General features: G+C 51.2%; 55 protein-coding genes, 1 tRNA gene and 1 other RNA gene (2 of these 57 running past the window's edge). 45 read left to right on the forward strand and 12 right to left on the reverse strand.

Annotation, left to right across the window (positions count from 1 at the left end):
* The 14 genes from AB4876_RS02110 to AB4876_RS02175 all read left to right on the forward strand — a co-directional run.
* Positions 1-458: the 3' portion of a peptide ABC transporter substrate-binding protein gene (locus tag AB4876_RS02110; protein WP_368379995.1), read on the forward strand. 1,156 nt of this gene lie to the left of the window's left edge; the window shows 458 of its 1,614 coding nt (coding positions 1,157-1,614); its start codon lies beyond the left edge, outside the window; it ends in the stop codon at positions 456-458.
* Between the two features lie 3 nt (positions 459-461).
* Positions 462-1,412 carry an ABC transporter permease gene (locus tag AB4876_RS02115; RefSeq protein ID WP_368379996.1) on the forward strand — a complete coding sequence of 317 codons (951 nt, stop codon included), beginning with the start codon at positions 462-464 and terminating at the stop codon, positions 1,410-1,412.
* Positions 1,412-2,722: an ABC transporter permease gene (locus AB4876_RS02120; protein WP_368379997.1), complete on the forward strand. Its 1,311-nt coding sequence runs from the start codon at positions 1,412-1,414 to the stop codon at positions 2,720-2,722. Before AB4876_RS02115 ends, AB4876_RS02120 begins: the two co-directional genes overlap by 1 nt.
* Entirely contained in the window at positions 2,719-3,702 is a 984-nt protein-coding gene (locus AB4876_RS02125; RefSeq protein ID WP_368379998.1) for an ABC transporter ATP-binding protein, read from the forward strand. The genes AB4876_RS02120 and AB4876_RS02125 overlap by 4 nt, the downstream gene beginning before the upstream one ends.
* Positions 3,699-4,682: an oligopeptide/dipeptide ABC transporter ATP-binding protein gene (locus AB4876_RS02130; protein ID WP_368379999.1), complete on the forward strand. Its 984-nt coding sequence runs from the start codon at positions 3,699-3,701 to the stop codon at positions 4,680-4,682. Before AB4876_RS02125 ends, AB4876_RS02130 begins: the two co-directional genes overlap by 4 nt.
* Before the next feature lie 74 nt (positions 4,683-4,756).
* Positions 4,757-5,236 (forward strand): hypothetical protein, encoded by a 480-nt coding sequence (locus AB4876_RS02135; protein WP_368380000.1) that lies wholly within the window; start codon positions 4,757-4,759, stop codon positions 5,234-5,236.
* Positions 5,237-5,350: 114 nt separating this feature from the next.
* The gene (locus AB4876_RS02140; RefSeq protein ID WP_368380001.1) at positions 5,351-7,057 is read left to right on the forward strand and encodes an AMP-binding protein; all 1,707 of its coding nucleotides are present in this window, start codon (positions 5,351-5,353) and stop codon (positions 7,055-7,057) included.
* A gap of 66 nt (positions 7,058-7,123) precedes the next feature.
* Positions 7,124-11,062 carry an ATP-dependent RNA helicase HrpA gene (gene hrpA / locus AB4876_RS02145; protein WP_368380002.1) on the forward strand — a complete coding sequence of 1,313 codons (3,939 nt, stop codon included), beginning with the start codon at positions 7,124-7,126 and terminating at the stop codon, positions 11,060-11,062.
* A gap of 136 nt (positions 11,063-11,198) precedes the next feature.
* Positions 11,199-11,651, forward strand: a complete 453-nt coding sequence (locus AB4876_RS02150; RefSeq protein WP_368380003.1) for an HvfA family oxazolone/thioamide-modified RiPP metallophore — start codon at positions 11,199-11,201, stop codon at positions 11,649-11,651.
* 41 nt (positions 11,652-11,692) lie between these two features.
* The gene (locus AB4876_RS02155) at positions 11,693-12,565 is read left to right on the forward strand and encodes an HvfB family MNIO-type RiPP peptide maturase (RefSeq protein ID WP_368380004.1); all 873 of its coding nucleotides are present in this window, start codon (positions 11,693-11,695) and stop codon (positions 12,563-12,565) included.
* A complete protein-coding gene (locus AB4876_RS02160) occupies positions 12,565-13,311 on the forward strand; it encodes an HvfC family RiPP maturation protein (RefSeq protein ID WP_368380005.1) in 747 nt (248 codons plus the stop codon). Before AB4876_RS02155 ends, AB4876_RS02160 begins: the two co-directional genes overlap by 1 nt.
* A gap of 77 nt (positions 13,312-13,388) precedes the next feature.
* Positions 13,389-14,114 (forward strand): MlaA family lipoprotein, encoded by a 726-nt coding sequence (locus AB4876_RS02165; RefSeq protein ID WP_368380006.1) that lies wholly within the window; start codon positions 13,389-13,391, stop codon positions 14,112-14,114.
* Positions 14,115-14,195: 81 nt separating this feature from the next.
* Positions 14,196-15,377 (forward strand): PP2C family protein-serine/threonine phosphatase, encoded by a 1,182-nt coding sequence (locus tag AB4876_RS02170; protein WP_368380007.1) that lies wholly within the window; start codon positions 14,196-14,198, stop codon positions 15,375-15,377.
* A gap of 4 nt (positions 15,378-15,381) precedes the next feature.
* Positions 15,382-15,870, forward strand: a complete 489-nt coding sequence (locus AB4876_RS02175; RefSeq protein ID WP_368380008.1) for an STAS domain-containing protein — start codon at positions 15,382-15,384, stop codon at positions 15,868-15,870.
* On the opposite strand, the gene AB4876_RS02180 is transcribed toward AB4876_RS02175, so the two are convergent.
* The 3 genes from AB4876_RS02180 to dusA are packed head-to-tail and all read right to left on the reverse strand — an operon-like array spanning position 15,867 to position 18,270.
* Entirely contained in the window at positions 15,867-16,310 is a 444-nt protein-coding gene (locus AB4876_RS02180) for a tellurite resistance TerB family protein (RefSeq protein WP_368380009.1), read from the reverse strand. The two genes, AB4876_RS02175 and AB4876_RS02180, sit on opposite strands and share 4 nt — an antisense overlap.
* Positions 16,303-17,259 carry a transaldolase gene (tal, locus tag AB4876_RS02185; protein ID WP_368380010.1) on the reverse strand — a complete coding sequence of 319 codons (957 nt, stop codon included), beginning with the start codon at positions 17,257-17,259 and terminating at the stop codon, positions 16,303-16,305. Before tal ends, AB4876_RS02180 begins: the two co-directional genes overlap by 8 nt.
* Positions 17,260-17,286: 27 nt before the next feature.
* Positions 17,287-18,270, reverse strand: coding sequence for a tRNA dihydrouridine(20/20a) synthase DusA (gene dusA, locus AB4876_RS02190; RefSeq protein ID WP_368380011.1), 984 nt, complete (start codon positions 18,268-18,270; stop codon positions 17,287-17,289).
* A 132-nt stretch (positions 18,271-18,402) separates the two neighbouring features.
* Here dusA and gltX point away from each other — a divergent pair, with 132 nt between their 5' ends.
* The 18 genes from gltX (at position 18,403) to AB4876_RS02280 (ending at position 34,787) form a co-directional block, all read left to right on the forward strand.
* On the forward strand, positions 18,403-19,896 hold the full coding sequence (gene gltX, locus AB4876_RS02195) for a glutamate--tRNA ligase (protein ID WP_368380012.1): 1,494 nt from the start codon (positions 18,403-18,405) through the stop codon (positions 19,894-19,896).
* Positions 19,897-20,054: 158 nt separating this feature from the next.
* Positions 20,055-20,130 (forward strand) — tRNA-Ala (locus AB4876_RS02200).
* Positions 20,131-20,348: 218 nt separating this feature from the next.
* Positions 20,349-20,627, forward strand: a complete 279-nt coding sequence (locus AB4876_RS02205) for a polyhydroxyalkanoic acid system family protein (protein WP_368380013.1) — start codon at positions 20,349-20,351, stop codon at positions 20,625-20,627.
* Positions 20,628-20,733: 106 nt separating this feature from the next.
* Positions 20,734-22,137: a DegQ family serine endoprotease gene (locus AB4876_RS02210; protein ID WP_368380014.1), complete on the forward strand. Its 1,404-nt coding sequence runs from the start codon at positions 20,734-20,736 to the stop codon at positions 22,135-22,137.
* Between the two features lie 29 nt (positions 22,138-22,166).
* Positions 22,167-22,787, forward strand: a complete 621-nt coding sequence (locus tag AB4876_RS02215; protein WP_368380015.1) for a DUF4136 domain-containing protein — start codon at positions 22,167-22,169, stop codon at positions 22,785-22,787.
* Between the two features lie 113 nt (positions 22,788-22,900).
* Positions 22,901-22,997, forward strand: an RNA gene (ffs, locus tag AB4876_RS02220) — signal recognition particle sRNA small type.
* Between the two features lie 112 nt (positions 22,998-23,109).
* Complete coding sequence (dnaX, locus tag AB4876_RS02225) at positions 23,110-25,137, forward strand: DNA polymerase III subunit gamma/tau (protein ID WP_368380016.1); 2,028 nt, start codon at positions 23,110-23,112, stop codon at positions 25,135-25,137.
* A 26-nt stretch (positions 25,138-25,163) separates the two neighbouring features.
* The gene (locus AB4876_RS02230) at positions 25,164-25,487 is read left to right on the forward strand and encodes a YbaB/EbfC family nucleoid-associated protein (RefSeq protein WP_368380017.1); all 324 of its coding nucleotides are present in this window, start codon (positions 25,164-25,166) and stop codon (positions 25,485-25,487) included.
* A gap of 2 nt (positions 25,488-25,489) precedes the next feature.
* A complete protein-coding gene (gene recR / locus AB4876_RS02235; protein ID WP_368380018.1) occupies positions 25,490-26,089 on the forward strand; it encodes a recombination mediator RecR in 600 nt (199 codons plus the stop codon).
* Positions 26,082-27,197, forward strand: a complete 1,116-nt coding sequence (gene rnd / locus AB4876_RS02240) for a ribonuclease D (protein ID WP_368380019.1) — start codon at positions 26,082-26,084, stop codon at positions 27,195-27,197. Before recR ends, rnd begins: the two co-directional genes overlap by 8 nt.
* Positions 27,197-27,475, forward strand: a complete 279-nt coding sequence (locus AB4876_RS02245) for a YcgL domain-containing protein (RefSeq protein WP_301026802.1) — start codon at positions 27,197-27,199, stop codon at positions 27,473-27,475. The genes rnd and AB4876_RS02245 overlap by 1 nt, the downstream gene beginning before the upstream one ends.
* Complete coding sequence (locus AB4876_RS02250) at positions 27,468-27,920, forward strand: YcgN family cysteine cluster protein (RefSeq protein ID WP_368380020.1); 453 nt, start codon at positions 27,468-27,470, stop codon at positions 27,918-27,920. Before AB4876_RS02245 ends, AB4876_RS02250 begins: the two co-directional genes overlap by 8 nt.
* Before the next feature lie 8 nt (positions 27,921-27,928).
* On the forward strand, positions 27,929-28,360 hold the full coding sequence (locus AB4876_RS02255) for a hypothetical protein (protein WP_368380021.1): 432 nt from the start codon (positions 27,929-27,931) through the stop codon (positions 28,358-28,360).
* 154 nt (positions 28,361-28,514) lie between these two features.
* Positions 28,515-29,327, forward strand: coding sequence for an FHA domain-containing protein (locus tag AB4876_RS02260; RefSeq protein WP_368380022.1), 813 nt, complete (start codon positions 28,515-28,517; stop codon positions 29,325-29,327).
* Positions 29,328-29,405: 78 nt separating this feature from the next.
* Positions 29,406-31,064 (forward strand): caspase family protein, encoded by a 1,659-nt coding sequence (locus AB4876_RS02265; RefSeq protein WP_368380023.1) that lies wholly within the window; start codon positions 29,406-29,408, stop codon positions 31,062-31,064.
* 67 nt (positions 31,065-31,131) lie between these two features.
* Positions 31,132-32,415 carry an autotransporter domain-containing protein gene (locus AB4876_RS02270; RefSeq protein WP_368380024.1) on the forward strand — a complete coding sequence of 428 codons (1,284 nt, stop codon included), beginning with the start codon at positions 31,132-31,134 and terminating at the stop codon, positions 32,413-32,415.
* Between the two features lie 155 nt (positions 32,416-32,570).
* A complete protein-coding gene (locus tag AB4876_RS02275) occupies positions 32,571-33,284 on the forward strand; it encodes a hypothetical protein (protein ID WP_368380025.1) in 714 nt (237 codons plus the stop codon).
* Between the two features lie 9 nt (positions 33,285-33,293).
* Positions 33,294-34,787, forward strand: a complete 1,494-nt coding sequence (locus tag AB4876_RS02280; RefSeq protein ID WP_368380026.1) for a serine/threonine-protein kinase — start codon at positions 33,294-33,296, stop codon at positions 34,785-34,787.
* Here the strand turns inward: AB4876_RS02280 and cysK are convergent.
* The gene (gene cysK / locus AB4876_RS02285; protein WP_368380027.1) at positions 34,784-35,746 is read right to left on the reverse strand and encodes a cysteine synthase A; all 963 of its coding nucleotides are present in this window, start codon (positions 35,744-35,746) and stop codon (positions 34,784-34,786) included. The two genes, AB4876_RS02280 and cysK, sit on opposite strands and share 4 nt — an antisense overlap.
* Positions 35,747-35,943: 197 nt before the next feature.
* On the opposite strand from cysK, the gene AB4876_RS02290 reads away from it, so the two are divergent.
* A complete protein-coding gene (locus tag AB4876_RS02290; protein WP_301026811.1) occupies positions 35,944-36,792 on the forward strand; it encodes an AAA family ATPase in 849 nt (282 codons plus the stop codon).
* 3 nt (positions 36,793-36,795) lie between these two features.
* A complete protein-coding gene (locus AB4876_RS02295; RefSeq protein ID WP_368380028.1) occupies positions 36,796-37,971 on the forward strand; it encodes a vWA domain-containing protein in 1,176 nt (391 codons plus the stop codon).
* A gap of 55 nt (positions 37,972-38,026) precedes the next feature.
* Here the strand turns inward: AB4876_RS02295 and AB4876_RS02300 are convergent, their stop codons facing one another.
* Positions 38,027-38,794 (reverse strand): TrmH family RNA methyltransferase, encoded by a 768-nt coding sequence (locus AB4876_RS02300; protein WP_301026813.1) that lies wholly within the window; start codon positions 38,792-38,794, stop codon positions 38,027-38,029.
* A gap of 459 nt (positions 38,795-39,253) precedes the next feature.
* Between AB4876_RS02300 and AB4876_RS02305 the strand changes: the two genes are divergently transcribed.
* From AB4876_RS02305 to AB4876_RS02315, 3 genes are all read left to right on the forward strand, one after another.
* The gene (locus AB4876_RS02305) at positions 39,254-40,558 is read left to right on the forward strand and encodes an ammonium transporter (RefSeq protein ID WP_368380029.1); all 1,305 of its coding nucleotides are present in this window, start codon (positions 39,254-39,256) and stop codon (positions 40,556-40,558) included.
* Between the two features lie 86 nt (positions 40,559-40,644).
* A complete protein-coding gene (locus AB4876_RS02310; RefSeq protein ID WP_368380030.1) occupies positions 40,645-40,917 on the forward strand; it encodes a glutaredoxin family protein in 273 nt (90 codons plus the stop codon).
* Positions 40,914-41,714, forward strand: coding sequence for an MOSC domain-containing protein (locus AB4876_RS02315; RefSeq protein ID WP_368380031.1), 801 nt, complete (start codon positions 40,914-40,916; stop codon positions 41,712-41,714). Before AB4876_RS02310 ends, AB4876_RS02315 begins: the two co-directional genes overlap by 4 nt.
* A gap of 2 nt (positions 41,715-41,716) precedes the next feature.
* On the opposite strand, the gene AB4876_RS02320 is transcribed toward AB4876_RS02315, so the two are convergent.
* Positions 41,717-43,654 carry a transglycosylase SLT domain-containing protein gene (locus tag AB4876_RS02320; RefSeq protein ID WP_368380032.1) on the reverse strand — a complete coding sequence of 646 codons (1,938 nt, stop codon included), beginning with the start codon at positions 43,652-43,654 and terminating at the stop codon, positions 41,717-41,719.
* 101 nt (positions 43,655-43,755) lie between these two features.
* Between AB4876_RS02320 and AB4876_RS02325 the strand changes: the two genes are divergently transcribed.
* Positions 43,756-45,648: an ATP-binding cassette domain-containing protein gene (locus AB4876_RS02325; protein ID WP_368380033.1), complete on the forward strand. Its 1,893-nt coding sequence runs from the start codon at positions 43,756-43,758 to the stop codon at positions 45,646-45,648.
* A gap of 20 nt (positions 45,649-45,668) precedes the next feature.
* Here AB4876_RS02325 and AB4876_RS02330 read toward each other — a convergent pair whose 3' ends face one another.
* The gene (locus AB4876_RS02330; protein WP_368380034.1) at positions 45,669-46,115 is read right to left on the reverse strand and encodes a universal stress protein; all 447 of its coding nucleotides are present in this window, start codon (positions 46,113-46,115) and stop codon (positions 45,669-45,671) included.
* Positions 46,116-46,199: 84 nt separating this feature from the next.
* On the opposite strand from AB4876_RS02330, the gene AB4876_RS02335 reads away from it, so the two are divergent.
* The 5 genes from AB4876_RS02335 (at position 46,200) to AB4876_RS02355 (ending at position 50,570) form a co-directional block, all read left to right on the forward strand.
* The gene (locus AB4876_RS02335; RefSeq protein ID WP_368380035.1) at positions 46,200-46,700 is read left to right on the forward strand and encodes a hypothetical protein; all 501 of its coding nucleotides are present in this window, start codon (positions 46,200-46,202) and stop codon (positions 46,698-46,700) included.
* A complete protein-coding gene (locus AB4876_RS02340; RefSeq protein ID WP_368380036.1) occupies positions 46,690-46,929 on the forward strand; it encodes a DUF1653 domain-containing protein in 240 nt (79 codons plus the stop codon). The genes AB4876_RS02335 and AB4876_RS02340 overlap by 11 nt, the downstream gene beginning before the upstream one ends.
* Before the next feature lie 117 nt (positions 46,930-47,046).
* A complete protein-coding gene (topA, locus tag AB4876_RS02345; protein WP_368380037.1) occupies positions 47,047-49,734 on the forward strand; it encodes a type I DNA topoisomerase in 2,688 nt (895 codons plus the stop codon).
* Positions 49,735-50,220: a DUF6586 family protein gene (locus AB4876_RS02350; protein ID WP_368380038.1), complete on the forward strand. Its 486-nt coding sequence runs from the start codon at positions 49,735-49,737 to the stop codon at positions 50,218-50,220. It begins immediately after the preceding gene.
* A gap of 86 nt (positions 50,221-50,306) precedes the next feature.
* Complete coding sequence (locus AB4876_RS02355) at positions 50,307-50,570, forward strand: hypothetical protein (RefSeq protein WP_368380039.1); 264 nt, start codon at positions 50,307-50,309, stop codon at positions 50,568-50,570.
* 77 nt (positions 50,571-50,647) lie between these two features.
* On the opposite strand, the gene AB4876_RS02360 is transcribed toward AB4876_RS02355, so the two are convergent.
* From AB4876_RS02360 to AB4876_RS02370, 3 genes are all read right to left on the reverse strand, one after another.
* Positions 50,648-51,067 (reverse strand): SulA-like leucine-rich domain-containing protein, encoded by a 420-nt coding sequence (locus AB4876_RS02360; protein ID WP_368380040.1) that lies wholly within the window; start codon positions 51,065-51,067, stop codon positions 50,648-50,650.
* A gap of 4 nt (positions 51,068-51,071) precedes the next feature.
* Complete coding sequence (gene lexA / locus AB4876_RS02365; RefSeq protein WP_368380041.1) at positions 51,072-51,674, reverse strand: transcriptional repressor LexA; 603 nt, start codon at positions 51,672-51,674, stop codon at positions 51,072-51,074.
* Positions 51,675-51,847: 173 nt separating this feature from the next.
* Entirely contained in the window at positions 51,848-52,168 is a 321-nt protein-coding gene (locus tag AB4876_RS02370; protein ID WP_368380042.1) for a DUF6763 family protein, read from the reverse strand.
* Between the two features lie 255 nt (positions 52,169-52,423).
* Between AB4876_RS02370 and AB4876_RS02375 the strand changes: the two genes are divergently transcribed.
* A complete protein-coding gene (locus AB4876_RS02375; RefSeq protein ID WP_368380043.1) occupies positions 52,424-53,539 on the forward strand; it encodes a mechanosensitive ion channel family protein in 1,116 nt (371 codons plus the stop codon).
* The gene (locus AB4876_RS02380; protein ID WP_368380044.1) at positions 53,532-54,275 is read left to right on the forward strand and encodes an S-methyl-5'-thioinosine phosphorylase; all 744 of its coding nucleotides are present in this window, start codon (positions 53,532-53,534) and stop codon (positions 54,273-54,275) included. Before AB4876_RS02375 ends, AB4876_RS02380 begins: the two co-directional genes overlap by 8 nt.
* 41 nt (positions 54,276-54,316) lie before the next feature.
* Here AB4876_RS02380 and AB4876_RS02385 read toward each other — a convergent pair whose 3' ends face one another.
* Positions 54,317-55,096: a CsiV family protein gene (locus AB4876_RS02385; RefSeq protein WP_368380045.1), complete on the reverse strand. Its 780-nt coding sequence runs from the start codon at positions 55,094-55,096 to the stop codon at positions 54,317-54,319.
* Positions 55,097-55,139: 43 nt separating this feature from the next.
* On the reverse strand, positions 55,140-57,671 hold the 3' portion of the coding sequence (mfd, locus tag AB4876_RS02390) for a transcription-repair coupling factor (RefSeq protein ID WP_368380046.1). It continues 912 nt past the right edge of the window; the window shows 2,532 of its 3,444 coding nt (coding positions 913-3,444); its start codon lies off the right edge, out of view; it ends in the stop codon at positions 55,140-55,142.

Below are 57,671 nucleotides of genomic sequence, written 5' to 3' on the forward strand. Positions count from 1 at the left end.
CCGGTGATAGCCCAAGAGCCTTGCAGGAGGCTGAGTACTACCAATATTTGTTCAAGACCGGCCTCGGTATTGAATTGCGTATCGACCAGCAGGTCTTTAAACAGCGCCTAGAAAAAATGCGCCGTGGCGACTTTGATGTTGTGGCTGCTGCGTGGGGGCCAGATTACGACGACATTATGACCTTTGCCGATTTATTTGCTTCTTGGAACGACAATAACCGCGGTCTTTACAATAACCCCCTCTACGATCGTTGGATTCGCATAGCGCAGAACAGCAACGATCCCCGAATCCGATTCAATGCCATGGCGCAGATCCAGCGTATTGTTGTTGACGATGTACCCATTTTGCCAACCTATGAAAATGGTGCACTTTATGTACAAAATCCGCGCTTACGCGGGGTGCGTCGCAATATTTTCGGCGGTGATCCCTTGTTTCGTTACGCGTGGATTGAGCGCTAAGCCATGCTGACATTTATTGCCAAACGACTTTTATCGGGTGTTATTACTATTTGGTTTATCGCCACCGCGACGTTTTTTGCGATGCACGCCGTTCCAGGTGATCCCCTCACCCAAGAAAAAGCCATGTCGCCGGTGGTTAGAGCCCAGCTTGAGGCACGCTACGGCTTAGACAAGCCTCTCATCGAGCAGTATCAGTTGTTTCTCAGCAATATGTTGCATGGCGATTTTGGCATTTCCTTCACCCAAGAGAACCGCAAAGTTAACGATATTATCCGCGAGCATTTCCCAATATCGGCCATTTTGGGTATTACGGCGGTGTTGATCGCGCTTGTTGGCGGTGTATCGGCAGGGACGGTAGCGGCGTATTACCGCAATCGATGGCCAGATCGTATGGTGATGGTGGCGGTAATTGCCGCCATTTCGGTGCCGGGCTTTGTGATAGCCGGGCTGGCACAGCTGACCATAGTGGCAATGAATAATGCCGCAGGTAAAACTCTGTTGCCGGTGGCAGGTTGGGGCGGTGTGAGTCATATCTGGGTGCCGGCACTGGTCTTGGGTTTAGGCACAATGGCTTATTTGAGCCGGATCATGCGCGCCTCGATGCTCGAGGTGCTCAGCGCGGATTACAATATGGCGGCGAAAGCCAAGGGTGTGCACGGTTGGCGGCTGTTTTGGCATCATCAATTGCGCAATGCGGTGTTGCCGGTAGTCACCGAGTTAGGGCCGACCATTGCAGGGGTGACCACGGGCGGCTTTGTGGTGGAGTTAATCTTTGCCATTCCTGGTTTGGGGCGCTATTTCGTGCAGGCGGTTCAGCAATTAGATTACACCGTCATTATGGGCACGACGGTTTTCTATGGGGCATTTCTGGTTTTAGTGGTAGTGGTGGTCGATATCAGTTATGGCTTAATTGATCCCCGTATTCGCCTGCACAGTGGCGGGGGTGGCCGCTGATGGATTTATCGGTATTCCGCTTTGCGCGGCGGACATGGGCAAGCGACGAGCTTGAGCATATCGCGCCGTTGCCCCTGCCCAAAATGGCCACCCCCGCGGTGGTGGTGTCGACCTTGGTGGTAATCGCCTTATTGCTGTTTGTGAGTGTTGGCCCCTTGCTGTGGCGCCAAGATCCGTCTCAGCAGTGGTTGTCGCAAATATCGGCTGGGCCAAGTGCTCCGCACTCGGTGCGCTTAATACGTGATAGTGGCCCGTGGCAACCGCCGGCTGGTGATGCGCCGCAGACCTTAACCGTGCATGCAGCCAATACGGAGTTTGTTCGCCTGCAGTGGCCCAAGCTTGAGGGGGTGAAGCGCTATCGGGTTTATCGCGCGTCTGCGCACAAAGCTGGGCTGGGTTTGGCGATTGCTGAAACGGACAAAGCTTATTACCAGGATCAATTGCAGCTGAGTTACCAGATTTATCGCTACACAATTGCTGATGCAGATACTGGCTTTTTGCTATTGGCGCGAGATGTTCGCCCCGAGGCTGCGATGTCGCTGTTTGAGGCGCAGCTACAGGGTTTGCTACCAGTAGACAAGGTGAGCGGGCGGCAGCAATGGCTTGATCTTCCGGGGCACCCGTTAGGAACCGATGCGCTTGGCCGCGATATGCTAGCGAGGTTAATGGCGGGCGGACGAACTTCGCTCTTTGTGGGGGTGGTCGCGCCCCTGCTGTATATCACCTTTGGTTGTATCTTTGGCGCCATAGCGGGCTTGGCAGGGGGCTGGGTCGATCAATTGGCTATGCGCTTTGTCGATTTTGTGGTGGCGCTGCCGTTTCTGCTGTTTATGATTTTGTTTAGGGTCGCGTTTGGGATTGGCCCTGGTGAAAATGGCATTACGCCGCTAATTGTGGCCATGTTAATGCTGAGCTGGCCGGGCAGTGCGCGGCTGATTCGCGGCCAAGTTTTGGCCTTGCGCAGTCAGCCCTTTGTTGAGGCGGCCAAGCTCGCCGGGGTTGGTACTAGTCGAACCATATTGCGGCATATGCTGCCCAATGTGTTGCCTATGATTTTGGTCGCATTTAGCTTTGCTATTCCCCAAGCAATTTTCACGGAAGCCTTTTTGTCGTTTATTGGCATGGGGGTGTCGCCGCCCACCACGTCTTGGGGCGCGCTGTGTAATGACGGCATAAAAACATTGCTGTCCCACCCTCGGCAATTGCTGTTACCTGCCTTGTTTATCAGTATCTCGGTGCTGGCCTTTAACTTGCTCGGTGACGCGCTGCGCGATGCCACTGATAGACGCGCGGGGGTGGTTAAAGCATGAGCTTGCTAAAACTTGAAAGCTTACAGGTAAGCATAGGCCCAGTGCAGGCGGTGAGAGACGTGTCATTGAGCTTGGCGCCGGGGGAATGCCGTGCACTGGTGGGGGAGTCGGGTTGCGGCAAATCAGTGACGGCAATGAGTTTATTGAGCCTAATGCCGGCCGCTGCAAAGACGAATGCGCTGCGCTGGGAGTTTGCCGGACGCGATATGCGTCAGCTGAGCGAGCGCGATTGGCGACAGCTGCGGGGCAATGAGATTGCCATGATTTTTCAAAACCCGATGACAGCGCTGGATCCCACTCAAACGATCGGCAGCCAAATCGCCGAGCCACTGCGCATTCACAAGGGTTTGTCTAAACGCGAAGCACTAAATAAGGCGATAGCGCTATTAGAACGTTTGGCGATTGCCAACCCCGCCCAGCGCGCTGGACAGTATCCATTTGAATTTTCCGGCGGCATGCTGCAGCGCGCGATGATTGCCATGGCTGTGGTTTGCGAGCCACAACTACTCATTGCCGATGAGCCGACCACAGCGCTGGATGTAACTGTGCAGGCGGAAGTGCTGAGTATTTTGCGGGAGCTGCGCGAATCCAGTGGCACCGCGATGTTATTTATCACCCACGATCTTGGCGTGGTTGCCGAGATAGCAGATTCGGTGTCGGTGATGTATGCAGGGCAAACCATTGAAACCGGTTCCTTGGCCGATGTGTTTAGTCGGGAGGCTCACCCCTATACGCAGGCATTAAAGCGGGCGGTGCCGAATATGAGCAATCCCCAGCCTTTGCAAGCGATTGGCGGAACGCCTCCGGATTTACGCCACCCGCCCACCGGTTGCGGCTTTGCCGCACGCTGCTCGGAACGCATGGCGATTTGCGATCACTTGCCGCCCAGTTTTGCGTGTGACGCCAACGGCAAGCATGAATCTCGGTGCTGGCTTTGGCATCCAGAGCACCCAGCGCGCTGGCGGGAGGCTGAACAGTGAGCTCTGCACTTATTCAACTTCGCGAGTTGCGCTGCCACTTTCAAAGCGGGCAGGGGTTGTTGGCGGCAGTCGACGGCGTAAATCTCGATATTGAGGCGGGTGAGGTTTTGGGGCTGGTGGGCGAGAGCGGCTCAGGTAAATCTACCTTGGGCCGAATTATTGCGGGTTTGCAGCCGCGCAGTGCGGGCGAGTTGATTATTGCTGGCAAAGCCATGCCCCAGCACTACAATCGCCGCCAATTTAAAACCATGTCCACTCAAGTTCAAATGGTGTTTCAAGACAGCTACGCCAGTCTTAATCCCCGTATGACCATACTTGCCAGTTTGCAGGAGCCGCTGTGGAGTCAGGGGGTGGCGGCAACAACGGCGCGGGCTAAAGCCGCGTACTGGCTGGAGCGGGTCGGTTTGCCGCAGTCGGCGGGGGAGCGCTATCCCCATGAACTTTCTGGTGGCCAGCGTCAGCGCATTGGTATTGCGCGGGCCTTTATCGCCGAGCCGCGGCTGGTGATTTGCGATGAACCGGTCTCGGCACTGGATGTGTCGGTGCAGGCGCAAATTATTAATTTACTGCAAGAGCTGCAAAGTGAACACAATACCGCTATGTTATTTATTGCCCACGATTTGGCAGTGGTGCGTTTTCTGGCCAGCCGCACGGCAGTAATGTACCTTGGTGAAATAGTAGAGCTGGGTGAAACGGCGGCGCTGTTTGAGGGCCCTCGACACCCGTATACAACACGGTTGCTCGCATCGCATTTAGACGGCAAACTTCACCAGCGAAATACTACAGCGGTGGTGCCGATAAAATCGCAGGCGCACAAGACGCCATTGGCAACAGACAGCGGCTGCCGTTTTGCGCCGCGCTGCCCACTGGCCGAGGCCGCTTGTAGCTCGAACCCGCCTTGGTTGCGGGAGACTCGACTGGCTACAGAGGCAGCTTGTCATCGCTTAGCCGATATTGAAATAGCAAAGCTGCGCCAATAATTTAGGGTCCGCATGGCTTAAACAACACTAAAGCCGAGCGGACAAATAATAATGTTTAATTTGGACTCAAATCAATGAAAGTAAAAATGGATGCGCCCAGTGTGCTGGCCGTTGCCGCCACACTCTTTAAAACCGGTATTCTCGATGCAGGTCGCACTGAGGCTAAGCGCTATTTTCGTGAGTTAGAAGCGGGACGTGAGCTGATTTTGAGCGATATGGCCATGCCAGATAAATCTAAATTGCGGATAAAACTGCAATTATTGCCGCAAGAATTTCGCGGAAATTTGAATTTCAGCGCATTTAAGGAACATCTGCTATTTTTAACTGCAGAGCTCGCCAAGGTTGTTAAAGCTCAATCTGAACCAATTGTGATGAGCGACGATAGCGGTGGGCAATTATTGTTTAATATTCCCGCGCTAACCTATATTGATGGGGTGTTAAATGCGCTGGTTTTAGGCGCAGACCTGCGCCGATCAGGCGAGTTGGTGTTGCAGCTCATGTTTATTGATCCCGACCAATACCGGGCGGGGGAAACCCAGACCGCGAACGGCTAGTGTTGACACTGAACACAAATGTCGATAGCTTGCCTATCTGAATATGCGTGGCCGGCTTGCCTGAAAAATTGGCTGCGGCGCCAATAACAACAAGCACTATATTAGGGGGCGACTTTGTCAGCAGAAATGGAAAGTATTGCAGCAGCAATCAGCGCAGCACGTGTGAAAACAGGCATGCCAGCGGATGTTGATTTAACTCAGCACGCAAACTTAGGCGCGATGTTTGATTATTGCGCAAGTAAATTTGCTGATCTTCCGGCCATGTCCTGCATGGGCGAGACCATTAGCTATCGCGACTTAGATCGTCTTTCTGCACAGTTTGCGACATATTTACAAAAAAACACCAATTTGCGGGTCGGTGATCGAATCGCTCTGCAAATGCCAAACATATTGCAATATCCCGTAGCCCTGTTTGGGGCAATCCGCGCGGGTCTGATTGTAGTTAACACCAACCCTCTGTACAGCCAGCGCGAGCTAAAGCACCAACTTAATGACTCTGGCGCCAAGGCGCTTGTCGTGCTCGCCAATGTTGCTGAAGCGGCAGCGGCTGTCGTTGACGAAACACCGGTCGAATTTGTCATAGTTACTGAAATTGGCGATCTGCATCCTACGGCAAAACGACTGTTGATTAATAACGTGGTTAAACACGTTAAAAAGATGGTGCCTAAGTTTAAATTTAAAAATGCGGTGAAGTACCGCAGCGCTTTAGCCAAGGGCAAGAGTGGTCAGTTTACGAAAGCGAACCCAGATGCTGAAGAAGTTGCATTGCTGCAATATACCGGTGGTACCACTGGGGTGTCTAAGGGCGCAATGATTAGCCACCGCAACCTGATGGCAAATATTCTGCAGAGTAAGAACCTATTTGAAAGCTATGGCCTCAATGAGGGTGAAGAAACCTTCTTGTCGCCACTGCCGCTGTACCATATCTACTCCTTTATGTTGTCGTTCTGTGTAATGCTGCAGGGTAACCACGGGGTTTTAATTGCCAATCCCCGCGATCTTAGTAGTGTGATTAAAGAGATGAAACGCCATCGTTGGAGCGGCATGAGCGGTATCAATACCCTGTTTGTGCAGCTCTGCAATAATGAAGAATTCAGAGCACAGGATTTCTCTTCTGTGAAGGCGACGATGTCTGGTGGCATGGCCTTGACTGCGGGTGCAGCCAAAGAGTGGATGGAAGTTACCGGCGCCCAAGTTTATGAAGGCTACGGACTAACTGAGACTTCACCGGTGGTATCAATTAACCCAGGCGGCAATAATCAAATTGGTACCATCGGTATCGCACTGCCTGGCACCGACATCCGGATTGTGAAAGACGGTGTTGATGTGGGTATTGGTGAGCGCGGTGAATTGTGCGTGCGCGGCCCGCAGGTGATGATGGGTTATTGGCAGCGTCCCGATGAAACCGAAAAAACCATTATTGATGGCTGGTTGCACACTGGTGATGTGGCAATTGTGCAAGAAGATGGCTATATGCGCATTGTCGATCGCATGAAAGACATGATTATCGTATCTGGCTTTAATGTATACCCCAATGAAATTGAAGACGTTTTAAGCGGACACCCGAATATTGCTGAATGTGCGGCAATTGGTGTGCCTGACGAGAAGTCTGGGGAAGCGGTTAAAATCTTTGTCGCGGCTAAAAAAGGCGATATTGATGTGACCGAGCTAAAAGCATTTTTGCGTGAACGCCTCACCGGCTATAAAATGCCTCGGTATATTGAAGTGCGTGACGAACTGCCTAAGACCAATGTGGGTAAGGTATTGCGTCGCTCGCTTCGCGACGAGGAGCTTGCCAAGCTCGCCAAGGCTAACAAATAATCGTTTAGCTGTTATGTAATAGTAAAAAGGCGCCAAATGGCGCCTTTTTTGTTTTTAATGGAATGTATGTCTGAAATTCAATCGCAAACCAGCACTGCTGCCACTGTATCGCCAAGCCCCCAATCATTGCTGGGGCAGCTGGAAGACTGCTTTTTAGCTGACCGTTTCGCGCTGGGTCGCAGCTGTCGTCAATTACAACAACTGGCGGCGGGGGGCGCGGACATAAGCCAAAAGTTGGCAGCACTGACTGAGCGCTTTATGGCCTCGCAGGCACGGGTTCTGCAGCGCCACGCGAGTTTGCCGAGCGTAGTCTACCCGCCAGATTTGCCGGTAAGCCAGCGGGTCGATGATATTCGCGCGGCCATTGCTGGGCATCAGGTGGTAGTTGTGGCGGGTGAGACCGGCTCGGGTAAAACCACTCAGATTCCTAAGATCTGTTTGGATATGGGGCGTGGGGTAGTGGGGACTATTGCTCACACCCAACCGCGCCGCTTGGCGGCGCGAGCGGTAGCTCAGCGCTTGGCCGAGGAGTTAAACACCACCTTGGGCGAGGGTGTGGCTTTTCAAATACGCTTTCAGGAAGTGAGCTCGCCCAATAGCCATATTAAATTAATGACCGACGGTATTTTGCTGGCGGCAATTCAGCGCGACCGCTTTTTGAGCGAATACGACACCATCATTATTGACGAGGCCCATGAGCGCAGCCTAAATATCGATTTTTTGCTGGGTTATTTAAAAACCCTGCTGCCTAAGCGCCCCGATTTAAAGCTGATCATCACCTCGGCCACCATTGACGTGGCACGCTTCTCTGAACACTTTAATAATGCGCCGGTTATTGAAGTGTCTGGTCGGAGCTTTCCCGTTGAATATCGCTATCGCCCCCAAGAAGAACTGAGTGCCGACAATGATATTGGCGAGGCAGTTGAAGCCGTACTGCGCGAATTGATCGCCGAAGGTGCGCAGCGCAGCGGCGATACCCTAGTGTTTCTCAGTGGCGAGCGGGACATTCGCGATGTGACCCGCCATTTGCGCAAAGCGGATTTGCCGGGCGCAGAGGTCTTGCCACTGTATTCACGCCTGAGCACCGCCGAGCAGCAGCGCATTTTTGATTTGCGTGGGCGCCGGGGCTGGCGGGTGGTGCTGGCGACCAACGTCGCCGAGACCTCACTGACCGTACCGGGTATTCGCTATGTAATCGACGGCGGCACTGCACGGATTAGCCGCTATAGCGTGCGCAGCAAGGTGCAGCGTCTGCCGATTGAGCCAATCTCCCAGGCCAGCGCCAATCAACGGGCTGGTCGCTGTGGGCGGGTCGCTGCCGGTATTGCTTATCGCTTGTACAGCGAAGCGGATTATTTAAGTCGGCCGGTGTATACCGAGCCAGAAATTCAGCGCACCAATCTCGCTGCCGTTATTTTGCAAATGCTCCAGCTCAAGCTGGGGGATATCAGCGCTTTTCCCTTTGTGGATGCACCAGATAATAAATTTGTGAATGACGGTTTTGCCTTGTTGGCAGAATTGGGCGCCGTTAAAGACGGCAAACTCAATAAACTCGGTCAGCAATTGGGCCGCTTTCCTGTTGATCCTCGGATAGGACGCTTGTTATTGGCCGCTGCTGACGGCGGCTGCCTGCGGGAAATGCTGATTATCGCCAGCGCGCTAAGTATTCAAGACCCCCGCGACCGTCCGGCAGATAAGCAACAAGCCGCTGATGAAAAGCATCGTCGTTTTTGGCAGCCAGATTCCGATTTTATGGCCTTTGTTGGCCTTTGGGACTACGCCGAGGAGCAGCGCCAAGAATTGTCGGCAAGCCAGTGGCGTAAGCTCTGTCAGCGGGAATTTTTATCGTGGACGCGGATGCGGGAGTGGCGGGAGGTTCACCACCAAATCACCCTGATGTGTCGGCAATTAAAATTGCCCGTTAATCGCGAAGCGGCGGATTTTGATAGTATTCACCGCGCCTTGCTGCCGGGCTTTTTAGGGCAAATAGCCAATAAAGACGAAGAGCGAGAGTACCTTGGTGCTCGCAACCGCAAACTGCGGATATTCCCTGGCTCCTCGTTATTTAAAAAAGCACCGAAATGGATTGTGGCCGCTGAGCTTGCCGAAACCACCCAGCTCTATGCCCGCTGCGTCGCTAAAATCGACCCAGAATGGGTGTTTGGCATTAATGACGAACTGTTAAAACGCAGCTATTACGAGCCACATTGGCATAGCCGCAGTGGCCGAGTGATGGCCTTTGAGCAAACCATGCTCTACGGTTTGCTGATTCGCGATAAAAAGCGGGTGCATTACGGGCCGATATCGCCGGTAGAAAGCCGCGAAATCCTGATTCGCCAAGCCTTGGTTGAGGGGCGTTACCTCGGTAAGGCAGAATTCTTTCGCCACAACCGTAAACTTATTGACGAGATTGGCGAGCTGGAAGACAAGGCCCGCCGCCGCGATATTTTAATCTCCGACGATGAGTTGTTTCGCTATTACGACGAGCGTATTCCCGAGGGCATTATCACCGCCGCCCATTTGGAAAGCTGGCTAAAAAGCACCGCAGCGCCACGGGCTTTATTTTTGAGTCGTGGTGAGTTAATGCGTCATGCGGGCAGTGATGTTACCGAACAGCAGTTCCCCGACACCTTGCACTGCGCCGGTATGATACTGGCGCTGAGTTACCACTTTGAGCCTAATCATCCTGCAGATGGGGTTAGCGTGTCCGTGCCGCTGGCAAATCTACCAAAGCTGCCAGAAGGGCGTTTGGAGTGGCTGGTGCCTGGTCTGCTGAGGGATAAGTGCATTGCGCTGTTAAAAACCTTGCCTAAAGTCCAGCGCAAGCAACTGGTGCCGGTGCCGGATTTTGTCGACAAGGCGCTGCCGATGTTGTCGGTTAATGACGTGGGCTTATTGCCGAGCCTGGCCGACGCGCTTCGTAAGATTAGCGGCTTGCAGATTGATGTGGCCGAGTGGTCGCGCAATAACATCGATAATTTCTACCGCATGAATATTCGGGTGCTGGATAACGCCGGAAAACTACTGGCCCAAAGCCGAGATTTACGGGCACTGTGCGCGGAATTGGCGGTGCAGGTGCAGCAGGGTATAGCTGAAGAACGTGGCAGTGGTTTTGAAACCAAAACACTGACCAACTGGGATTTTGAACGTCTCGAAGATCGCTATGAATTTAAACAGGGCGGGGCAACCTTGGTCGCTTACCCCTGCTTGCGGGATCAGGGCGAGAGTGTTGAATTAAGCTTGGCCGAGACTGAAGCCGATGCCCAGCAGGCTAATTTGCGTGGTGTGCAGCGCTTGCTGCTATTGCGTTTGGTGCAGCAGTGTAAAACCCTGCGGGCGAGTTTATTTCGCAGCAATACCGCGCAATTGCAATTTTCGGCGGTGGGCGAGCAAAAGAAACGCTGGTTGGAAGATTGCCTACTGGCTGCCGCCCAAAATTGCTTCGCGCTGAGCGAGGGAGCCTTGCCGCGCACCCAGACAGAATTTGAACAGGTATGGGAGCTGGGCCGCGCCGGTTTTGTCGCCGATGCTGAGGCCTGCGCCGAGCTGCTCAACACGGTGCTGGGTAATTACGCCGAGATTCGCCGCAGCCTTAAAAAACTCAATTCGCTAAGCTGGATCCACAGTATTAACGATATTAACCGCCAGCTGGACGCCTTGTTTTTTGAGGGATTTATTACCGCTCTTAATCGTGATGAACTCAGTCAGTACCCGCGTTACCTACAGGCTATTTTACAGCGTATTAGTAAATTGGATGGCGCCTATCAGCGAGATCGGCAGTCGACTTTGGCGTTTGAACCTCTGCAGCAGCAGTTTGTTGAGTTTGTAAAGAAATTGCCCGAAAAGCATCGTCGCCATCCGCTCGTGATGGACTACCGCTGGCAATTAGAGGAGCTGCGGATCTCCCTGTTTGCCCAAAATATGGGGACGCGAATGCCGGTGTCGGAGAAACGCTTGAAGGTTCTGTGGAAATCGTTGGTACAAGATGTAACATCACTCAATTGAGTACGTCTAACAAATACATCGAATTTGGTCGTTGCAGCGTATGAGTGGTATTGCGTAAAACTGCTATGCTCATTTGGGTTTATGCAGAACAAACGATTTTTTACCGTGTTACTGACTACCACTACGGAGAATAACAATGTCTCAGATTAATTTTGTAAAAAAACCGCTGGCAGCGGCGTTTGGCGCTGCCCTGTTGGCATCGGCGATGAGTCCCGCGATGGCGGGAGAAAACCCCTTCGCAGCCAAAAGTTTAAGCTCTGGCTATGAATTAGCTATGGGGAGTTCTGACAAAGCGGCGAAAGCTGAAGCAAAGATCGATGCGAATAAGGCCGGTGGTGAAGCGCAGTGTGGCGCCGACAAAGCCAAAGCTGCTCACGAAGGTAAATGCGGCGAGGCGAAATGTGGTGCCGACAAAGCTAAAGCAGCGCACGAAGGTAAATGCGGCGAAGCGAAGTGTGGTGCCGACAAAGCCAAAGCTGCTCACGAAGGGAAGTGTGGCGAGGCCAAGTGTGGTGCCTATAAAGCCAAAGCGGCTCATGAAGGTAAGTGCGGTGAGGGCAAGTGTGGCGCCGATAAAATGGCTAAGTAAGTAATCAGTCTCCGGAAGGGGCGGCGTGAATGGAAGAGCCTATGACTAGTGAATCAAGCGCACAGGCCGGTTTGGGCTTGCGGCGGAGCTTAATGCCAGAGCTGAAAAGCCTTGCTGGCAGCGAGCTGGATTTTCTTGAGGTTGCCCCAGAAAACTGGGTGCATATTGGCGGCCGTTACGGCCGCTCATTTCGAGAGCTAGCGGAGCGCTACCCGATTTATTTACATGGTTTATCCTTAAACATTGGTGGTTTTGCACCGCTAAATAAGGAGCTGTTAACGGATATTAAACAGTTCATGGCCGATTTTAATTGTCCACTGTACTCCGAACACCTGACTTACTGTGGCGACGAAGGACAGCTCTACGATTTATTGCCTATTCCATTTACCGAAGAGGCGGTGTATCACGTTGCCGAGCGGGTTAAACAAGTTCAGGACGTTTTAGGACAGCGGATATTGTTGGAGAATGCGTCCTACTACGCAGCACCAGCGCAGGCCATGAGCGAAAGCGAATTTATTAACGCCGTATTGGCTGAGGCGGACTGCGATTTGCTCCTAGACGTGAATAATATTTTCGTGAATAGCGTAAATCATCGTTACGATCCCGTTCAGTTTTTACATTCATTACCCTTGGCAAGAGCCCGCTATATCCATATAGCAGGGCATTTTGACGAGGCTGAAGATTTACGAGTAGACACCCATGGCGCTGATGTTATTGATCCGGTCTGGGCGCTGTTAGATGAAGCCTACTGCCTTTGCGGGCCGCTGCCGACCTTGTTGGAGCGGGATTTTAATTTTCCACCCATGGCCGAATTGTTGTTAGAAATTGGGCAAATCCGCCGCGCACAAGCCCATGCCAATAGCCAAGGTATAAGTCATTTCTCACCGTTAAATGCGCGTAAGCGAGCTGGCTGATGAAGCCATTTCAGCAAGTACAGCAAAGTATGACAGCCTTCGTTCGCGACCCAGACGCTTGCGTTGGACCGGAAGGCATAGAAACGCGGCGTTTAGCGATTTACCGTGATCTTTTCTTTAATAATATCGAAGGTTTTCTCAGTAATGGCTTTCCGGTGTGTCGGAGCTTATTTAGCGATGACGACTGGCATGCACTGGTGCGGGATTTTATGCGCCGGCACCGTTGCGAAAGCCCCTATTTTTTGCGTATCGCCGAGGAGTTTCTCAGCTATTTAGCCGAGCAAGGTGATGCTCGGAACGATCCGGCGTTTCTAATGGAATTGGCCCATTATGAATGGGTTGAGCTGGCGCTAGACATAGCAGAAGATGAGTTGCCTGAGTCAGCGCCGTTTAGCGATGTTATGACGGCTAGCCTGAGCGTGTCGCCATTGGCGTGGTCTTTGGCGTATCAATTTCCTGTACAGCATATTGGTCGCGATTATCAGCCCGCTGAGCCGAGCGCTGAGCCAAGCTATATTGTTGTTTATCGGAATCGTCAGGATCAAGTGCAATTTTTGGAAATTAATGCAGTAACCGCCCGTTTACTTGCACTACTTGTGGATTATTCTGTATTGGCGGGCGGGACATTACTGCATAAAATCGCTCAAGAACTTAATGCTGAATTTGCCGCAATCGCGGATTTCGGCCGCGATATTTTGGTGCAATTACTGGATTTGGATATTTTGATTGTGGATGGGCGGTTATGATCGAAGTGGTGCCAAATACTGGGGTATTAGGTATAGTGTTGATCGGTTTTGGGCTTAAAGAGTAATTTGGGTTGATGATGCCAGTGCAACGAAAAGTCTTAACTTTGTTAGTGCTGTTATCCAGTTTCGGGATAACGAAAGCGTTGGCAGGGGATGATGGCGATCCACGCGATCCATGGGAAGGTTTCAATCGTGGCGTGTTTGCGTTTAATGACACTGCGGATGAGTATCTTGTTCAGCCAGTCGCGAGAGGTTATCGCAAGATTACCCCTGCAATCGTTGACCAAGGTATTGCCAATTTTTTCAATAATATTGGCGAAATCAAAAACATGGGCAATGATCTGCTACAGGGCAAAGGTGGTGATGTATTGGTCGATGGCGGGCGTTTCCTTATAAACACTACGGTAGGGGTGGTCGGCTTTTTTGACGTTGCCAGCTATATCGGTCTAAAGCGTGAGTCCGAAGATTTTGGCCAAACCCTTGCGGTTTGGGGAGTAGGTAGTGGACCATACTTGGTGTTGCCCTTTTTAGGGCCCAGCAGTGTTCGGGATGGCTTTGGTGCCGGTGTCGACTCTTATGCGTCGGTAACGGGAAGTATTGATCCAGAGCGCGCGCGTTACGCGATGAGCGGCTTGGATTTATTGCAGACTCGTGCCAGTTTATTAGGTAGCGAAGGCTTGATGTCTGGTGATAAATACACTTTTTTGAAAGATGCCTACCTGCAGCGCAGGGAGTACTTAATAAATGATGGTCAGCTTAAAGATGACTTTGGCGATGAAGACTTTGAGTCTTTTGACTTCTGAGCAAACGCTAGTAGCGCAAGCTGTAAATTCTCCACATAATTCCCTATTGTGTGTGCCGCGGGATGCGGGTAAAAAGGCTGGATGAATATCACTCATCCTCATCGCATCCTGCTCGTTCAGCAGGTAGATGCTAGCCATCCACAACTTGTTAGTTCCCTAGAGCAGCTAGGTATGGAGCTTGTGCATGTTGCCGATTGCGCCACGGCCATGCCAAGTTTTAGGGAAGAAGATATCGATATCGTGATGGTCGATATCGATTTCCCCGAAGACCGAGGTATCGATTTGCTGGGGAAAATGGCTGAAGATCCTCGTGAGCTGCCGCTTGTAGGTCTTTCGCGGCGGAAAAGTTTAGCAGATGTTCTGTCTGCCGTACGCCATGGCGCCACTGATTACTTGATGCTACCACCGGAAAACCTCGACGTAATTAAGCACGTAGTAGATAGGGCGCTGGAGCGAGGGGCCTTAAAGCGTGAAAACTTGGCGTATCGCACCAAGCTTGAAAATGCCAATCGGGATTTGCTGGAGAGCTTAACGCTATTGCAGCAAGATCAACAGGCAGGTAAGCATGTTCAGCAGCTTCTCTTACCCGATACTCCCAAGCAAATCTCTAATTACCAGTTCTGTCACTTCATATTGCCCTCTCTGTATCTTAGTGGCGATTTTGTCGATTACTTTTTGGTGGGCGAAGATCACGCGGTGTTTTTTGTGGCCGATGTTTCCGGTCATGGGGCCAGCTCTGCGTTTGTGACGGTGTTTTTGAAAAACCTTTTTGCTCGCAAGCGTAGCGATTTTTTGCATCGGGGTTCAACGGCGATCTTATCTCCCGCCAAAATGCTAGCCATAGCCAATCGCGAATTACTGGAAATGGGGATCGGCAAGCATGTGACCCTGTGCGTGGGGGCTTTTGATTTAAAATGCAATCAGTTGAGCTATTCGGTGGCAGGCCATTTACCTGCTCCGGTGTTGGCCGTAGATGGTCGCGCAACGTTTTTACCAGAACACGATATGCCGGTGGGTTTGTTTGCTGATGCCCAATTTAGTGACCATATGATCAGTTTCCCGCCGGGGGCTGTGCTGACCCTGTTCTCTGATGGTATATTAGAGGTCTTAGACAGTGACACCCTAGAGCACAAAGAGCAGCGCTTGCTCGATTTATTGAAAGAGGGACAGAGCTCGTCAACACAGCTGGCCGAGGCCTTTGGACTTTTTGATATGGACGAGGCACCGGACGATATTGCAATTTTAGTAGTATGTAGGTTTTAGGCAAATGCAGCCTGGTCGAATTTTAGTAGCAGGACAGGATGGTGCCTTCGTTATAAAGTTGGTCGGCGATGTGCGGCTGACACTTTGTACAACACTGGACGAATTTTTTGATGAAATGCTCTCGGTTGAGGGTTTTGCCAGTGTGGTCGTGGACTTATCAGACGCCATCAATGTCGACAGCACCACCTTGGGCTTACTCGCTAAGTTAGCGATCAAAGCCAAGGATAAATTTCAATTTGTCCCGCTCATCTTATCGACAAATCCCGATATCACACGGGTGCTGCAAAGCATGGGTTTTGATCGGGTGTTTAGGATTCGTGAAGAGCCGTTGCTAAACGACGAAGATCTTGGTGAGTTGCCGGTGCTGGACGCTAGTGAAGAAGGTGTTAGAAACCGAGTGCTGGAAGCCCACCGTACACTGATGGGCTTGAGTGATAGCAATCACGCTAAATTTCGCGAATTAGTCTCTCTGCTAGAAGGGCAATGCTTTTAGTGTCCGTCGCCAATCACACTTAATTTAGCCCGAATAAAGTCGCTGTGCGGCAAATAAATAAGATCTGATATTTTACGAATTAGGTGATCTTCGTATTTGTCTATACGCCCATCTTCCAATGCGACTTCCCATAGCGTCGAAACCAGTTGGTATTTCTCAATATTATTGCAGTTGTCATTGATGTAGCGGGTAAATGGGTAGAGATCGGTTCGTTCTTCGGTGGTGTTTCTGGCCTGAGCCATAAAGGTATCAATGTCAGCGATGGATACTGAAAAGTGCGCAATTAGTATTTTTCGGATTTTGTCTATTTCACCGGGATCTTCCTGGAAATCTGATTTACAGACCTCCAGTAGCAAGGCTGCGGTGACTAGCTCCAAGGTCATTTTGTCGTCGTTAGCGCTGTTTCCCACCGCGAACAGCTGTTTTAGCCTCTCAAACATGCGAATTCCAACCCCGTAATAGCGCTTCTAGTTTCACTTGATCTGCTGCAAAGGCGCGAATGCCTTCGGCCAATTTTTCAGTAGCCATGGCATCTTCGTTCATAGCCCAGCGAAAGTCGGTTTCATTGACGCTGATTTTGCTTTGCGGCGCAAATTCCATTGTAGGGGAAAGTCGGCGGGGTAGCGCGCCATTGTCTTGTTCAAGTTCACTCAGCAGGGCTGGGCTAATGGTGAGGCGGTCGCAGCCGGCCAATGCTTCAATTTCGCCGCAATTGCGAAAGCTCGCGCCCATCACAATGGTTTTGTAATTGTGTTGTTTGTAGTAGCTGTAAATAGCGCTAACCGATTGTACGCCGGGGTCTTCGTCGGCATTGGCTGGCGTGGCGCCATGGGCAACATGCCAGTCTAAAATCCGGCCAACAAAAGGCGAAATCAGGGTGGCGCCGGCTTCGGCGCAAGCTGCTGCTTGGATTAGGCTGAAAAGGAGGGTTAAATTGCATTCTATACCTTCTTGCTCAAGGACTTTGGCGGCTTCTATGCCTTCCCAAGTAGAGGCAATTTTAATCAGTAGGCGATCCTTGTCGATGCCTTTGGCTTGGTAAAGTTCGACAATCCGTCGGCCCTCGTTAATCATTGCCGTGGTGTTGAACGAGAGTCTAGCATCGACTTCGGTGGAAACTTTGCCAGGCACAAGCTTGCTTATTTCTGCGCCAATTTCAACGGCGAGCTGGGTGGCGGCTTGCTGGAGTTGTGAGGCATCGTCCCGATTGCTGAGCTGGGCAACGACCTTGCTAATCATTGCCTCATACTGAGGAAGAGCGGCGGCTTTTAAAATGAGTGACGGGTTGGTCGTGGCATCTTGGGGGCTGAAGCGGGCGATGGCTTCGATATCGCCGGTGTCGGCAACCACATCGGTAATCGCCTTTAGCTGATCAAGTTTACTGCTCATTATAGTGTTATTCCTTTATGTAATTTACTACCAGCTGCGCTCGACAAAGGCCAACGCGTCACTGAGTACCTCTAGGCCCGCACCAGAGCGGTGGGCGTGCTCGCTGATATGACGCCGAAAGAGCCGACCGCCAGCTTGGCCGTTAAACAGGCCTAATATATGGCGCGTTATATGATTGAGCCGCGTGCCTTTGGCAAGTTCCGCTTCAATATAAGGAAACAAGCCTTGGATGACGTCGCGACGAGTTTTGCTTATGGCCGCCTGTTGGTAAAAGCGTTCGTCTACCTCTGCCAATAAATAAGGTGTTTGGTAAGCGCTGCGGCCCATCATAATGCCATCGACATATGACAAATGCGAGCTGGCGTCGTCAAGGGTTTGGATGCCGCCGTTTATGATAATTTCTAGGTCGGGGAAATCTTGTTTAAGCTGGTATACCAAGTCGTAATTTAAAGGTGGTATCTCGCGATTTTCTTTTGGGCTTAAACCCTGCAGCCACGCTTTGCGGGCGTGAACAATAATCGCATCGGTACCGGCCTCGGCAATAGCGGCAACAAATTCCTGCAGCGGTCCGTAACCCTCCTGCTCATCAATGCCAATGCGGTGTTTGACGGTGATAGGGAGCTCGCAGGCGTCTTTCATTACTTTGACGCAATCGGCGACCAATTGTGGGCGAGACATTAAACAGGCGCCAAAAAAGCCGTTTTGAACGCGGTCGGAAGGGCATCCGCAATTCAGGTTAATCTCATCGTAATTCCATTGCTCCGCCATGCGCGCCGATACTGCCAAGGCTTCGGGATCGCTGCCCCCTAATTGCAGCGCCACAGGGTGTTCAATATCACTGAAATCAAGATGGCGCTCTTGATCGCCATGAATTAAAGCGCCAGTGGTGATCATTTCGGTGTAGAGCACGGCGTGGCGGCTAAGCTGGCGCCAGAATACGCGACAGTGTCGGTCAGACCAGTCCAGCATCGGGGCGACGCAGAAGCGACGGTCGAGAACTTTTTTACTCATCGGCGCTGAAATACCTCTGCGGATGGATGAATCTTGGTGGTATCGGCACGTATAATGGCCGCTGCATTGGCCTGCTGCCGTAATCGGTGGCAGGCTAAAACCCTATTGTATTCAAATGGTAATAAACACTCCATGACTGTTCGCACTCGTATTGCCCCGTCTCCTACTGGTGACCCACACGTGGGTACGGCCTATATCGCCCTTTTTAACTACTGTTTCGCCAAAAGTCAGGGTGGTCAGTTTCTATTGAGAATTGAAGATACCGATCAGCAGCGCTCCACTGCGGCGTCTGAGCAGGCGATTTTTGATTCGTTGCGTTGGCTGGGTTTGGATTGGGATGAGGGCCCAGATGTGGGTGGGCCCCATGGCCCCTATCGGCAGAGTGAGCGCAGTGAGATTTATCGTGAGCACTGCGAGCAATTGATTGCAGCGGGACATGCGTTTCGCTGTTACCGCACCCCAGCGGAGCTTGACGCTCTGCGCGAAGCCCGCCGCGCGGCGGGTGGACATACAGCGTTAAAGTATTCTGATTTAAAGCTGGACGATGCCGAGCACGCACGTCGTGAGGCTGCGGGTGAGTCTTATGTTATTCGGATGTTTGTGCCCGAAGATGACGGGCATTGCGAGATAGATGACATGCTGCGGGGCAAAATTGAGTTGGAGTGGGGGCAGGTCGACGCCCAAATCCTGCTGAAATCCGACGGCTTGCCGACCTACCATTTGGCGAACGTGGTAGATGACCATCTAATGGAAATTACCCACGTACTGCGGGGCGAGGAGTGGATTAACTCGGCGCCTAAGCACAAGCTGTTATACCAGTATTTTGGTTGGCAAATGCCAGTGCTGTGTCATTTGCCGCTGCTGCGCAACCCAGATAAAAGTAAGCTTAGTAAGCGCAAAAATCCCACCAGTATAAATTATTATAAGCGGATGGGATTTTTGCCCGAGGCGATGCTCAATTATTTGGGTCGTATGGGTTGGTCCATGCCCGATGAGAGCGAAAAATTTAGCCTGCAAGCCATGATCGATAATTTTGATATTACGCGGGTGAGCCTAGGAGGGCCAATTTTTGATGTTGAAAAGCTGCGCTGGCTGAATGGCCTCTGGCTTCGGGAAGATTGCAGCCCTGAGCAATTAGCTGATCGTCTGCAGGAGTGGGTATTAAACCGCGAGATGCTGATGAAGGTTATTCCCCATGTGCAATCTCGGATTGAGGTGTTTAGCGATTTGGCGCCACTGGCCAGCTTCTTTTTGTCGGGTATGCTGCCGCTAACACCGGAGAGTTTTGCTGCATCAAATCTCGAAGAAGAAGAGTTGCTGACTTTATTGCAGTGTGCAGCGTGGCGCTTAGAGGCCTTGGATAACTGGCAGCGTGACAATATTTTTGCAGCAATTAAGTCTCTTGCCGATGGTTTGGGCATTAAATTAAAAGATTTTATGCCGCCGCTATTTATTGCGATCGCAGGCACAACGTCATCGATTTCCGTTGTCGATTCGATGGAAGTGTTGGGCGCAGATATGAGTCGGGCGCGCTTGCGTCACGCGGTTGAAGTGCTTGGTGGGGTGGGCAAAAAGCGTCTTAAGAAACTCGAAAAACGCTACCAGCAAGCTTCTGAGCTAGGTTGATTGTAGAGGGTTTAATACATGGCTTTCTTGGTGAGTGATATCGCCTTTATGAGCTGTCGTTGAGCCAATAAAGTGAGGTGGAAAATAATTTAACGAGATTTTTCATCAACTTGTTGACAAGGCTTAGGGTGATCATTAATATGCGCATCCTCTGCTTTGGGGCTATAGCTCAGCTGGGAGAGCGCTTGCATGGCATGCAAGAGGTCGGCGGTTCGATCCCGCCTAGCTCCACCAAAGTTTTGAAAAACCGCTGAAAGGCGGTTTTTTTTCGTGTTGAAAAAAGCGCTTCGCTCGGGTCGTGGTTTACTTGGGGGCTAGCTAGGCGCGGCCTTGGTACTATCTAGGTGGTACAGTTCATTGATTTCATTGCAATTGCTGGCCGCTAACCTATTATTAACGGTACTGGTATGCAGGATTTTCTGTTTTAGTTAGCTCATAGGGGTTCGCGATTCGTGTCGACTATTTCTCTTCGTCAAAGCCATAATAAAGATCCGGAAGAGCTGCGCAATTTGATAAAGCAGCTAACAGTTAAGTTGGAAGAAAAATACCAGCTTTCGTCGCGCTGGCTAAATAGTGATGAAGTTGAAGTGCAGCGTTCTGGCGTTAAAGGTTTAATCTCGCTAGCGCCAGCAGAGGTACGAGTCGAAATTAAGCTTGGCTTGATGATGACCGCATTTAAATCGACGATTCAAAGTGAAATATCGCGTTCCATGGCCGAAAAGCTCGGTTGAACTTTCATTTTGCGAGAAATCGTTTCGTCGCGGAATTTTTTTAGCTCGGGCCTACTCTAACGCTTGTTGCGAGAGACCATTCTGAGTAAGGGAGTTCAGGGGACGTATGAAGAGTCTGAATTATCGCGCTTATTTGCGCATGCAAGTTTTAATTAAAAGTATTCTACTGTGCTGTTTATTGGGGCTGGCCCAGAGTGGTTATGCCTTGTTTCCTCAGCAGGACGCGCAGGGGCGGGCATTGCCTAGTTTGGCGCCCATGCTCAAAACCGTTAATCCGGCTGTTGTCAATATCTCAACTTACACTACACGTAACGTCCAGCAAAATCCCTTGCTGAACGACCCTTTTTTTCGTCGCTTTTTTAATGTTCCTGAGCAACAGATGCAGCCTCGGCAGCGTCGTACCCAAAGCGCTGGTTCTGGGGTGATTATCGATGCTGAAGCAGGCACTGTGCTCACCAATCACCACGTCATCAATGGCGCTGATGAAATTACCGTTGCCCTAGAAGATGGTCGCAGCTATACCGCGACCTTAATAGGCTCTGATCCTGATGTGGATATTGCGGTATTAAAAATTGATGCCAAAGACTTGCGAAGTGTGACATTAGCCGACTCTGAAAAGCTTGAGGTTGGTGACTACGTGGTGGCGATTGGCAACCCCTTTGGTCTTGGCCAAACCGTTACCACGGGTATTGTCAGTGCGCTGGGTCGGACGGGCTTGGGCATTGAAGGGTATGAAAACTTTATTCAAACAGACGCCTCTATCAATCCAGGTAACTCAGGTGGTGCGCTGGTGAATTTACATGGAGAGTTGGTCGGTGTGAATACGGCAATTCTTGCGCCGGCCGGCGGCAATGTGGGTATTGGCTTTGCAATCCCTATTAATATGGCCAAAGTGAGTATTGATCAAATTTTGGAGCATGGTGAAGTCAAGCGTGGTCAGCTGGGAGTGGTGATTCAAGATCTTAGTCCTGAGCTTGCTGAAGCATTTAAGCTTCCCAGGCATCAGCGTGGTGCTGTTATTGCCGAAGTACAGGAAAAATCGGCTGCGGAAGAGGCCGGTATTAAACCTGGTGATCTGGTTATCGCAGTTGATGGCAAAGAGGTCTATAGTTCTGCACAGTTGCGTAATGCAGTTGGTTTGCGGCGTATTGGTGACAAGGTGGCGATTACAGTACTGCGGGAGGGCAAAACCAAGAATTTCCAAGCCCGTCTAAAGGCCGTACAAGACATAAAAGTGGCAGCGGCTGCGCCAAATAGTGAGGTGAACAGCTTACTGAAAGGCGTGGTGCTCAGGAACTCGCCGGATGGTCGCGGAGTTGTGGTGACTGAAGTGGCCGGCGATGCTGATGCGGCAACGAAACTGCAGCCTGGAGACTTGATTGTGTCGCTTAATCAGCGTCGTGTGCAGAGTGTTAAAGAGTTTAGTGCGGTTTTGTCCGCTAGCAAAGGCGGCTTATTGATTCGGGTTTTGCGCGGTCAGATGGCGCTCTGGATAGTATTGCAGCCGTAAGGCTGTTTTTTAGCAGAAGGGATGGGTAAATGAAAAATACGGGGCTAGCGCTTCTATTTGTACTGTTGTCTGCCTGCGCGGGGCTGCCGGTGAGCACGGATTATGCTCTGGATTATGACTTTACAGCGATTTCGACATTTGCTTGGCTGCCAGTACCCGCTTCGGACTCAAAAGACAAAATTAAAGACGCTAGCCTTGATAATGATCTGGTTAGGGAGCGGGTGCTTGATGCGGTCGACGCCGAGTTGGCGGCCAAGGGGTTAATTCTTGCTGCTGATGGCATGCAGCCTTCAGTGCTGGTGGCTTACCATCTAGGCAAAGAGGATAAAGTCAATTTCAATAGCTTTGGCTCGTGGTATACCCATTTTGCTTATTACCCCTGTTATTACTGCGATTACCAGCCTGGTTATGGCCGCGGTTATTTTGGTCATGGTCATTTTTATGACGACGATATATGGGTGCGCAGCTACGAAGAGAGCAGTCTCATGATTGATATTATTGATCCTGTGACGAAAAAGCTGGTGTGGCGGGGTACAAGCAAGCGGGTAATGCCGAGTTTGACTACGCCAGAAGAGCGCCGCCAGTATATTCGCGAGACAGTGGCGGCGGTATTGGCTAAGTTTCCACCAGCTGCGGCTGTAGCGCATTGATAAACTGGGAAATTAGTGGAATATCTGCCTGCGCGGCTTGCATGTCTTCGGGCTTTGGTCGACAATAGCGCCCGCGTTAAGGCAGTGTCTAAACGCGTTTTCTGCGGTAGTCCTTCCGGTCCCCCCGCAACGAGAGATAGCGAACTCCGCCAGGCCTGGAAGGGAGCAACGGTAGTTATCACATCGTGTGCCGGGGTGTGGCTGGTTGGACTGCCACCAAAGCTTTAAAGCTTCCTTCTGTAATTAAATCTGTTCGCTTTCATTAGTTTATGTCCTTGCAGGGCTGGTGTATCCTTGCCGCTTCCACGTCAGGAATTATTCGATGAGCTATCAGGTGTTGGCGCGTAAGTGGCGCCCGAAAACCTTCCGTGAAATGGCAGGCCAAAATCACGTGCTTAAAGCACTGATTAATGCGCTCGACCACGACCGTCTGCACCACGCCTATTTATTTACTGGTACTCGCGGGGTGGGTAAAACCACAATCGCGCGTATTCTTGCCAAATGCCTTAATTGCGAGGCTGGTGTTAGCTCTGAACCCTGCGGGCAATGCAATGCCTGTGTCGCGATTAATGAAGGCCGCTTTGTCGATTTGCTCGAAGTGGATGCGGCCTCGCGCACCAAGGTAGAAGACACCCGCGAAATTCTCGACAATGTTCAATATACACCCAGTCAGGGCCGCTACAAGGTTTACCTCATCGATGAGGTGCATATGCTCAGCAGCAGTAGTTTTAATGCGCTGCTGAAAACCCTAGAAGAGCCGCCAGCCCACGTTAAGTTTTTGTTGGCGACCACTGATCCGCAAAAATTACCCGCCACCATTTTGTCGCGCTGCCTCCAGTTTAATCTGAAGAATTTAACGGCAGAGCGAATTGTTGAATATTTGAAAACCATTCTTGAAAAAGAAATGGTGCAATACGAAGAGCCCTCCCTGTGGTTGCTAGGCCGCGCCGCCGACGGCAGTATGCGCGATGCCTTGAGTTTGACGGACCAGGCGATAGCCTTTGGGTCTGGGAGCTTGGGTGAAGCCGATGTGCGGCAAATGCTTGGTACCATCGACCATGGCTCGGTTTATCGGCTGATTTCTGCGCTCTCTGCTAGCGATGGCGCTGCACTGTTATCGATAGTGGCTGATTTGGCTGAAATGGGAGCCGATTTTGCTGGGGTGGTGAGCGAGTTACTAGTGGTCTTGCATCGCTTGGCGGTAGCTCAAACTGTTGCCGAAGGTTTGGATAATAGCCTCGGTGATCGGCAGCGGATTATTGATCTAGCGGCGAGCTTGAGCGCTGAAGATGTGCAGTTTTATTACCAAATGGGCTTGGCCGGGCGCAGAGATATGGGCTTGGCGCCAGATCCCCGTGCGGGTTTGGAAATGCTACTGCTGCGGATGCTGGCGTTTAAGCCACAAGGTGTTATTGATGCGCCCAAACAAGCCTTACCCCGCGCTAAACCAGCGGTGGGGGCCGTTGATACCGAAAAAAAGTCCTTAGCGAATGAGCCGACTGCGGCGGTTAAGGGTAGTGCCGTTGTCAATCCTGTAAGCGCAGAGCCTGATCCCGTGAGACAAGAGGCTGCGGTAAGGAATTCTGCTGCGCAGCCGCAAGTGGCGCCGAGTACTGCAATATCGGATTCGGCGCCGCCGCAGAGCAGGGCGCTTCCAAAGCCTCCTGTGCAAACTATGCCACAAGCTGAAGTGAGCGCCCCTGCGACTAGCAGCTCGGTACCGCCCTGGGAGGAGCAGGCTGTCCTAAATCATAAGCCGGTAAATCCGATCCTTGAGGCACCGGTTGCTGAAAATCGCCCTACAACGCTTATCGCAGAGCCAAAACCTACTCAAGCTGTTTCGCCAGCCCCAGCTAATACACCCGTAAATGCAGTGGCAGTCGCACCGGCTGCACCTAACGCGGCGCTTAACACCACTGATGCAACTGTAGCTGCTCCGTTGCAGGGTAAAATTAGCTTGGCGGAATTTTCGGAGCGGCACTGGCGCGAGCACATCGAGCAATTTAATTTACCCGGTATGCTGGGTAGTATTGCCAGTCACTGCCAGCTGGTGGCGGCGACCGCCACGAGTTTGGACTTTCATATCGATGCCGGTAACGCGGCCTTGTTAAATGATCGGCACATCGAGCGGCTTGGCGAGCTTTTAGGTGAGTATTTTGGAGCGGCACTTAAAGTAAGTGTAAGTATTGCGCCAACGCCTACTGAAACCCCTGCTGCGTATCGGCAGCGGTGCCTAGATGAGCGTTTGCTTATCGCCAAAGAGGCTTTGTTTAACGACCCAATGGTAAATCGCTTAATTGCTGAATTTGATGGCGTGTTGGACCCGAATTCGGTGCAACTCATTAATTAATAACGTGATCGACGAGAGATACGCTAATGAAACCAGATTTAAATGAATTGATGAAAAAAGCGGCTGAAATGCAAGAAAAGATGCAGAAAGCGCAAGAAGAGTTAGCCAATGCCGAAGTGCAGGGCGAATCGGGAGCCGGTTTGGTGAAAATTACCATGACTGGCCGCCACGATGTACGTCGGGTCAGTATTGATCCCAGCTTAATGAGCGAAGAAAAAGAAATACTCGAAGATTTAATCGCCGCGGCGGTCAATGATGCTGTGCGCAAAATAGAAGCCAGTAGCAAAGACCAGATGGGTGGCATGTTATCTGGTATGGGCATGCCCGCCGGCTTTAAGATGCCATTCTAAATATGAGCTACAGCCCACTGATTGATGAGTTAATAGATGCCCTGCGCTGTTTGCCGGGTGTTGGCGCCAAGTCGGCGCAACGCATGAGTTTTCAGCTGCTGGAACGCAATCGACCTGGCGCGGCGCGCTTGGCTGCAGCTTTGGCCAAGGCGGTAGACAAGGTTGGCCACTGCGCAAGTTGCCGAACGTTAACGGAAAATGAGCAGTGTTTTATCTGCGCCGACAGCCGTCGCGATACTGACACAATTTGTGTGGTGGAATCTCCGGCAGACGTGGTCGCGTTTGAACAAAGTGGCGATTACAAGGGGCTTTATTTTGTGTTAATGGGGCATTTGTCGCCTATTGATGGCATCGGCCCCGAAGAAATCGGCATCGATAAGCTCCTGCAGCGCACAAGTGAACTGGCGGTAAACGAATTGATTTTGGCCACCAACCCCACGGTAGAAGGGGAGGCAACAGCTTATTATATTACCGAGCAAATGCGCAGCCGGGGCATTGCGGTTAGCCGAATTGCCCACGGCGTACCGCTTGGCGGCGAATTGGAATACGTAGACAGCGGCACCCTCGCGCACGCACTGAAAGGACGACGACGCATTGACTGATCCTCTGGAAAGCTGCCTTTATATCGATACCGATATTGCTTTAAATGAGGCCTGCACGCAGTGGGCTAAAGCCGATTTTTTGGCGATTGACACTGAGTTTATCCGCACCGATACCTTTTACCCTATTGCAGGGCTGCTGCAGGTCGGGGCGGAAGGGCGTTTGTATTTGATCGACCCCCTTGAAATAAGTGACTGGTCGGCGTTCACGGCCTTGCTCCGGCGCGAGGACCTCCCCAAGGTTATTCACTCATGCAGCGAAGACTTGGAGGTTTTTCAGGTCTTGTTTCAGTGTGTGCCCCAGCCCTTGCTCGATACTCAAATTGGCGCCGCCCTAGCTGGGCTGGGTTTTGGCCTGAGTTACCAGAAATTGATTATGGAGTGCTTGGGTATCCATGTAGAGAAAGGTGAAACCCGCTCGGATTGGTTGCGCAGGCCACTCAGCGAAAGCCAGTGCACTTACGCGGCCCTCGACGTTTTATATCTGCAGCGGGTTTACCCACTGCTCAACGAGCGCCTAGCAGCTAAGGGCGCCTTAGCGTGGTGGCTGGAAGACTGCGCGGCGATTACCGCACAGGCTGAAACCCCAAATGCACCAGAAGACTACTATCTGCGCATTAAATCCCTGTGGAAGCTCAGTCGGCTTCAGCAGTACGCCCTGCAGCAGCTCTGTGCTTGGCGTGAGGTAGAGGCAAAGGAGCGTAATATTCCCCGTGGGCGGGTGATAAAAGACCCCGTTTGCTTTGAAATTGCGCGGCAGATGCCCAGCGATATGGCGCAATTGGGGCGTATCAAAGATTTATCGCCTGGCAGCATACGGCGTTATGGGGAAGCGATACTGACGCTACTTGATGACTGTCGCGGCGCTGCCGGCAACGACCTGCCGCCAGCGGCCCCAAAGCCACTGAGTCCAGCGCAAACGCAGATGCTAAAACAAATGAAGGCAGTGGGCGAAACCGCTGCGGCCAAGCTCGATATTGCACCAGAGGTTTTATTGAAAAAACGCGATTTAGAAGAGTTAATCCGCAGCGGCGAACTGCCACAGGCGCTGAGCGGTTGGCGTAAATCAGTTGTTGGGGAGGACTTGTTGCGCCTCGGTGAGAAAAATTAATGAAGCGTATTTGTGCGGTATACCGCAGCCCTCGCACCGAGGGTATGTATTTATATGTTGATCATCAGGAAGATTTGGCCAAAGTGCCTGAGGCGCTGTTATTGCGCTTTGGTAAGCCGGTGCGAGCCATGACCTTGGTGCTAACTGCTGAGCGCAAATTATCCCGCGCTGACGTTGGCAAAGTTATGCAGGAAATTGCCGACAATGGCTTTTATTTGCAGCTGCCGCCGCAGCCCGAGCGGCTTAACCCTATGGTAGGCCCCGAAATCGATGGCTGACATCGTACGGCCGTCATTTTGGGAAGTTAAATCTCTTGCCGAGATGAACGCGCAAGAGTGGGAACTGCTCTGCGATGGTTGCGGTAAATGCTGCCTGCAAAAACTCGAGGACGAGGATAGTGGCGAAGTTTTCTATACCGATGTTGCGTGTCGCTTACTGGACACCACGAGTTGCGGTTGTAGCGACTACCCGCATCGCCAGCAGCGGGTGCCAGATTGTTTGCAATTAAAATTAGAGGACGTTGCCGAGTTTCATTGGCTGCCCAAAACCTGTGCTTATCGGGTATTAAGCGAGGGCGGGACTTTGGCAGACTGGCATCCTCTGCTCTCAGATAATGACGAGAGTGTACACCGCGCCGGTATTTCGGTGCGCGGTCGCTGTGTTAGCGAGATTATAGTGGCCGATGAAGATTTGGAAGAGCATATAATTCACTGGGTAAATTAAGGTGTGCAATGATTGATTTAGACGATTACGGCTTAGCATGGCAGGTATATCTTGGTGTTGGGGTAGTTGCAATGCTGCTTTGGTTTCTCCTGCTGCGACGTATTTCATCGGTGTTTGTACGCTATTGGCTACTGTTTGCTGCCTTGGCATTCTTGTTTGTACCGGGCCGTCACCCCGCAGCACCTCACCTTTGGGTGCCCGGCAGTCCTGCAGCGGTATTAAGTCTGCTGACCGAAGGTGTAGAGAGTGCCATGCCAATTTTAATCATCTTGGGAGCAGGGCAGATTCTCGCTTTAATTTTGGGCTTGGCAGCCATGACTTGGCTACCAAATAGCGCCGTCGCGCCATCAAAGCCGGCTGAAAGCAAGCCAGGTCGTGCTAAATCAGCGGGTGCACAAAGCAGGGGTTTAGCCGCAGAGCGCAAAGAACCCTCGCTTTGAACGTGTGCATTGCTAACTACTGTTGTGCAGAGATACCATCTTGGCCACAATTAGCTATACTTTGGGATAAATTTCGCACTCGCATTTGCTTGTTTAGGATAAGGGGGAGCAGAGGTTTAAATTCTGTTTGAATCTGTGCGCTTTAGGTAGCTTAATGGACTTAAAACTGGTGAGCTTGGATGGCAATGAAGCCTACGCTATCGGGATGGACAGTGTTGTTATTGGACGCGATAGCGACAGCGATGTCACTATTGCCAAAGACCTGTTGTCCCGCCGCCATGCAAAATTAAGTTATGTCGATAATCGCTGGATGCTTGAAGACCTCGGTTCTACCAATGGCACTTACATCAATAATCGCTTACTGAACAGGCCCACTGAAGTAAAGAGTGGCGATGTTATTAAATTTGGCGAGGCGGCTTATTACTTAAAAAGTGCAGCAGAAGAAGAGCGCACCATTGTCGCTTCTCGGCTACCACAGAAAGACTCCTTTCGCGGTGGCTCTGTGGTAATCGATGATGAACCCGATAGCGAATTAACCTCTTTTCAGCAATCTTATCAGTTGCCCTCTGGCTGGACTGATACCGCTATTCGCAGCGCTAAATATCCAAAAGAACTGGTCGATCAACGCATTGAACGGGCCATTGGCGGTAAACAATTACACCCCGAAGTGGCCTTAGTGTTTTTCTTTGCCGATGCTCGCAGTTTGGTATTTGGTGTTTCTGCTAAAAACAGCGATACTTTTTGGACTATTGGCAGACAAGAAAACCTAAAAATTCGTATTGATGACCCCAGCGTTTCTATGCTCCACGCCAAGTTGATCCATAAAAATGGCAGTTGGTGGATCGAGGATATTGGCTCAACCAATGGCGTTAGAATCGACGGTGAAGCCTGCCCGAAAACTTTGCTTCAAGACGGCCAGTTACTTAGCTTGGGGCGTATTGATTTAGTGTTCCGTAAATTATCATAATATTATGATTTCGTCACCGCGGTGGGTTTGACGTACATCGAACGCATCATCAAGGGCTAGATGAGCGAGGCTTGCGATATGAATAAGGATATTGGCTTGAACTGTGCGGTATTAAGTAAGGTTGGCGCAATTATTGGTTTTGTAATGCTTGCGTCTTGCGCAAACACCAGCGACTCCAAATTTAACAGTGGTGCGCCAGCGAGTAGCGAAGAGCTTATTGCCGGCCTACAAATTGTCGATTGCCTCTTGCCTGGCCAGCTGCGCAAACTCGGTAATATGAGCTATTTGTCGCCGCGGCGACCCATTAAAACCACGGCTGCTGACTGTAATTTACGCGGCGGCGAATACGTGGCCTACGATCGTGCCGACTATAAAACTGCCTTGAAAATTTGGCTGCCAACAGCGGAGCAAGGCGACGCCGAGGCGCAATTAGCCGTCGGGGAGATTTTTGAAAAAGGTTTGGGCACCGAACCAAATTACGAAGCGGCGGTGCTCTGGTATCAAAAGGCAGCTATACAGGGTAATAAAAGTGCTCAATTTAATTTGGGCACAATGTATGAACAGGGGCTTGGCGTAGCGCAAGACAAAATGCAGGCACTAAATTTATACCGAGAAGCTTGGGGCATGCCTGCCGATAGCGTAATTTTCCAAGAGGCCGCACGTAGCGAACAGCAAGCTTTACGCATTGAACTGGAAACCCAATTAGCTGCTAAAAACGATCAGCTTGCCTTAATACAGCGCCAGCTAGCGGCGCAGAAAAAGCTATTAGCTAAGCAAGCTAAAACTGGCGCAAACGCGGGTGGGTCCGCAGCCGAAGTAGCTACGTTAACGCAGGTAGTACAAGCCTTGCAGACTGATCGCGCCAACGTCGAGGTGCAGCTGTCAACGATTCCACGGTTGCGGACGCCAGCAGCGAGTCTTAAATCCAGCCCCGCACCAGCAACAACGGCGACTGAAATCAAAGTTGCAGATATGGACTTTGGTCGTTATTACGCTTTGATTATTGGCAATCGAAATTACGCTCAGTTAGAGCAATTGGAAACGCCGCTTAACGATGCTCGAGAAGTTGGCGAAATTTTAGAAAAACAATATGGATTTCAAGTGCAGCTATTGCTGGATACTGACCGCCTTACTGTGATGAAAGCGATCAATGAGCTGCACAGCGTACTTGGCGAAAACGATAATCTTTTAATTTACTACGCTGGTCATGGGTCGATGATTAATGTCGGTGAGCGCGATACAGGCTACTGGCTGCCAATTAATGCTGATCCGCCGCCGAATGATGCTTCCTGGGTATCTAATGAGTTTGTTAGCAATCATTTAGGTCGCATCCAAGCTAAGCGGGTATTGGTGATTGCCGACTCCTGCTACGGTGGTTTGCTTTCTTCCGCGCCAGGACATTTGTTTTTTGGCCAAACGAGCGCAGCAGGGAGCGCCGACTATATTAAATATAAACTGCCGCGTCGCTCGCGCTTATTATTGTCATCTGGTGGCGATAAACCCGTTATTGATGAAGGCGGCCAAGGGCACTCAGTATTTGCCCAAGAGTTGATTGACGCTCTGCGCAGTAACGTCAAGGTGCTTTCTGCACCGGATCTTTATGCCAGTATTCGTGGGCCGGTGAAGGCCCGAGCAGCAGTGAATCAGTTTATCCAAGAGCCTGTTTACAAAAGTATAAAAGGCGCGGGCCACGAAGTAGGGGATTTCTTCTTTGTACCAACAAGCCTAAGCCAATAGGGCGAGGCTTATGCAGCATTATTTTATATGCGGCACCAACTATTGCGCAGGATGAGGGAACGGGATTGTGGCTAGTATAAATTTTAAAACAGCAGTGTTATCTGGGTTTGTTTTCTCTGTTGTAAGCGCCTTGCCACTGCAGGCGGCAGAAACCTGTAAAGGGCAGCACAACACCAATACCGACCAGGAATACCCACCTAATGAGCCGACGGGTAGCGTTGGAACCGGTGGGGACTCTGCAAGTATTAGCTCGCCGTCAGTAGCCCGGGTGAGCGAAACAAGTGAGCCGAGCACTACAGCCGGAAGTTCTCCGGACAGTTGCGGCGCCACAGTCACTGAGGGCGGCGGAAGTCAGGCGCAAGACACAGCAATGACCCTCGGCAGTAAAATTAATTCGTTTCGAGGCCGCTCCGGAGGGGGCAGTGGTAAGAAAAAGCAAGTTGCTACATTTAATTACCATGCCTTAGGTGGCGCGGCTGGTGACGGCGATAATGCGCTGCTCGATAGTAGTCGCTTTTCTCTGTTTAGCTTTGCAGATTACACAGAGCGCGACCGCGAGGCTACCGCGAGTAGCAGCGGCTATAAACAGCAAGCCAGTGCCTTAACCCTTGGTTTTGACTATCGCATAGACGACAGCAGCTTTGCTGGCATGTCGATTAGTCGCAGTGATGGTGATAGTGATCTCGATAGTCGGCTTGGCGGCAGTGAGGTATCCGTGAATATGCTGGGTGTCCACGGCGCTCGCTATTGGGCGGAGCACTATATTTCGATGTTAGTCGCTTATGGCGCCATGGATATTGATATTGCCCGCCTTGGCGCTGGAGACAGCTTTAAGGCCACGACTGATGGTAAGTACTGGTATGCCGACCTTACCATGGGCACTGAATATCAATATGGCCCCTTAAGATTGAGCCCTACAATGCGGGCATTGCTGATGACCGGTGAGATTGACGCTTACACTGAGCGGTCAGCCTCTGGTTTCGGGGCGGTGCGCAGTATTAACAGCCAAGATATCGACTCGAATATTTTAAGTTTGGCACTGCAGGCCGATTATTCGCTACTTCAGTCGTGGGGCGTGCTATTACCGTCAATGCGCGCTGAGTTTAATTTTGATCAAGGTGATGGCTATAAAACCAATGGTCAGACTTTAAACGACGGCGATAAGACGGTTATTGGCAGTATTTCGGACCTGTCCGATGAACCAGACTCCAGCACTCTAGCGGTGTCGTGGGGAGTATCGGGGCAGTTCAAACGGGGCTTTGCCGCTTATGCTGTTTATGAGCGTTTATTTCTTCACGATTATATGAATAAGTACACGGCAACCTTGGGTTTCCGCTATGAGTTACCCTAAGCAAATCTCGGGGTGGCCGTGCGTCGAAAATTGAGGCCGTGATGGTCCGACTAACTGCGCCAAGCTTACACCTGATAATACTTTTGCAGTTATTAGCACTTGCTGCCTGTAGTAGCTCTAGCCAGCGCATCGATGCTCTCGCACGCGAGCTTGGCATGACGAGGTCGGTCGTTGCGGGGCTTGGTTTTAAGCACATTGCTTATGCTCATCCGTCGGTTAGTGGCGAGGTGTTGCATCTCTACCTCGACGGTGACGGTCAGCCTTGGCTGCGCGGTCGTTATATCGCCCGTGATCCCACGCCCAAACGCTCGCTAGCGTTAGCCTTGGCAGGCCTAGACACTGAGGCCGACGCCGTTTACTTAGGTCGGCCTTGTTATTTGGGTTTGAGTGCTGAGCCGAACTGCAAAGAAGCAATGTGGACTTCTGCACGATACAGCGAGGCCTTGGTACGCAGTATGGCGACAGCCGCTCAGCGTATAATTGTAGCGCGAGGTGCTAAGCATGTTCGGCTGATTGGCTACAGCGGTGGTGGCAGCCTCGCGATGCTGATGTTGGCCTATATGGATAGTGTCGAAGCGGTGATCACCGTTGCGGCAAATTTGGATACCAACGCATGGACAGACTACCATCACTATCTTGCGCTAAGCGACTCACTAAACCCCATTAACAGTCGTTTCCCACAGGGTATCCGCTATTGGCATTATGCTGGCAGCGACGATAACAATGTGCCGTATCAACAGCTGAGCGCTTTTGTTGCGAGGCACGGCGGTGAATCACAAGTGCTAGCAGGTTTTGACCACCACTGCTGTTGGCGTGAGCACTGGCCAGATTTACTGAGCACGGCTCTAGGCCTCGGTAGTGGAGATTAAAAAACGTATATGAACGATGATGATAAAACTCAAGTCAGCAAACTGGCGCTAGATAGCTCGCAAGACGAGTTTGAGTTTGATGCTGATCAGACGGAATTGACGGCCGCCGAGGCCGAAAAAACCAAGCTTAATCATGATGATTTCACCGTCGTTGTGGGCGACGCCACCCAACTAACGTCTAGGGCAGGTGCCACAGTACTGCCGAGTCACGCCGGTGATGATACAGATTTTTTTGTAGACGATAGTGGACCGCTCAACACGGCTACCAGCCCCAGCTTCGATGTTGGCAGTGTGCTTAAAGATCGCTTTCGGCTGGAAAAAAAGCTCGGTGAAGGGGGCATGGGCGCTGTTTTCCTCGCGGTGGATCAACGTAAATTAGAGGCCAAACACCCTGACCCCTATGTGGCGATAAAGCTGATTACCGGCGATTTTTCACAGGATCCGCTAGCCTATATTTCGCTGCAGCGAGAAACCGATAAGTCTCAAAAACTTGCCCATCCAAATATTATTACCGTATACGATTTCGACCGCGACGGTGATGTGTTTTTTATGACTATGGAGGCCTTAAAGGGCCGCACCTTAGATCAAATTATTAGTGATCGGGAGCATTGCCAACGCCACGCGCGGGCTTATATTGAGGCGCTTGCCCAAGGGATTGCCTACGCCCACAAACGCAATATTGTGCACTCAGACCTTAAACCCGCCAATATTTTTGTGACCGATGAGGGCGTGCTAAAAATCCTCGATTTTGGCATTGCGCGAGCGCTTTACGGCACTGGTGATGATCTTGGCGAGGTGGTGGGGCTCACCCCAGGCTACGCCAGTTGCGAAATGTTTGAGGCGGCGCCGCCTCATACCTCCGATGACGTTTACGCGCTGGGGATTATTGCCTATCAGCTATACACCGGAGAGCACCCCTTCGCAAAAGCGAAAGCGCCAACCGCGCGGGACAAGGGCCTGCGGCCCAAGCGAATTGCCGGTATTGCAGCTTACGAGTGGCGGGCTATTGTTGCTGCGCTGGCATTTAAGCGAGATGAGCGCTGTGCGGATGCCGGTCAGTTTTGTCGGCAATTTACCGGCGCAGGACGCAGTATTCGGCAGCTGAGTGCGGTACTGGTGTTAATGCTTGTTGGTTTTGGTGGTTACATTGCATTTTACGAGCCCGCGCAGGGGCCGGATATTCCCTTTGCGGAACTGCCTGTCGCTGTGCAGCAGCAATTTGGTAACAATATGAGTGAAGCAGAACTGGCCTTAAAATTTGAAGACATTAACGGCGCGTTGTTCTACCTCGACAAAGCGTATGCACTGCATCCCCGTAATGAACGCGTAATGGTTAAGCTAGATGATTTGGTGCTGAAATTGCGTGCTGGTATTACTGCTGCGCCGTTTGAGCCTGCGCAGCAGATACAACAACTGAACGAATTATTGAAATACGATTCGCTGGCTCAAAATCCAGAGTTACTCGCGCTAAAGAAAAGCCTTAGCGGGCAGGCTGTTCCTTAGCCCTCGATTTCAGTGAATGCACCGGCAAATAAGGCCGAGCTTAGATAGCGTTCAGCCGAGTCAGGCAAAATTGCAACAATGGTTTTGCCGGCGTTTTCTGGGCGGCTCGCCACCCGCTGCGCCACCGCCATGGCGGCGCCGCTGGAAATCCCGGCCAATATACCTTCTTCCTTCATCAAACGATGGGCCCACTGCATGGCCTCGTCATCGTCGATGGTTTCTACGGCGTCAACCATCGTTAAATCGAGATTGTCGGGCAAAAATCCGGCGCCAATACCCTGTATTTTGTGTGGTGCATGCTGGACTTCATCGCCGTTGAGCGCACTGCGAATTAGGTTGGTAGAGCTGGGCTCGACGGCAATAGTGGTGATCGCCTTACCACACTGGTTTTTAATATAGCGTGATATGCCAGATAGCGTGCCGCCGGTACCAACGCCCGCGACGAGAATATCAATTTCGCCCTTGGTGTCCTGCCAAATTTCCGGCCCAGTGGTGCGCTCGTGAATAGCGGGGTTGGCGGGGTTGCTAAATTGCTGGGGCATAAAATAGCGTTTCGGGTCGCTGGTCACGATGGCCTCTGCGGCGGCAATTGCGGCTTTCATGCCTTTGCTGCCATCACTGAGTACCAGTTTCGCGCCGAGGGCGAGCAGCACCTTGCGGCGCTCCATACTCATGGTGCTCGGCATAGTAAGGGTTATGGGGTAACCCCGTGCCGCAGCTACAAATGCCAGCGCAATGCCGGTATTGCCGCTGGTGGGCTCAACGATTTCCATACCTGCTTTGAGGATGCCATCTTGCTCGGCTTGCCAGATCATATTAGCGCCAATTCGGCATTTCACACTATTAGCTGGGTTGCGGCTTTCCATTTTCACTAAAATATTGTGCTGGCTAATGCGTTTTACTTTAATTAACGGGGTGTTACCGATAGTGAGGCTTAAGTCGTCAAAGGGGGCGGGCATGGTAGTCTCCGTCTGTTTGAGGCATAGATTATTTGTGGCAGCGAGCGCTGTAATGCCAATTATGGCAGGCGATTGATTAATTATGCTGGCCAGATTTGTAATTGCCTTATAATGCCAGCTTGGGTAGTCTTCTGCGCAGTCATTTTAATCATCGCCTGCCTAGTTTAGAACAGTGCGACAAGTTTTAGGGAATACCAATGAAATTTACCGGCACCGATTCATACGTTTCAACCGACGACCTGAGCATGGCAGTTAATGCGGCAGTGACTTTACAGCGTCCGCTGCTCATTAAGGGCGAGCCAGGTACCGGTAAAACCCTGCTGGCTGAGCAAGTCGCCGAGTCGATGGGCAAAACCCTGATCCAGTGGCATATCAAATCGACTACCAAGGCGCAGCAAGGCCTGTACGAATACGATGCGGTTTCGCGTTTGCGCGATTCACAGCTGGGTAATGAAAAAGTAAAAGACATCAGTAATTATATCCGCCGCGGCAAGCTTTGGGAGGCGTTTGCCGCCGACGAGCAAGTGGTGTTGCTGATCGACGAAATTGATAAGGCCGATATTGAATTTCCCAACGATTTGCTCGTTGAACTCGATCGCATGGAGTTCTTTGTTTACGAAACCGGCGAAACGGTTAAAGCCAAGCACCGGCCGATTATTATCATTACCAGTAATAATGAAAAAGAATTGCCCGACGCATTTTTACGTCGCTGCTTTTTCCACTTTATTACGTTCCCCAGCCGGGAGACCATGCAGAAGATTGTTGCGGTTCATTACCCAGATATCGCTAAAGAACTGGTGGCCGAGGCCATGGAAGTGTTCTTCGAGATTCGTCAAATTCCTGGTCTTAAGAAAAAGCCTTCAACTTCGGAGTTAATCGACTGGCTGAAACTATTGCTGGCCGATGAAATTCCTGGTGAAATTCTTAAAAATCGCGATGCCAGTAAGGCTATTCCGCCGCTGTATGGCGCGCTGTTGAAAAATGAGCAAGATGTTCATTTGCTTGAGCGTCTGGCCTTTATGCATCGCCGTGATGGCCGCAATTAAATTATGCTAGTTCAATTTTTTCTCAGTTTACGCAATGCTGGTGTGCCAGTAACAATTCGCGAACTGCTCGATTTATTGGCAGGGCTGCAAGCGCGCTTGGCCTTTGTCGATGTTGACGAGTTTTATCAGTTGGCACGGCTGTGCATGGTCAAGGATGAGAAGTATTACGACCGCTTCGACAAAGCCTTTGGCCGCTACTTTAGCGACCTGAGTAGCCTCGACGATATTATCGAGGCAATGATTCCCGATGACTGGCTGCGCAGGGAGTTCCTTAAGCAGCTCACCGACGAAGAAAAAGCCAAAATTGAGTCATTAGGTGGCCTAGATAAGCTCATCGAAGAGTTTAAAAAGCGGCTCGACGAGCAAAAAGGCCGCCACGCTGGCGGTAATAAATGGATTGGTACGGGCGGTACTTCGCCCTATGGCCACAGCGGTTACAATCCAGAAGGCATCCGCATTGGTGGTGAAAGCCAAAACAAAAAGGCCATTAAAGTGTGGGAGCGTCGGGATTTCAAAAACCTCGACGACAGCGTTGAGCTGGGCACTCGCAATATTAAAGTGGCTCTGCGACGCCTGCGCAAATTTGCGCGCACCGGCGCGGCGGACGAGTTAGATATTAACGATACGATTTCGTCCACCGCCAAGAACGGCGGTATGCTCGACCTAAAAATGGTGCCAGAGCGCCATAATGCGGTGAAAGTGCTGTTGTTCTTTGATGTGGGTGGTTCAATGGATCCGCATATTAAGGTCTGCGAAGAGCTATTTTCGGCGGCGCGCACTGAATTTAAGCACATGGAATATTATTATTTCCACAACTACATCTACGAGTCGGTGTGGGATAACAATATGCGCCGTCACGCTGAGCGCATTCAAATGCTGGATATTCTGCATAAGTACAGCTCGGACTATAAAGTGATTTTTGTGGGTGACGCGTCAATGTCGCCCTATGAAATTGTTCAGCCCGGCGGCAGTGTAGAGCATTGGAATGAGGAGGCGGGCGAGACGTGGATGCGACGTTTACGTGAAACCTATGAGAAGGTCGCTTGGTTAAACCCCGTGCCACCCTCAGACTGGGGCTGGACTCAGTCTATTAAAATGGTTGAAAAGCAGCTTGAGGGGCATATGTACCCCATGACCTTAGGTGGGCTTGAGCAGGCCATGGCTTATTTGGCTAAATAAATCTAAGCGCAAACGCTAGCGTTTGCGCTTTTCTTTTCCTGTTTCGTGTTACCAATTACAGGCCACTAAACGCAATTAACGCAGCCGTCACCGCGACATTTAGCGATTCGACGCCGTTGTGCATAGGGATTTTTAAGCGCGCATTGCAGCGCTTTTCCAAATTGCGGCTCACACCTTCGGTTTCATTGCCAAGAATATAAACCATACTGCCCTGTGCTTTGTAATCGAAAAGCGAGTGCTCAGCGTGGGACGATAAACAACATAGAGTGGCGCCATCGTCTTTCATGCGTAGTAATTCGGCATCCAGATCTTCGCAGTGGTAGATCGGCGCCTTGAAGAGGGTGCCGGCACTGGCTTTTATAACTAGTGCTGTTAATGGCGCGCCACCTCGACGGGGTAAGATAAGGCCATCGATACCACTGGCTGCCACCGAGCGAATAATCATGCCGAGATTTTGCGGGTTAGTTATGCGGTCTAATGCGATATAGCGGCGCGGCGATGCCTGCAAGTGATCAGCGCTAATAGCGGAGCAGGGCTGGTAGGCGCTGAGCTGTAGGTCGGCGGCCACGCCCTGATCTTGTTTACCGTTCTTAGAAATGCGCGATAGCGCTTTGCGCTCGTGCATCTCTATTTCAATGCCGCGCTGTTCGGCAAGCTGGCGCAATTCCCGAATAATGCCGTCTTCTTTATTGCTCTGAGCGAGGTGGAGCTTGTAGACCTGCATTGTAGAGTCTTGAAGGGCTTCTAGTACTGGTTTCCGACCATAGATCGTTAACAACTGGTCGAAAAATGCTTTGCGTTGCTGATAGTTCTCGCTGCTCATAGGGTTCGCTTATATTGCCGTGGTCTTGGGCTTGCTAAGGCCCTTTGCCGCAGCTGTGGGCACTCAGCGGGGATGCTGCGCGTGGGAGGGAATTTTAATTGAAAATGCCCGCGCTTACCTTGTTTTAGTCTATTTATATTTAGCGTTTTAGGACGACATATTACTTAATGCATTCTTGTGGTGCTTTTGCACTATGCTTGGGCATGATTATTGCTTCTAATTTGTGCGTTGCTGGATGTTCAGCAAATAACCTTTATGTCGCATTAACTTTAGCTGCTGTTTCTGAACCGCGCTTCTAAAAACAATGTTGCACATAAACAGTGAGTTACGAGTAGTTGTGTTGGGTTTTGCCTTGGTATCTAAATATACTTGCTAGGTAAAAAGCGCCCCAATACTGAGCGATTTAATTATAAACGAACCAATGTGGTGCGTAATGCTGCGCACTAGGAGATATTTTTGATGAAAAACAAGGGAAATTGGCGCCCGCTGCGTATTGCAGGCTTTCTCGCCGCTATTTTTGCACCACAGTGGGGATTTGCACAGAATCTCGACACCGGTAACACCGCGTGGATGTTAACATCGACAGCCCTTGTTCTGTTTATGACTTTGCCTGGATTGGCCTTGTTTTACGGTGGCTTAGTGCGTAGTAAAAATGTGCTAAGCGTATTAATGCAGTGTTTTAGTATTACCTGTCTAGCGTCATTGCTGTGGGTTGTAGCAGGGTATAGCTTGGCCTTTAGCGAGGGCTCGGCGTTTGTTGGTGGTCTGAGTAAAGCGTTTCTTGCTGGTGTAGGTGAGTCCAGTATTAGCGGCGATATTCCCGAAACCGTTTTTATTATGTTTCAGATGACTTTCGCGATTATTACGCCAGCGCTGATTATCGGTGGCTTTGCAGAACGGATTAAATTCTCGGCGGTAATGATATTTTCTGCGCTGTGGTTGTTGTTGGTCTACGCGCCCGTTACCCACTGGGTATGGGGCGGCGGCTGGCTGGCAGAAATGGGCTTGCTGGATTTTGCCGGCGGTACTGTTGTGCATATTACGGCCGGTGCTGCTGCATTGGTGGCGGCGCTAGTGCTCGGCAAGCGTCAGGGCTTTGGTCAAATGGCCTTGCCGCCACACAACCTGACTATGACCTTTATCGGTGCGGGCATGCTGTGGGTAGGCTGGTTTGGTTTTAACGCCGGTAGCGCCTTGGCTGCCAATGGTGATGCCGGTATGGCAATGCTGGTAACCCACTTGTCTGCAGCAACGGGTTGTTTGACCTGGTCGGCAATTGAGTGGAAGCGCTACGGCAAGCCGAGTGCTTTAGGTGCTGTAACGGGTATGGTAGCTGGTTTGGGTACGATCACTCCGGCCTCTGGGTTCGTGGGGCCAGCGGGCGCGATCGTAATTGGTCTGAGTGCGGGTATTGTGTGTTTTTATATTACTTTGGCAATGAAGCAGGTATGGAAGATAGACGATTCCCTGGATGTGTTTCCCGTGCATGGCGTCGGCGGTATATTGGGCACCTTTTTGGCGGGTATTTTTGCCAGCAGTGAGCTGGGTATATTCAGCGGCCAAGGTCTTGCCGAGGGTATGACCATTGCTTCGCAGCTTAAAGTGCAGTTGATTGGTATTGGCGCTACTTTTGCTTATACCGCGATTATTAGTTACGGTTTATTTGTACTTATAGACAAGCTAGTGGGTCTGCGCGTGAGTGCCGACGAAGAGGCGCAGGGCTTGGACATTACTTGTCACAACGAAGTCGGTTACGATTTATAATTTGTCCGCGGTTTATTTTGGTTTAAAAAAAGCCCAGTATTGCTGGGCTTTTTGTTTTTGGTGTATATCTATTTAGGGGTGGCGATATGGAAGTGCAGACGCCTGTGACGTCCTTTGCACTGTACGGGACTTCGGCCTGTCATTTGTGTGAATTGGCTGAAGCTGTTTTAAGTGAGCTTTTGGCGCAGGGCTACGATTGGCAAATAGAAGTGATTGATATCGCCGACGACGACATCTTGCTCGAGCACTATGCACTGTCTATTCCGGTGTTAGCTCGGATAAGCGACAACCTGGAATTGTGCTGGCCTTTCGATAGCGAGGCGGTGCTGGCATTTGCCGGTGAGCGGTCAGCGCGATGAGTATCCAAGTTTCGGGACTTTACTCTTATCCAGTTAAATCTCTGCGCGGCCACGCACAGGAAGTAACAAGGGTGACGAGCTGGGGCCCAGATCGCGATCGGCGCTGGTTGGTGGTGGACGAAGCTGGCCAATTCATCACCCAGCGCCAGCTTCCAAAAATGTCGCGAATTGGCGCCGAATACAGGGGGGAGGGTATTTATCTTTGGCATCTCGATTATGCCAATGCCGAGATTTACGTACCCGTAGCCAGTGCCCAAACTTCCTGTAAGGTGATGGTATGGGCAGATAGCTGCGCCGCCTTAGATGCCGGCGACGAGGCCGCTAGCTGGCTTAGCAGCTTGCTGGGCAAACCACTGCGGCTTTGTTACATGCCAGAGCAAACGCATCGGCAGGTGGATATGCAATTTGCCCAGCAGGGCGACAGGGTTAGTTTTGCTGATGGTTTTCCATTTTTGCTTTGCAATGCGGCTTCTTTACGGTTGTTTAGCGCTGGCCTCGGGCGGGAGATGGATATTTTGCGCTTCCGGCCAAATATCGTCATAAGCGGTGCTGAGGCATTTGCGGAGGATAATTGGCAACGTATTCGCATAGGCGATATCGAGTTTGATCTGGTTAAGCCCTGCGCGCGCTGCGCGATTCCCACTGTTAATTTGGTGGATGCGAGCCGCGAGGCGGATGTATTTATGATGCTAAGAAAACTACGTCAGCGGGGTGATGAGGTCTATTTTGGTCAAAATATGATCCATCGCGGCCAAGGCAATATTCGCCTTGGCGACGAGGTGAAAATTGTAAGCTAGCGCTAGTCTTTGAGTGCCGTGGCACTGGTTCTGGGGCCGATCTGGCGCTCAGTTTGGGCCAGCAGCGGCCGCTCTAGCTTTAGCTTTTCGGCGTAAATCACGCTAAAAGCCAGCACATTTTTAATGTATTCTCGGGTTTCGCCATAGGGTAGGTTCTCAATCCAGATGTCGGCTGGCATATCTTTAGTTTGGCGCAGCAATACCCGTTCAATTCGTCCTGGGCCGGCATTGTAAGCGGCGGTGGCTAATATCCGGTTGCCGCCGAACTGTTCAAGTAGTTGGCCTAGATAATAGCCACCCATGGCAATGTTCTTTTCAGGAATGAGCAAATCTTCGGTTTTGGGGCTTGGAATGCCCATTTGCCTAGCTACTAGGCGAGCCGTGCCTGGCATTAATTGCATGAGGCCTCGCGCGCCAACCCGTGAGTTTGCGGCGGGAGCAAAAGCACTTTCTTGGCGGGCGATGGCGTATATCCATTTCAATTGGATTTTTTCCCGCTTCGCTGTCTTGGTAAAACTGTCTTGATGTGGAGTGGGAAAGCGCAGCTGTAAATCATCCCACTCATCGGCTCGTATTGCCGTCATGATGGATTGGTATTCCCAGCCCCAGTTCAGCGCTAGCTGGGCTGCTGCAACTTGCTCGGCCTTATTGAGGCTGCGCATCGCGTAGGCCCATTCAAGATTGGCGGTAATCGAGTCGCCCATCAGGTACAGTTCGTGGGCGCGGGCGATGGCGCTGTGCTGCTCAATTTCGCTAATCAGTGCAGGGTTTAGGGTGCGAGTGGCGCCCAGTTGATAGTCTTCATTGAGAATATCTGCTGCTAAAAAGCTGTAATATCCGCGTTCGGCCGCCAGTGTTTGCAAAGCCAGCTGAGTGCTGACGGTTAGCTCGCCACGCAGTTCAATGTCAGCCCTGGCCGCCCAATAACGCCAGTCTGGTTTTTGCTGTTTGTCGGCAGGTAAAAATTTGGCTATTTCTTGCACCGCAGCCCAGTCGCCGTCTTTTAGGGCGAGGCGAATGCGCCACTCGGTTAAATAGGGGTCTTCGTAATTGGGGTCGGTGGCCATGACCCAGTCGCGGGTGTAATCGGCATCACTGGCAATAATTTGTCTCGCCATGCTATCGCGCAGCGCATAATTTTGGCTTGCGGTGAACTTCAAGTGGCGATCAAGCTGCTGCCATAGGGTGTTGGTGCGCTCAAAGTCGCCTTTCGCTAGGCGCTTTAGGGTGTGTACCGCGACTTCGCGGCTCTGTTTATTTGGGCGCAGGTTTAGGCCCTGGCTAAATAGCAGTTCAGGGTTGCTCAGTAATTCGAGATAAGCATCGCTACCCGTGACCTTGCCCAGCAGGTAGCGGGCCATATCGGATTGGCCGGCGTTGAGTGCTAGGCTGGCGCGGTGCCAATATTGTTGTTCAGCTTGGGCAGAGTTTAGCGTGGCAAACCATTGTTTGATGGGGGCGTCACACTCTTTAGGAAGGGAGTAGGGTGTGCTCCATAGCTCGGCAATTGCTGCATCGGCGGCTTTATTGTCGCCAACTTGGCGCAGTGCAAAGGCGTAATAGCAACTATTAGTGGTAGATGAGCTTTTGCGATAATTTTTTACATATTGCGGCCAATTGCGGTCGCGCAATAATTTGTTCATCCAAGTTAAACGAATCCGCTGTCCGGTAATGGTGTCACCATACTCCTGTAAGTAGACATCAATGGTTTGCTGAGAGGTTTGATTGATCTGCGATTTTAGTAATTCCAGCTCAAAATAGGGGAATAAGGCATAGTTACTTAAGCGAGGAGCCAGCTTTTCGGCGTTGGCAATGCGACCGCGGCTGATTTCGGTCAGCGCTTCGCGGTATAATCTGCGGCTGTCCTCCGTCGCGGGGTCGGCATTGGCAGATATCGTCTGGAGTGACAGTACGATAAGGAGCGTGAAAAAGCGGTTCATATCCCAGCAGCCTTGATTTATTTCGTGAATTTTCGATGAGTTAGCAAAATACTTTGCGGATGCCTAAACGGTGTTCGCTGACCCTATATTGGATCAAATATATGCCTTTGTTACGTGCCACACAATTACAGCACAGTATTGGACAACAGATTGTACTGGATAACGCAGAATTACAACTCGAAGCTGGAGATAGAGTGTGTTTATTGGGGCGCAATGGCTGCGGTAAGTCCACTTTACTGCGTATTGTCGAGGGCAGTGCCCCAGTAGATTCTGGGGAGGTTTGGCGCCAGCCAGGCGTTAAAATTGCGCGCATGGAGCAGACCCTAGACTTTGCGTCGCCAGAAGAAACGATTTATGACGTGGTCGCAGACGGTTTGGCAGGGCTCGGCAAGGTTCTGCGTCGCTACCATGAGCTAATTAATGGCGATATGGGCGATGCCGAGCTAAAAGAGCTGGAGTATCTACAGCGGGAAATTGAAACCAACGATGGTTGGTCATTTCAGCAGCGCATCGATAATATTCTTACTCGCCTCGAGCTAGATGCTGACGCCACCGTGGTCAGTTTGTCCGGTGGTTGGCGCCGCCGAGTTGCGTTGGCGCGGGCGCTGGTGTGCGATCCAGATATATTATTGCTCGATGAGCCCACCAACCATTTGGATCTTGATGGAATTCTGTGGCTTGAACAGTGTGTGATGTCTTTCCAAGGCTGTGTGCTGTTTGTAACCCACGATAGGGCTCTAATTGAAAAATTGGCAACCCGTATCGTCGAGTTGGACCGAGGTATTCTCACTAATTATGATACCAACTACAGCCGTTATCTTGAGCTTCGTGAACACGCGTTAGAGATTGAAGCAGAGCACAATGCGCTATTCGACAAGCGTCTAGCTCAAGAAGAAGTCTGGATTCGCCAAGGTATTAAAGCGCGCCGCACCCGTAACGAAGGACGAGTTAGGGCGTTGGAGCGCATGCGGTCAGAGCGATCGCGGCGTCGGGTGCAGTCTGGTTCAGCTAATCTCAGTGTTAATCAGGCCGACAGAACTGGCAAAGTCGTGGCTGAGCTCACTGATGTTTCCTTCAAAGTGCCGGGTAAGTTGCTCGTTGATAATTTGTCGCTGTTGGTTTGTCGCGGCGACAAACTCGCCCTAATTGGTCCGAACGGCGCCGGTAAAACCACGTTATTGCGGCTGATTTTGGGTGAGCTAGAAGCGCAATCTGGCTCGGTGAAAGCGGGCACCAATTTGCAAGTGGCCTACTTTGACCAGTTGCGTGACCGCCTCGACGAGAGTCAGCGAGTGGTCGATATTGTTGGTCAGGGCCGAGATGCGGTGACGATCAATGGCAAAGATCGCCATATTATGAGTTACCTCGGCGATTTCCTGTTTAGTCCAGAGCGGGCCCGCAGTCATTTTGGCGTGCTATCTGGTGGTGAACGTGCGCGGGTGCAGTTGGCCTGTTTATTTAGCCAGCCCGCCAATGTCCTTGTCATGGATGAACCGACCAATGATTTGGATATGGAAACCCTAGAACTGTTAGAAAGCTTGCTGGTTGAATTTAGCGGCACAGTCCTGCTAGTAAGCCACGATCGCTCCTTTGTCGATAGTGTGGCCAGCAGTTGCCTGCTCTTCGAAGGGCAGGGCGTGATCAGTGAGCATATTGGTGGCTACAGCGAGGTATCCTCGTATATGGCGCGTCGTGCAGCCCAGCAAAAAGCAGCGCCGGTGGCCAAGCAAGAGGCGCCAGCCGCAAATGCTGCGCCGGTAGTTGCGGTGGTGAAAACCCGCAAGCTGAGTTATAAAGATCAGCGGGAGCTAGATAATTTACCTAGTAAAATCGAAGGCTTAGAGAAGAGTCTTGAGAGTTTTGCAGAGAAGACTGGGGATCCGGGCTTCTATCAGCAAGATCCTACGACGATAGCAGAAGTCCTCGATAAGCTTGCCACCATACAGGCTGAATTAGACGTTTGCATGGAGCGTTGGCTGGAACTAGCTGAATAAATTCAGCTAGTTCCAGCCGTTTAGGGCTTTTTGTGCTGGCCGACACGTACTGCGAGTACGTCGCAGTCGGCGCCGTGCAATACGCCGTTCGCGGTTGAGCCTAAGAGTAGCGCTAGTCCTTTGCGGCCGTGGCTGCCGACAATAATTAAGTTGGCGCCGAGGCTTTTGCTCAGCTCGTGTATCTGTGCATCGGGGCGACCGCTTAGTAAGTGGCACTGCGCTGGCGGTATCGTCAAACGTTCTGCATATTTTGCTAGTGCTGTTTCGGCCTGTTTTTGCAGCTGTAGCTGCACTTCTGAAAAATCCATAGGAATATCGCCGCCATAGGCGAGGCTGAGGGGTTCAACAACGTGCAGTAAATGCAGCTCTGCCCCGTGTTGTGCAGCCATACCGGCAGCGCGCTCTAGCACGCCATCGGCTTCTTCAGATAGATCTATCGCGGTTAGGATGAGCCGGTAATTTGGCATTTTACTCTCCATTAAAATTCGCAATCGACGTGGTTATTAAGGTATAAAGCCTGCCAACTGTCCAGTATTTGACAAAGGAATTCTATGACGTGGCTCATTGGTATAGCCGTAATTGCATTTATGCTGGCACCAATTATGTGGATCTTGCCCTCGCGGCGACAGTCGCAGCAGGCTGCTGTGCGGGCGGCGGCTCGATCACTAGGCTTGTCAGTGAAGGTTGTTGCGATGCCCAAAACACGGCGGGAGCGTATTCGGCGTGAGGATGATGTGTATGGTGTTTGTTACACCCGCGGCGTACACAACAAAAGAAGCTTGCCCGCTTGGAAGTTTTGGTTAATCGATATCCCCGAAGGTGAAGACGATGTGGTGCCCTGTAGTGCTGAAATTGCGGCGCTGATCAGTGAGTGTAGAGGCTTACTGCCCAGTGATGCCACAATGCTTGAATTCTCGCCAGTTGGCCTCCATGTTTATTGGCGAGAGCGTCAAGCTGATGAAAAAGTGGTGGCGGAAATCGCCCAGTGCTTGAATGCCATAATCGAAAAGGGAGGCTTGGAAGTTGCTCCGAGAAGCGAAAGTGCAGAGTAGAAATTTGCCGGCAGGCCTTTACCGCCACTATAAAGGGGGCGAGTATCGCGTATATGAAGTGGCTACTCACAGTGAGACAGAAGAATTACTGGTTGTTTATCGCCCCCTTTACGGGGCTGGCGCACTATGGGTAAGGCCCTTGGCAATGTTTGTTGAACTCATTGAATTTAAAGGGGAAACAATGCCGCGCTTTAGTCTGGTTGAGGCTGATAGCGATGCCTCGAGTTAGGGGTGCCCTAGCAAAAAAGCATTTAATCTCCCCTTGACCCTGGGGAAATGAACACTTATATATGTCGCCTCTCGCCGTTAAGGCGTCACGTACTTACTAATTTTGCAGAAGGATAATATGGGCAAATCTCTGGTTATTGTGGAGTCGCCAGCAAAGGCGAAGACCATTAACAAGTACCTGGGCTCCGACTACATTGTGAAGTCCAGCGTTGGTCATATCCGCGATTTGCCAACCAGTGGCAGTGCTAAAAGTAGCACCGTAGATCCTAAAGAGCGTGCTAAAGCCGCCGCCTTGACGCGGAAAATGGCGCCAGAAGAAAAAGAAATCCATAAAAAGAAGAAGTCTCAGCAGCAGCTTATTGCGCGGATGGGCATCGACCCCGAAAAAGACTGGGCCGCCCATTACGAGATTTTGCCCGGCAAAGAAAAAGTTGTTAATGAACTTAAAAAGCTGGCAGAAAATGCCGACACCATCTATCTCGCGACGGATTTAGACCGCGAGGGAGAGGCAATTGCGTGGCACTTGCGTGAAGCCATTGGCGGTGACGCCAGCCGCTACAGGCGAGTGGTGTTTAACGAAATTACTAAAAAGGCGATTAAAGCCGCCTTTGAAAAACCGACTGAACTGGATATCGATAGGGTTAATGCTCAGCAGGCTAGGCGCTTTCTCGACCGCGTGGTGGGCTATATGGTATCGCCGCTGCTGTGGGCAAAAATTGCCCGCGGCCTTTCTGCTGGGCGGGTCCAGTCGGTAGCGGTGCGCTTGATTGTTGACCGTGAAAAAGAGATTCGGGCGTTTATTCCTGAAGAGTACTGGCAGATTCACACCGACAACAAGTCATCGGCAGGCGCGCTGCGACTTGAGGTTAAAAAACAAGCGGGCGCGAATTTCCGGCCAGACAATGAAACGGATGCCATGGCGGCAACGGCTGCCTTAAATAAAGCAGACTACAAAGTAACTGCTCGCGAAGACAAACCCACCAAAAGCCACCCTGGGGCCCCTTACATCACCTCAACACTGCAGCAGGCGGCCAGCACCCGCTTGGGCTTTGGGGTTAAGAAAACCATGATGCTAGCTCAGCGTTTGTACGAAGCGGGTTACATCACCTATATGCGTACCGACTCCACAAATTTGAGTGCCGACGCGGTAGCGGCGTGTCGCGATTATATTAGTGCGCAATTTCCCAAGACTTACTTGCCGGAAGTGCCTCGTTCGTATTCGAGTAAAGAGGGCGCTCAAGAGGCGCATGAGGCGATTCGCCCCTCTGACGTTAATATTGAACCAACCCAACTTGCTGGTATGGAGCGCGATGCCGAGCGCCTTTATGTATTGATTTGGCGTCAGTTTGTGGCTTGCCAGATGGCTTCAGCCAGTTTCACCAGCACCTCTGTGGTGGTTGGCGCAGGCGACTTTGAATTGCGCACCCGTGGTCGCGTAGTTTTGTTTGATGGCTTTATGAAAGTGCAGCCGCCGAACGTAAGTAAAAAAGAAGAAGACCAAGAATTGCCCGACGTAAAAGTGGGTGATCGTCTGGAGCTTGTAAAAGTTGACCCCACCCAGCACTTTACTAAACCGTCACCGCGTTATTCAGAAGCGGCCTTGGTTAAAGAATTGGAAAAACGTGGCATTGGTCGGCCATCCACCTATGCGGCAATTATTTCCACGATTCAAGATCGCGGTTATGTGCGGGTTGATAACCGCCGTTTCTACGCCGAAAAAATGGGCGATATCGTTACCGATCGTCTAGTGGAAAGCTTTAGCAATCTACTTGATTACAGTTTTACCGCGCGCATGGAGGAACTGCTTGATGAGGTTGCGGCGGGCGATAAAAACTGGAAAAAATTACTCGATGAATTTTATTCCGAATTTCGCAAAACCCTAGAGGCTGCGGAAGCTGAAGAAAAGGGCATGCGCAATAATGTGCCGACGGGGACCGATATTCCCTGTCCGAATTGCGGACGCACAATGCAGATTCGCACGGCGAGTACCGGTGTATTTCTCGGTTGCTCAGGCTATGCACTGCCACCTAAAGAGCGCTGTAAACAAACGATTAATTTGGTGCCCGCTGAGGATTTTGTCAGCATTGACAGCGATGATGAGGAAGCCGAATCTAAGGTTCTCCGCAGCAAGCACCGCTGTGGTATTTGCAATACCGCAATGGAAAGCTACGTTATAGATACCTCAAGGAAGCTGCATATCTGCGGGAATAACCCAGATTGTAGTGGCCATGAGATAGAACAGGGTAGTTTTAAAGTAAAAGGCTATGAAGGGCCGCTAATTGAATGCGACAAATGCGGCGCAGATATGCAGCTAAAAACCGGCCGTTTTGGCAAGTATTTTGGTTGTACCGGTGAGGAGTGTAAAAACACCCGCAAATTGCTGCGCAGTGGTGAAGCCGCGCCACCGAAGATGGATCCGGTGCCAATGCCAGAGCTGCAATGCGAGAAGGTTGACGACCACTATGTTTTACGCGATGGCGCGTCGGGCTTGTTTTTAGCGGCAAGTGGCTTTCCGCGCAACCGTGAAACCCGCGCGCCCCTGGTAAAAGAAATACTGCCGCATCAAGCGGAAATTGATGAGAAATACACCTTTTTGTTTGCTGCACCGGCGAAGGACAAAGAGGGCCGTGACGCAGTTATTCGTTATAGCCGCAAAACCAAAGAGCAGTACGTGCAAACCGAAGTTGATGGTAAGCCCTCTGGCTGGTCTGCTTTCTATGAAAACGGCAAATGGGTCGTTCGTGAGAAGGCGGCAAAAGCTGCTAAAGCGACTAAGCCCGCGGCTAAGACTAAGGCGGCGAAGTAATTGGCCGGCTTAAAAGAAAGTTTCCGTGGGCAGTGTAATCTACATGTGTATTTTGCTGAGCAATACCTTGCCCAGCTAGAATCTGCCGATCCAGCAGAATGGGGCGGGCACATACGGCGCGCGACTGCCGATTCGCTAGTGTGGCAGCTCCAATTAGCTTATCAGTGCCATCTTGCCGATCTAATTGATCAGCAACCTAAGTTCGGCTTGGCGTTGCCGCAAGGGGTGTTTAATGCTCGCTCCTTTGTGGCCGCTGAGTTACCGCCAGAGATTGAGGAGCTGGCCGATCGCGAGCTTGAACCGGGTTGGCTTGCAGTGATGCAGAACTATGCCTTTGTGCAAACTACTGTTGCCAGTCCTGCCCGTCATGGGGTTTTAGCCTGGGATGGCCAGTTTGAGGTAGAGGCTGCACCGGATTTAGCTGCGTGTTTAACGGAGTTAAAGTCAATGATCGCCCGTCATCGCGCCACGTTAATGGAATACTAAGGTGGCGGTTGGCGTCAGGCTTTATAGATTTGATACAATAGCGCCAACGGCGTCGTGTTGGCGTTAGTAATATCAAGGAATCTTTTGTGCTGTCATATTTAGAATTGGTTGAACTCGCTAACGGTGACGTTGTACTGCAGCGCTCGGAAGGCGATGAAAACCCTTTGGTGACAATTCGTTTTTCCAAAGAAACGCGGGAGCATATCAATGGCTCTTGCTTGGAAATAGCCCGCGCCATGGTTCAGGCCGGAATTGAGGCGGCTGCTATTTCTGCCGATAATGAAGCCTTTGCTGACGAAGATGAGGCCGATTTGGAAGACCCCGAATTACAGACCAAAATAATCCACTAGCGATTTTTATTTCGTTTGTTTGCTCAACGCCAACTCCTTTGGTGTTGAGTCTGATGTATAGATGTCTATGCGTGAGGCTAGTGATTTTGCATTAGTATCACTAGGCACTCTGCGGCGCCAGCAAGCGCGGCCACTTCAAGTGACTGGCGCTCATCAGGCCGCAACGGCCGGTCCAGCAATATCGCCACGGTGTGGCTTTTACCGCGTTCAAGGGCGCGCACCGCAATTTCTGTTAAATCCCGCTCGGTATTTGAAACTACCTGTAGTATTTTCTGATCGTGCTGATGGCTAGATGCGCTCAGCAAGGGCTTTAAGGGGCGGTCAGCAACCCAGCACAGCCAGCGTTGATCGGAGTTGGCGCTAAGCTGAACTAACATAGCTGCAAGCAGTGGCCGCGACAGATGCGACTCACTGTGCATGGTGATTTCGGTGATCTGGCCAGCGGCAACCGCTGACTCAGAGTCGTAGTGTAGTGGTAGCTGTTCGATACAAGTCATGATTTTAACTCCCGCGCCGTAATACACCAACACTTAAGCCTTCGATGGCAAATTCTTGTTCACGTAAATCAACTTGAATGGGCTGATAGTCTGGGTTTTCGGCAATTAGAGAAATCTGGTATTTGTTCTTTTGCTGCTGAAATCGTTTAACCGTAACTTCGTTGTCTAGGCGTGCTACCACAATTTGGCCGTTACGCGCTTCGCTGGTGCGATGCACGGCGAGTAGATCGTCTTCAAAAATGCCCACATTAATCATGCTGTCGCCTTTTACCCGCAGAAAATAGTCTGCGCTAGGTGAAAAGATCGAAGGAGGCATGTCGCAGTAATCTTCAATATTGGCTTCGGCCAGTATTGGGTTGCCTGCTGCCACTCGGCCGATAATGGGGATTCCCAAGTTTTCCGGCAGGCGAATGCCTCTGGATGCGCCTGCAATAATCTCGATAGCACCTTTGCGGGCAAGGGCTTTAAGGTGCTCCTCGGCGGCATTGGGTGAGCGAAACCCCAGCACTCGTGCGATATCCGCGCGAGTTGGGGGGTAGCCAGTGTCGACGATGTGGTCTTTTATTAGCTGTAATATCTGGCTTTGCCGTGCAGTGAGCTTTTCCATAATTTCAGTATCTGTTTATCTATACAGGTACTGTTAGTATATACAGTGTTTCGGTGATGGCAAGTGTAAATGTATTAGCCGCAGATATTTTTGTATGGGCAAAAAAAACCGCCATATCGATGATATTGGCGGGTATTTGAGGTTGTTCGTTTAAGTCTCGATGTAGCGTTGTGTCAATATTCGTCAAGTAGGCCGTTAACGATATCCGATTCTATTTCAGAGAGCGGGTTGTTCCAGTTTTCGGGCACCATAGTGTCGTCGAGAAAGCGGTAGTCATCGTCGCTTAGTTCAAAGGCGTTGCGCCAATCCTCGGGCTCTTCGACGGTTTCTAAGCTTAATTGTCGCCAACTTTCCATATCGTATTGGCAGAGTTCACCGTCAATGAGTTGTACCTCCACAGAATCACTGCCGTCATCGACCGCCACTACTTCAAATAGTTGCTCAGTTTCAGTGTCTTTATACCATTTGCCAACTTGGGGTCTAATTCTAGCCATGATTTCAACCTCTACTAAAGCCTGTATCCAAACTAACACTTAAGAAATTGCTGTCTAGTAGGTATTTTTAGCGACAGCGCGGAAAAGCTAATAGGTTTTGCAGTGGGCCTTTTATACAATTCGCTGTATATTCAGTGGGCTAGCAACTATTTTTAATCTGTTTTTCTATTTGGGAAATGGTTTTTTATGGTGCATTTGCATAAGCCTTGCTGGCTTAGCAATGAAATTGTATAGAAATAACGATGGATTCGAGCAATGTTTGAGCAGTGGTGGAATAATTTTCAGCCGGACCAATACCCCTGGCTGGGCGATGTTTTTGTTGTCGTAATCATTATTTTAACGGCAAACTTATTTTTTAGCCGCTTAATGGCTCGCTTGGCGGTGAAGTTTGCTGCAACCCGGAATTTGTGGGATGACGCGCTGTTAGAAGCGGCCCGCAAACCTGCGCTGTTGATGATTTGGGCAGTGGGCGCTAGCCATGTATTAGAAATTATTGTGCGCTCCACGCAGGCTGAGATTTTTACTGCCCTAGAGTCGCTGCGCGCGGTGGCTGTGGTGCTCATTCTTGCTTGGTTTTTGGTGTCGCTGGTGCGGCAGGTTGAGCTGCGGCTATTGTCGGATGATTATTCTGCCAAGGACGAGCCAATAGACCGGACTACGGTGATGGCGCTCGGTAAATTAGTGCGCTCGGCGGTCATTATTGTGTCTGCGCTGATGGTGCTGCAAAACCTCGGCTACAGTATTTCTGGAGTATTAGCCTTTGGTGGTATCGGCGGTATAGCCGTTGGTTTTGCGGCAAAAGATATGCTCGCTAATTTTTTTGGCGGCTTAATGGTGTATTTAGATCGGCCGTTTTCGGTTGGCGACTGGATCCGTTCGCCTGATAAAGATATCGAGGGTACAGTTGAAAACATCGGGTGGCGCCAGACCCGAATTCGCACGTTTGATCAGCGCCCGCTTTATGTGCCTAACGCCACATTTATGCAGATTTCCGTTGAAAACCCCTCACGGATGTTGAATCGTCGAATTTATGAAACCATTGGCGTGCGCTACCAAGATGCAACACGCTTGCCTGAGATTATAGATCGCGTTAGGTCGATGCTTGAAAATCACGCTGACATTGATCTAGCGAAGACTTTGATTGTTAATTTCAATAAATATAATGCCTCTTCGTTAGATTTCTTTATATACACCTTTACCAAAACCACTAATTGGGTGGAATACCATCGGATTAAACAGAACGTGCTTTTGCAAGTGCTCGACATTATTCACGAGCTGGGTGGCGATGTAGCTTTCCCAACCAGCACAATTAAATTAGACCCTATTACTATTGAAAATGCCCAAGGGCGCTCGGAGCAAAACCATGAGTAAGACTATTGCGGTTATTGGCGGAACCGGATTGTGTGACTGGCCGGGCGCTGAAGTGCTGAAGGAGACAGTAATTGAAACCCCCTTTGGGATGCCGAGCGCACCGCTGCAGCGTATTCGCTACGAATCTGCAGAATTTTTGTTTCTCGCTAGACACGGTCACGGCCACGAAATCCCGCCCCATGCCATAAACTACCGAGCGAATATCTCTGCACTTAAGCAAGCAGGGGTAGGTGCCATGATTGCCGTGAACGCGGTTGGGGGAATTAGTGAGCGCTTTGTGGCTGGGGTGATCGCTATTCCAGACCAAATTAATGATTACACTTGGGGTCGTGCACATACTTTTTTTGATGGCAGTAATGGCAAGGTCGAGCATGTCGACTTTAGTTATCCCTATAGTCAGGATTTGCGTTCGCGGCTTGCCAATGCAGCGGTCGATGCCAATATCGCTTTCGAAGACTACGGCGTGTATGCGGTGACACAAGGGCCGCGCCTCGAGACGGCAGCGGAGATTCGGCGCTTAGCTAAAGATGGTAACGATATTGTGGGAATGACGGCCATGCCGGAGGCCGCTTTGGCGCGGGAGGCGGGAATAGAGTACGCCTCTATATCGCTAGTGGTTAACCCCGGTGCTGGGCTTGGCGATGATATTATCACCATGGATGATATTCGCGCAGTGATTGATACCGGCATGCTTCAGGTTAAATCAATACTTGCGCACTGCATTGCTGATTACTAAATAGCGGTAGGCCGGTCAGGCTTAGTGACCGGCCACCTAGCCTATTGTTTTGGTGCAGAAATCTTAGTGATTTTAATAATCGCGCCGAATTTGGGGTGATCAATAAAGTGCAGTTCGTCGCTGCGCATCCGCCGCTGCTGCTTCATCACCACAATTTGCTCAATTGGAAAATCACTGGCTTCCTGTGCGGGCTGGGTGTTCGCTATGAAGTCAGGATTTTGCAGCTTAAACTGAGCGTATTCTGGACTAGCCTCAAAGGCCTCGTCAATTAGTGGTGCCGGCTCTTCTGGCTCGTTGTAGCTCATTGGTTGGTGGGGTAGGTAGTAGTTGTTTTCCCCGCGATCGCCGTAGCTAATTAGCCATAAATTGGTGTCTACATGAAGGTAGCGTTCGACGCCAATGCGAATATAACCCTCGAGCTCATAGTGTTTGCCGACCTGTTTACCGCCTTGAATTAGAATCGCAGGAGATTTTTTGCGGGCTTTCAGGTCTTGCTCCCAACTTGCTTGAAACAGGGGTTTGAAGCGCGAGGACATGCGAAGTGATGCGGCAACTTTAGCGAACTCGGGGTCGCTCTTGTCAACGATATGTGGAGATGCACTTGTGCTATCGCCACTTTGTAAGCGCACCCATTTCCGCGGGTAGCGTAAGTGGATATTGTCGGGCCAGTCTTCCTCATACATATTGGCCGGATCATTATTTGCGTAAATTATCATGTCGACATGGTAACGATCAGAATTTTGCGCAAATGCCACGGCACTGAATCCCCATAGCAATATAGCCAGCAGGACACAGGGGCGGAGGCGATGTAGTGTACTCATAGTGCTTGGTCTCGTTTTTCAATGCGGGCTTACTATCGCAGTTCTAGTGCTTGGCTTCCAGTTTGGCGAGCAGGGTTTCGACAAACTCAAAGCGCTGCTGTGGTTCGATCAGCGCTTGTTTGAATTTTAACGCATTGGCGCCGTCGAGCTGATAACTGGCCGGTGCGGTTTGCACTAGCTTTACTATGTTCAATGGGTGTACCTGGGTGTCTTCGGCAAATTCCACCCGTCCGCCTTGATTTGAAGCTTCGATTTTACTGAGACCAAGTGCCGCGGCATGCAGGCGTATCTCGGCGCAGCGGAACAGGTTTTTAACTTGGTCTGGTAGAAGACCGAAGCGATCGATCATTTCCACTTGGAGCTCGCGCAGTTCGTGGCTATTGTTGGCGCCAGCAATGCGTTTGTAGAGCATGAGTCGGCTCTGAACATCGGGTAGATAATCGTCGGGGATCAGTGCCGGCAGGCGTAAATTCACTTCGATATGATCTTCGGCATTATTTTCAAGGTTGATTTTTTTGCCCTGCTTTATGGCGTTAACTGCGCGGTCGAGCATGTCCATATACAAGGTGAAGCCAATCGAATGAATTTGCCCGCTTTGGCCCTCACCAAGTAATTCGCCAGCGCCGCGAATTTCCATGTCTTGGGTGGCGAGGGTAAAACCCGCGCCCAAAGTGTCGGCTTCGCTAATGGCAAGCAGGCGTTTTTGCGCGTCACCAGTGAGCTGCTTTACTGGCGGTGTTAATAAATACGCGTAGGCTTGGTGGTGCGAGCGCCCAACGCGGCCCCGCAACTGGTGGAGTTGGGCGAGGCCGAATTTATCGGCGCGATCAATAATAATGGTGTTGGCATTGGGTACGTCGATACCCGTCTCGATGATGGTAGAGCAAACCAGTACATTGTGGCGCTTGTGGTAGAAATCGCTCATTACCTGTTCCAGCTCGCGCTCGCGCATTTGGCCGTGGCCGACGCCGATACGTAGCTCTGGAATCATTTCCTCTAAGTCGCGAGCGACTTTTTCAATGGTTTTAACTTCGTTGTGCAGGTAATACACCTGACCGCCGCGCAAGATCTCGCGCAGAATGGCTTCTTTGATTAGTCCCTTGTCTGATTCCCGTACAAAGGTTTTTACCGACAAGCGCCGCGCCGGCGGGGTGGCGATTATAGATAGGTCGCGAATGCCGGCCATCGACATGTTCAATGTGCGAGGAATAGGGGTGGCGGTCATGGTTAGCACATCTACTTCGGCGCGTAGGGCTTTGAGCGCTTCTTTTTGGCGAACCCCAAAGCGGTGCTCTTCGTCGATAATCACTAAGCCAAGGTTTTTGTAGTGAATGTCGTTGCTGAGCAATTTATGGGTGCCAATTAAAATGTCGACTTTGCCGGCGTGGAGCTCGGCAATAACGCCTTTTTGTTCGGCGGCGCTTCTGAAGCGTGACAATACTTCGATATTAACCGGCCAGTCGGCGAAGCGGTCGCGAAAGGATTCAAAATGCTGTTGGGCGAGCAGGGTAGTGGGCACCAAAATGGCAACTTGGGTGCCGTTTTGTACCGCGACAAAGGCGGCGCGTACCGCGACCTCGGTTTTGCCAAAGCCCACGTCACCACAGACTAGTCTGTCCATGGGGCGCGGCGATTTAAGGTCGCTGACCACGGCCTCGATCGCGGCTTGCTGGTCTGGGGTTTCCTCGAAGGGGAATGCGTCGGCAAATTGATAATAGTCTTCGTCGCTGAGCTCAAACGCGCGACCTTCACGGGCTTCACGGCGAGCGTATATATCGAGTAGCTCGGCGGCGACGTCCCGAATTTTCTCGGCCGCTTTACGCTTGGCCTTGCTCCATTGTTCGGTGCCAAGGCGATGCAGTGGCGCGGTGTCGTCGTCGGCGCCACTGTAGCGGCTAATCAGCTGCAGTGATGTTACCGGCACATAAAGTTTGGCGCTGTCTGCGTATTCCAGCGCTAAAAATTCACTGGCTTGATTGTCGATATTGAGCGATTGCAAGCCAAGATAGCGGCCCACACCGTGGTCGGCGTGAACCACCGGCGCACCGATGCGCAGCTCGGCCAGATTTTTAACTACGCTCTCGGCGGTGCTGATAGCGGCTTTTTTACGGCGCCGACTCTGGGATACGCGCTTGCCGAAGAGTTGAGATTCGGCTACTAAGGCAAAGGGCTCAGGTTTGCTGCCGGCAATGCCCTCGTCTAGAGGGGCGATGGTAATGCCGAGCTTGGCGTTGCTGTCGGCGAATTCTCGCCAGCCGTTGAATGGCTTGGGTTTAAGTTTGTGGCGACCGAGGAGGTCGATAAGCGCTTCGCGGCGGCCCGCTGATTCGGCGCAGAGCATCACTTTCCGGGCGCCGCTATAGCTGCGCAGTGCACTAATAGGGTCGCTGTGTTTAGCATCTATCGTTAAAGACGGCGCCAGCTCAAAGGGGAAGTTCTCATTGCCGGTAGCGCTGGGAATGGCGGCTTCGCTCAAAGCGACACGGGGATAGCGTTTGAGGCTGGCAAATAACTCCGGCACGGGTTGGAATACCAAGGCAGGGGGTAATACTGGCCGCTGTAAATCGCCAATGCG

It is taken from the genome of Zhongshania guokunii (genome assembly GCF_040892635.1).
Taxonomy (GTDB): domain Bacteria; phylum Pseudomonadota; class Gammaproteobacteria; order Pseudomonadales; family Spongiibacteraceae; genus Spongiibacter; species Spongiibacter guokunii.

Bases quoted from the DNA above. Each gene is read 5' to 3' on its own strand.
- AB4876_RS02115 (WP_368379996.1), top strand. From the start codon at position 462: ATGCTGACATTTATTGCCAAACGACTTTTATCGGGTGTTATTACTATT.
- AB4876_RS02120 (WP_368379997.1), top strand. From the start codon at position 1,412: ATGGATTTATCGGTATTCCGCTTTGCGCGGCGGACATGGGCAAGCGAC.
- AB4876_RS02125 (WP_368379998.1), top strand. From the start codon at position 2,719: ATGAGCTTGCTAAAACTTGAAAGCTTACAGGTAAGCATAGGCCCAGTG.
- AB4876_RS02135 (WP_368380000.1), top strand. From the start codon at position 4,757: ATGAAAGTAAAAATGGATGCGCCCAGTGTGCTGGCCGTTGCCGCCACA.
- hrpA (WP_368380002.1), top strand. From the start codon at position 7,124: ATGTCTGAAATTCAATCGCAAACCAGCACTGCTGCCACTGTATCGCCA.
- AB4876_RS02150 (WP_368380003.1), top strand. From the start codon at position 11,199: ATGTCTCAGATTAATTTTGTAAAAAAACCGCTGGCAGCGGCGTTTGGC.
- AB4876_RS02155 (WP_368380004.1), top strand. From the start codon at position 11,693: ATGACTAGTGAATCAAGCGCACAGGCCGGTTTGGGCTTGCGGCGGAGC.
- AB4876_RS02160 (WP_368380005.1), top strand. From the start codon at position 12,565: ATGAAGCCATTTCAGCAAGTACAGCAAAGTATGACAGCCTTCGTTCGC.
- AB4876_RS02165 (WP_368380006.1), top strand. From the start codon at position 13,389: ATGCCAGTGCAACGAAAAGTCTTAACTTTGTTAGTGCTGTTATCCAGT.
- AB4876_RS02170 (WP_368380007.1), top strand. From the start codon at position 14,196: ATGAATATCACTCATCCTCATCGCATCCTGCTCGTTCAGCAGGTAGAT.
- AB4876_RS02175 (WP_368380008.1), top strand. From the start codon at position 15,382: ATGCAGCCTGGTCGAATTTTAGTAGCAGGACAGGATGGTGCCTTCGTT.
- AB4876_RS02180 (WP_368380009.1), bottom strand. From the start codon at position 16,310: ATGTTTGAGAGGCTAAAACAGCTGTTCGCGGTGGGAAACAGCGCTAAC.
- tal (WP_368380010.1), bottom strand. From the start codon at position 17,259: ATGAGCAGTAAACTTGATCAGCTAAAGGCGATTACCGATGTGGTTGCC.
- dusA (WP_368380011.1), bottom strand. From the start codon at position 18,270: ATGAGTAAAAAAGTTCTCGACCGTCGCTTCTGCGTCGCCCCGATGCTG.
- gltX (WP_368380012.1), top strand. From the start codon at position 18,403: ATGACTGTTCGCACTCGTATTGCCCCGTCTCCTACTGGTGACCCACAC.
- AB4876_RS02210 (WP_368380014.1), top strand. From the start codon at position 20,734: ATGAAGAGTCTGAATTATCGCGCTTATTTGCGCATGCAAGTTTTAATT.
- AB4876_RS02215 (WP_368380015.1), top strand. From the start codon at position 22,167: ATGAAAAATACGGGGCTAGCGCTTCTATTTGTACTGTTGTCTGCCTGC.
- dnaX (WP_368380016.1), top strand. From the start codon at position 23,110: ATGAGCTATCAGGTGTTGGCGCGTAAGTGGCGCCCGAAAACCTTCCGT.
- AB4876_RS02230 (WP_368380017.1), top strand. From the start codon at position 25,164: ATGAAACCAGATTTAAATGAATTGATGAAAAAAGCGGCTGAAATGCAA.
- recR (WP_368380018.1), top strand. From the start codon at position 25,490: ATGAGCTACAGCCCACTGATTGATGAGTTAATAGATGCCCTGCGCTGT.
- AB4876_RS02245 (WP_301026802.1), top strand. From the start codon at position 27,197: ATGAAGCGTATTTGTGCGGTATACCGCAGCCCTCGCACCGAGGGTATG.
- AB4876_RS02250 (WP_368380020.1), top strand. From the start codon at position 27,468: ATGGCTGACATCGTACGGCCGTCATTTTGGGAAGTTAAATCTCTTGCC.
- AB4876_RS02255 (WP_368380021.1), top strand. From the start codon at position 27,929: ATGATTGATTTAGACGATTACGGCTTAGCATGGCAGGTATATCTTGGT.
- AB4876_RS02260 (WP_368380022.1), top strand. From the start codon at position 28,515: ATGGACTTAAAACTGGTGAGCTTGGATGGCAATGAAGCCTACGCTATC.
- AB4876_RS02265 (WP_368380023.1), top strand. From the start codon at position 29,406: ATGAATAAGGATATTGGCTTGAACTGTGCGGTATTAAGTAAGGTTGGC.
- AB4876_RS02275 (WP_368380025.1), top strand. From the start codon at position 32,571: ATGACGAGGTCGGTCGTTGCGGGGCTTGGTTTTAAGCACATTGCTTAT.
- AB4876_RS02280 (WP_368380026.1), top strand. From the start codon at position 33,294: ATGAACGATGATGATAAAACTCAAGTCAGCAAACTGGCGCTAGATAGC.
- cysK (WP_368380027.1), bottom strand. From the start codon at position 35,746: ATGCCCGCCCCCTTTGACGACTTAAGCCTCACTATCGGTAACACCCCG.
- AB4876_RS02290 (WP_301026811.1), top strand. From the start codon at position 35,944: ATGAAATTTACCGGCACCGATTCATACGTTTCAACCGACGACCTGAGC.
- AB4876_RS02295 (WP_368380028.1), top strand. From the start codon at position 36,796: ATGCTAGTTCAATTTTTTCTCAGTTTACGCAATGCTGGTGTGCCAGTA.
- AB4876_RS02300 (WP_301026813.1), bottom strand. From the start codon at position 38,794: ATGAGCAGCGAGAACTATCAGCAACGCAAAGCATTTTTCGACCAGTTG.
- AB4876_RS02305 (WP_368380029.1), top strand. From the start codon at position 39,254: ATGAAAAACAAGGGAAATTGGCGCCCGCTGCGTATTGCAGGCTTTCTC.
- AB4876_RS02310 (WP_368380030.1), top strand. From the start codon at position 40,645: ATGGAAGTGCAGACGCCTGTGACGTCCTTTGCACTGTACGGGACTTCG.
- AB4876_RS02315 (WP_368380031.1), top strand. From the start codon at position 40,914: ATGAGTATCCAAGTTTCGGGACTTTACTCTTATCCAGTTAAATCTCTG.
- AB4876_RS02320 (WP_368380032.1), bottom strand. From the start codon at position 43,654: ATGAACCGCTTTTTCACGCTCCTTATCGTACTGTCACTCCAGACGATA.
- AB4876_RS02325 (WP_368380033.1), top strand. From the start codon at position 43,756: ATGCCTTTGTTACGTGCCACACAATTACAGCACAGTATTGGACAACAG.
- AB4876_RS02330 (WP_368380034.1), bottom strand. From the start codon at position 46,115: ATGCCAAATTACCGGCTCATCCTAACCGCGATAGATCTATCTGAAGAA.
- AB4876_RS02335 (WP_368380035.1), top strand. From the start codon at position 46,200: ATGACGTGGCTCATTGGTATAGCCGTAATTGCATTTATGCTGGCACCA.
- topA (WP_368380037.1), top strand. From the start codon at position 47,047: ATGGGCAAATCTCTGGTTATTGTGGAGTCGCCAGCAAAGGCGAAGACC.
- AB4876_RS02360 (WP_368380040.1), bottom strand. From the start codon at position 51,067: ATGACTTGTATCGAACAGCTACCACTACACTACGACTCTGAGTCAGCG.
- lexA (WP_368380041.1), bottom strand. From the start codon at position 51,674: ATGGAAAAGCTCACTGCACGGCAAAGCCAGATATTACAGCTAATAAAA.
- AB4876_RS02370 (WP_368380042.1), bottom strand. From the start codon at position 52,168: ATGGCTAGAATTAGACCCCAAGTTGGCAAATGGTATAAAGACACTGAA.
- AB4876_RS02375 (WP_368380043.1), top strand. From the start codon at position 52,424: ATGTTTGAGCAGTGGTGGAATAATTTTCAGCCGGACCAATACCCCTGG.
- AB4876_RS02380 (WP_368380044.1), top strand. From the start codon at position 53,532: ATGAGTAAGACTATTGCGGTTATTGGCGGAACCGGATTGTGTGACTGG.
- AB4876_RS02385 (WP_368380045.1), bottom strand. From the start codon at position 55,096: ATGAGTACACTACATCGCCTCCGCCCCTGTGTCCTGCTGGCTATATTG.